This window comes from Microbacterium sp. NPDC086615 (assembly GCF_040686055.1).
GTDB lineage: Bacteria > Actinomycetota > Actinomycetes > Actinomycetales > Microbacteriaceae > Microbacterium.
The window spans coordinates 199,003-256,673 of sequence record NZ_JBFBJJ010000003.1; the positions used below are offsets into that span (position 1 = coordinate 199,003).

At 70.6% G+C, this 57,671-nt stretch carries 48 protein-coding genes (2 of these 48 only partly in view); 29 read left to right on the plus strand and 19 right to left on the minus strand.

What is annotated here, in order from left to right:
• From AB0O24_RS05065 to AB0O24_RS05085, 5 genes are all read right to left on the minus strand, one after another.
• Positions 1–1,183 carry the 5' portion of an MFS transporter gene (locus AB0O24_RS05065; protein WP_058613678.1) on the minus strand. Its footprint begins 146 nt before the window's first position, so only the first 1,183 of its 1,329 coding nucleotides appear in the window; its start codon is at positions 1,181–1,183; its stop codon lies off the left edge, out of view.
• A 104-nt stretch (positions 1,184–1,287) separates the two neighbouring features.
• Positions 1,288–2,322, minus strand: coding sequence for a LacI family DNA-binding transcriptional regulator (locus tag AB0O24_RS05070; protein ID WP_363373025.1), 1,035 nt, complete (start codon positions 2,320–2,322; stop codon positions 1,288–1,290).
• A gap of 29 nt (positions 2,323–2,351) precedes the next feature.
• Positions 2,352–2,507: a hypothetical protein gene (locus AB0O24_RS05075; RefSeq protein WP_275796676.1), complete on the minus strand. Its 156-nt coding sequence runs from the start codon at positions 2,505–2,507 to the stop codon at positions 2,352–2,354.
• Positions 2,508–2,540: 33 nt separating this feature from the next.
• Complete coding sequence (locus tag AB0O24_RS05080; RefSeq protein WP_275796674.1) at positions 2,541–3,371, minus strand: HAD-IIA family hydrolase; 831 nt, start codon at positions 3,369–3,371, stop codon at positions 2,541–2,543.
• 92 nt (positions 3,372–3,463) lie between these two features.
• On the minus strand, positions 3,464–3,634 hold the full coding sequence (locus tag AB0O24_RS05085; protein ID WP_275796672.1) for a CsbD family protein: 171 nt from the start codon (positions 3,632–3,634) through the stop codon (positions 3,464–3,466).
• A gap of 192 nt (positions 3,635–3,826) precedes the next feature.
• On the opposite strand from AB0O24_RS05085, the gene AB0O24_RS05090 reads away from it, so the two are divergent.
• Together AB0O24_RS05090 and AB0O24_RS05095 are read left to right on the plus strand one after the other, a co-directional pair.
• Positions 3,827–4,774 carry an SDR family NAD(P)-dependent oxidoreductase gene (locus AB0O24_RS05090; RefSeq protein ID WP_363373029.1) on the plus strand — a complete coding sequence of 316 codons (948 nt, stop codon included), beginning with the start codon at positions 3,827–3,829 and terminating at the stop codon, positions 4,772–4,774.
• 52 nt (positions 4,775–4,826) lie between these two features.
• Positions 4,827–7,277, plus strand: coding sequence for an HAD-IC family P-type ATPase (locus AB0O24_RS05095; RefSeq protein WP_363373032.1), 2,451 nt, complete (start codon positions 4,827–4,829; stop codon positions 7,275–7,277).
• Positions 7,278–7,310: 33 nt separating this feature from the next.
• On the opposite strand, the gene AB0O24_RS05100 is transcribed toward AB0O24_RS05095, so the two are convergent.
• From AB0O24_RS05100 to AB0O24_RS05110, 3 genes are all read right to left on the minus strand, one after another.
• Positions 7,311–7,739: a hypothetical protein gene (locus AB0O24_RS05100; protein WP_275796666.1), complete on the minus strand. Its 429-nt coding sequence runs from the start codon at positions 7,737–7,739 to the stop codon at positions 7,311–7,313.
• A 616-nt stretch (positions 7,740–8,355) separates the two neighbouring features.
• A complete protein-coding gene (locus AB0O24_RS05105; RefSeq protein WP_363373036.1) occupies positions 8,356–8,991 on the minus strand; it encodes a metal-dependent transcriptional regulator in 636 nt (211 codons plus the stop codon).
• Positions 8,992–9,001: 10 nt separating this feature from the next.
• Positions 9,002–10,285 carry an Nramp family divalent metal transporter gene (locus AB0O24_RS05110; RefSeq protein WP_363373039.1) on the minus strand — a complete coding sequence of 428 codons (1,284 nt, stop codon included), beginning with the start codon at positions 10,283–10,285 and terminating at the stop codon, positions 9,002–9,004.
• Positions 10,286–10,420: 135 nt separating this feature from the next.
• Here AB0O24_RS05110 and AB0O24_RS05115 point away from each other — a divergent pair, with 135 nt between their 5' ends.
• From AB0O24_RS05115 to AB0O24_RS05135, 5 genes are all read left to right on the plus strand, one after another.
• On the plus strand, positions 10,421–11,293 hold the full coding sequence (locus tag AB0O24_RS05115; RefSeq protein WP_363373042.1) for an NAD(P)H-binding protein: 873 nt from the start codon (positions 10,421–10,423) through the stop codon (positions 11,291–11,293).
• On the plus strand, positions 11,197–12,291 hold the full coding sequence (locus tag AB0O24_RS05120) for a low temperature requirement protein A (RefSeq protein WP_363373045.1): 1,095 nt from the start codon (positions 11,197–11,199) through the stop codon (positions 12,289–12,291). Before AB0O24_RS05115 ends, AB0O24_RS05120 begins: the two co-directional genes overlap by 97 nt.
• Positions 12,292–12,298: 7 nt before the next feature.
• Positions 12,299–12,850 carry a TetR/AcrR family transcriptional regulator gene (locus tag AB0O24_RS05125; RefSeq protein ID WP_363373048.1) on the plus strand — a complete coding sequence of 184 codons (552 nt, stop codon included), beginning with the start codon at positions 12,299–12,301 and terminating at the stop codon, positions 12,848–12,850.
• Positions 12,851–12,859: 9 nt separating this feature from the next.
• The gene (locus AB0O24_RS05130; RefSeq protein ID WP_363373051.1) at positions 12,860–13,501 is read left to right on the plus strand and encodes a TrmH family RNA methyltransferase; all 642 of its coding nucleotides are present in this window, start codon (positions 12,860–12,862) and stop codon (positions 13,499–13,501) included.
• 256 nt (positions 13,502–13,757) lie between these two features.
• Complete coding sequence (locus AB0O24_RS05135) at positions 13,758–15,002, plus strand: acyl-CoA dehydrogenase family protein (RefSeq protein ID WP_363373054.1); 1,245 nt, start codon at positions 13,758–13,760, stop codon at positions 15,000–15,002.
• A gap of 22 nt (positions 15,003–15,024) precedes the next feature.
• Here the strand turns inward: AB0O24_RS05135 and AB0O24_RS05140 are convergent, their stop codons facing one another.
• Complete coding sequence (locus tag AB0O24_RS05140) at positions 15,025–16,353, minus strand: MATE family efflux transporter (RefSeq protein ID WP_363373057.1); 1,329 nt, start codon at positions 16,351–16,353, stop codon at positions 15,025–15,027.
• Between the two features lie 139 nt (positions 16,354–16,492).
• Here AB0O24_RS05140 and AB0O24_RS05145 point away from each other — a divergent pair, with 139 nt between their 5' ends.
• The 7 genes from AB0O24_RS05145 (at position 16,493) to AB0O24_RS05175 (ending at position 24,896) form a co-directional block, all read left to right on the plus strand.
• Positions 16,493–18,469 (plus strand): M13-type metalloendopeptidase, encoded by a 1,977-nt coding sequence (locus AB0O24_RS05145; RefSeq protein ID WP_363373060.1) that lies wholly within the window; start codon positions 16,493–16,495, stop codon positions 18,467–18,469.
• Positions 18,470–18,517: 48 nt separating this feature from the next.
• Entirely contained in the window at positions 18,518–19,480 is a 963-nt protein-coding gene (locus tag AB0O24_RS05150) for a serine hydrolase (RefSeq protein ID WP_363373180.1), read from the plus strand.
• A 241-nt stretch (positions 19,481–19,721) separates the two neighbouring features.
• Complete coding sequence (locus AB0O24_RS05155; protein ID WP_275796646.1) at positions 19,722–21,095, plus strand: ABC transporter substrate-binding protein; 1,374 nt, start codon at positions 19,722–19,724, stop codon at positions 21,093–21,095.
• 75 nt (positions 21,096–21,170) lie between these two features.
• Positions 21,171–22,046: a sugar ABC transporter permease gene (locus AB0O24_RS05160; RefSeq protein WP_275796644.1), complete on the plus strand. Its 876-nt coding sequence runs from the start codon at positions 21,171–21,173 to the stop codon at positions 22,044–22,046.
• Positions 22,033–22,938: a carbohydrate ABC transporter permease gene (locus AB0O24_RS05165; protein WP_275796643.1), complete on the plus strand. Its 906-nt coding sequence runs from the start codon at positions 22,033–22,035 to the stop codon at positions 22,936–22,938. The genes AB0O24_RS05160 and AB0O24_RS05165 overlap by 14 nt, the downstream gene beginning before the upstream one ends.
• A 31-nt stretch (positions 22,939–22,969) precedes the next feature.
• Complete coding sequence (locus AB0O24_RS05170; RefSeq protein WP_363373064.1) at positions 22,970–24,130, plus strand: mandelate racemase/muconate lactonizing enzyme family protein; 1,161 nt, start codon at positions 22,970–22,972, stop codon at positions 24,128–24,130.
• Positions 24,131–24,140: 10 nt separating this feature from the next.
• Positions 24,141–24,896, plus strand: a complete 756-nt coding sequence (locus tag AB0O24_RS05175) for a FadR/GntR family transcriptional regulator (protein ID WP_307384439.1) — start codon at positions 24,141–24,143, stop codon at positions 24,894–24,896.
• A gap of 126 nt (positions 24,897–25,022) precedes the next feature.
• Here AB0O24_RS05175 and purU read toward each other — a convergent pair whose 3' ends face one another.
• Both purU and AB0O24_RS05185 read right to left on the minus strand, forming a co-directional pair.
• Positions 25,023–25,904 carry a formyltetrahydrofolate deformylase gene (purU, locus tag AB0O24_RS05180; protein WP_307384442.1) on the minus strand — a complete coding sequence of 294 codons (882 nt, stop codon included), beginning with the start codon at positions 25,902–25,904 and terminating at the stop codon, positions 25,023–25,025.
• Positions 25,905–26,032: 128 nt separating this feature from the next.
• Positions 26,033–27,151, minus strand: coding sequence for a zinc-binding alcohol dehydrogenase family protein (locus AB0O24_RS05185; protein WP_363373067.1), 1,119 nt, complete (start codon positions 27,149–27,151; stop codon positions 26,033–26,035).
• Positions 27,152–27,232: 81 nt separating this feature from the next.
• On the opposite strand from AB0O24_RS05185, the gene AB0O24_RS05190 reads away from it, so the two are divergent.
• Both AB0O24_RS05190 and AB0O24_RS05195 read left to right on the plus strand, forming a co-directional pair.
• The gene (locus tag AB0O24_RS05190; protein WP_275796634.1) at positions 27,233–27,805 is read left to right on the plus strand and encodes a TetR family transcriptional regulator; all 573 of its coding nucleotides are present in this window, start codon (positions 27,233–27,235) and stop codon (positions 27,803–27,805) included.
• Positions 27,806–27,890: 85 nt separating this feature from the next.
• Positions 27,891–29,219: an MFS transporter gene (locus tag AB0O24_RS05195; RefSeq protein ID WP_363373071.1), complete on the plus strand. Its 1,329-nt coding sequence runs from the start codon at positions 27,891–27,893 to the stop codon at positions 29,217–29,219.
• 4 nt (positions 29,220–29,223) lie between these two features.
• On the opposite strand, the gene AB0O24_RS05200 is transcribed toward AB0O24_RS05195, so the two are convergent.
• Positions 29,224–29,628: an MFS transporter permease gene (locus tag AB0O24_RS05200; RefSeq protein WP_363373073.1), complete on the minus strand. Its 405-nt coding sequence runs from the start codon at positions 29,626–29,628 to the stop codon at positions 29,224–29,226.
• A gap of 245 nt (positions 29,629–29,873) precedes the next feature.
• Here AB0O24_RS05200 and AB0O24_RS05205 point away from each other — a divergent pair, with 245 nt between their 5' ends.
• The 3 genes from AB0O24_RS05205 to AB0O24_RS05215 all read left to right on the plus strand — a co-directional run bounded on the left by AB0O24_RS05205 (position 29,874) and on the right by AB0O24_RS05215 (position 32,197).
• Complete coding sequence (locus AB0O24_RS05205) at positions 29,874–30,566, plus strand: GNAT family N-acetyltransferase (RefSeq protein ID WP_363373075.1); 693 nt, start codon at positions 29,874–29,876, stop codon at positions 30,564–30,566.
• Between the two features lie 121 nt (positions 30,567–30,687).
• Positions 30,688–30,900: a helix-turn-helix domain-containing protein gene (locus AB0O24_RS05210; protein ID WP_275801388.1), complete on the plus strand. Its 213-nt coding sequence runs from the start codon at positions 30,688–30,690 to the stop codon at positions 30,898–30,900.
• The gene (locus AB0O24_RS05215; protein ID WP_275801389.1) at positions 30,890–32,197 is read left to right on the plus strand and encodes a HipA domain-containing protein; all 1,308 of its coding nucleotides are present in this window, start codon (positions 30,890–30,892) and stop codon (positions 32,195–32,197) included. Before AB0O24_RS05210 ends, AB0O24_RS05215 begins: the two co-directional genes overlap by 11 nt.
• Position 32,198: 1 nt before the next feature.
• Here the strand turns inward: AB0O24_RS05215 and AB0O24_RS05220 are convergent, their stop codons facing one another.
• A complete protein-coding gene (locus tag AB0O24_RS05220) occupies positions 32,199–32,408 on the minus strand; it encodes a multidrug transporter (RefSeq protein ID WP_275801390.1) in 210 nt (69 codons plus the stop codon).
• Between the two features lie 5 nt (positions 32,409–32,413).
• Complete coding sequence (locus tag AB0O24_RS05225; RefSeq protein WP_307384460.1) at positions 32,414–33,226, minus strand: SDR family oxidoreductase; 813 nt, start codon at positions 33,224–33,226, stop codon at positions 32,414–32,416.
• 334 nt (positions 33,227–33,560) lie between these two features.
• On the opposite strand from AB0O24_RS05225, the gene menC reads away from it, so the two are divergent.
• The 6 genes from menC to AB0O24_RS05255 all read left to right on the plus strand — a co-directional run bounded on the left by menC (position 33,561) and on the right by AB0O24_RS05255 (position 40,567).
• Positions 33,561–34,694, plus strand: a complete 1,134-nt coding sequence (gene menC / locus AB0O24_RS05230; RefSeq protein WP_363373081.1) for an o-succinylbenzoate synthase — start codon at positions 33,561–33,563, stop codon at positions 34,692–34,694.
• Between the two features lie 134 nt (positions 34,695–34,828).
• Positions 34,829–36,217: a glycine--tRNA ligase gene (locus tag AB0O24_RS05235; protein ID WP_275801489.1), complete on the plus strand. Its 1,389-nt coding sequence runs from the start codon at positions 34,829–34,831 to the stop codon at positions 36,215–36,217.
• 7 nt (positions 36,218–36,224) lie between these two features.
• The gene (locus AB0O24_RS05240; protein ID WP_363373083.1) at positions 36,225–37,553 is read left to right on the plus strand and encodes an AAA family ATPase; all 1,329 of its coding nucleotides are present in this window, start codon (positions 36,225–36,227) and stop codon (positions 37,551–37,553) included.
• A gap of 1 nt (position 37,554) precedes the next feature.
• Entirely contained in the window at positions 37,555–38,601 is a 1,047-nt protein-coding gene (locus tag AB0O24_RS05245) for a hypothetical protein (RefSeq protein ID WP_363373085.1), read from the plus strand.
• 155 nt (positions 38,602–38,756) lie between these two features.
• Entirely contained in the window at positions 38,757–39,767 is a 1,011-nt protein-coding gene (locus AB0O24_RS05250; protein WP_363373088.1) for an ATP-binding cassette domain-containing protein, read from the plus strand.
• Positions 39,764–40,567 (plus strand): ABC transporter permease, encoded by an 804-nt coding sequence (locus tag AB0O24_RS05255; RefSeq protein ID WP_363373090.1) that lies wholly within the window; start codon positions 39,764–39,766, stop codon positions 40,565–40,567. The genes AB0O24_RS05250 and AB0O24_RS05255 overlap by 4 nt, the downstream gene beginning before the upstream one ends.
• Here AB0O24_RS05255 and AB0O24_RS05260 read toward each other — a convergent pair.
• A complete protein-coding gene (locus tag AB0O24_RS05260) occupies positions 40,564–43,410 on the minus strand; it encodes an AAA family ATPase (protein WP_363373093.1) in 2,847 nt (948 codons plus the stop codon). The genes AB0O24_RS05255 and AB0O24_RS05260 overlap by 4 nt on opposite strands.
• A gap of 139 nt (positions 43,411–43,549) precedes the next feature.
• Positions 43,550–44,548, minus strand: a complete 999-nt coding sequence (locus AB0O24_RS05265) for a LacI family DNA-binding transcriptional regulator (protein WP_275797106.1) — start codon at positions 44,546–44,548, stop codon at positions 43,550–43,552.
• Between the two features lie 199 nt (positions 44,549–44,747).
• Here AB0O24_RS05265 and AB0O24_RS05270 point away from each other — a divergent pair, with 199 nt between their 5' ends.
• The 3 genes from AB0O24_RS05270 to AB0O24_RS05280 all read left to right on the plus strand — a co-directional run bounded on the left by AB0O24_RS05270 (position 44,748) and on the right by AB0O24_RS05280 (position 48,164).
• Positions 44,748–45,782: an agmatine deiminase family protein gene (locus tag AB0O24_RS05270; protein ID WP_275797107.1), complete on the plus strand. Its 1,035-nt coding sequence runs from the start codon at positions 44,748–44,750 to the stop codon at positions 45,780–45,782.
• Positions 45,779–47,482 carry an amidase gene (locus AB0O24_RS05275; protein ID WP_363373096.1) on the plus strand — a complete coding sequence of 568 codons (1,704 nt, stop codon included), beginning with the start codon at positions 45,779–45,781 and terminating at the stop codon, positions 47,480–47,482. The genes AB0O24_RS05270 and AB0O24_RS05275 overlap by 4 nt, the downstream gene beginning before the upstream one ends.
• Before the next feature lie 295 nt (positions 47,483–47,777).
• A complete protein-coding gene (locus AB0O24_RS05280; protein ID WP_275800835.1) occupies positions 47,778–48,164 on the plus strand; it encodes a helix-turn-helix domain-containing protein in 387 nt (128 codons plus the stop codon).
• A 69-nt stretch (positions 48,165–48,233) separates the two neighbouring features.
• Here the strand turns inward: AB0O24_RS05280 and AB0O24_RS05285 are convergent, their stop codons facing one another.
• A complete protein-coding gene (locus AB0O24_RS05285) occupies positions 48,234–49,565 on the minus strand; it encodes a hypothetical protein (protein WP_275800836.1) in 1,332 nt (443 codons plus the stop codon).
• Positions 49,566–50,268: 703 nt separating this feature from the next.
• Here AB0O24_RS05285 and AB0O24_RS05290 point away from each other — a divergent pair.
• The gene (locus AB0O24_RS05290; protein WP_363373101.1) at positions 50,269–54,453 is read left to right on the plus strand and encodes a hypothetical protein; all 4,185 of its coding nucleotides are present in this window, start codon (positions 50,269–50,271) and stop codon (positions 54,451–54,453) included.
• Positions 54,454–54,670: 217 nt separating this feature from the next.
• Here AB0O24_RS05290 and AB0O24_RS05295 read toward each other — a convergent pair whose 3' ends face one another.
• Positions 54,671–55,840, minus strand: a complete 1,170-nt coding sequence (locus AB0O24_RS05295; RefSeq protein WP_275800838.1) for a Fic/DOC family N-terminal domain-containing protein — start codon at positions 55,838–55,840, stop codon at positions 54,671–54,673.
• Between the two features lie 245 nt (positions 55,841–56,085).
• On the minus strand, positions 56,086–57,671 hold the 3' end of the coding sequence (gene eccCb / locus AB0O24_RS05300; RefSeq protein ID WP_363373103.1) for a type VII secretion protein EccCb. It continues 1,624 nt past the right edge of the window; the window shows 1,586 of its 3,210 coding nt (coding positions 1,625–3,210); its start codon lies off the right edge, out of view; it ends in the stop codon at positions 56,086–56,088.

The following is a 57,671-nucleotide window of genomic DNA, read 5'->3' on the forward strand; positions in this document are numbered from 1 at the left end:
CGCCGACGTACACGCCCGACGGGTTCAGGGCGAGCAGGGCGGGGGTCACGACGTTGAGCCCGGCGGTCGCGAAGCGTGCGACCGCGTAGATCGTGCCCTGGGCGGTGGAGCGCATCATCGTGGGGAACGATTCCTGCGTCCACACCTTCATGATCGTCTCGAAGCAGAACGCGCCGGCGAACGTCGACCCGACGACCGAGACGATCAACGCGGGCAGAGTGAACCCGAACACGACCGGAACGAGGTTGGCCACGACGACGCCCACGGCGCCGATCACGAACCAGTTCATGCGGAACCGGGTGTCGGCCACGCTCATGAACCAGACGGCGCCGACGATCGCGGCGGGCATCGCCAGCAGGGTCCAGCCCTGGTACTCGTTGACCGGGATGCCGGCCACGTTGACCGCGACGAAGGTGCCGAAGCTTCCCGCGACGCTGATCGCGAGCGAGGCGAGCGTGTAGTAGACGAGCAGCGTCACGAAGGGGCGGCGGTAGGGCGTGCGACCGAAGTCACGCAGGCGCGTGCGCTCGGCCCGGACGGTCTGCACTCCCGCGCGACGCTCGTCGCGGGCGGCGAGCCAGATCGCCGACTCCGGGATGGTCAGACGAAGTGCCAGCACGACGAGTCCGATCCCGCCGAAGGCGCCGAACATGATCTGTCCGCCGACGGGGCCCAGCGAGCCGTAGAAGATGCCGATCAGAACGGCCATCAGGATGCCGAAACCCCCGAGGAGGTTCGAGAAGACCAGGATCTTCCCGCGGTTTCGATCGGTTGCCGCTTCGGAGATCGTCGCGAGGGCGACCGGCAGATCGGCGCCGACTCCGAGGCCGATGAGCGCGATGCCGGGGAGGAGGATCTCGAACGAGACCCCGAAGAACGGGGTGAGCGAGCCGACGACGATGAGCGCCATGGTCACGAGGAATACGCGGCGTCGGCCGAGGCGGTCGCCCAATCGGCCACCGACGAGCGAACCCACCGCGACGCCCGCGGTCAGCACGCCGGTGAGCAGCCCGATCTGATCGGGCGTGAGTCCGGGTGCCCCGGGCGCCATGGATTGGAACAGGACGAGCGCGACGGCGATGCCGGTGGTCGCCGCGGTGTCGACGAAGGTCGCCATTCCGCAGACGAAGCCGACCCACCAGGCGTGGGGAGCCCGCGAGAGACGGGAGGGGGTGTGGGTCATGTCGCACTCCTTTGTCGATGACGCCAGCGGCCGACCCTTCGTGGCCGACAGAGGGATGCTATACCGATATAGCAAAGGGAGTAAAGCATAAGATCGTCGAGGGTTCAGCGCGTGGGGGAGCCGACCGACGCACCGAGGTGCACGGGCATGCGGACGCGCTCGACGCGCGGCGTCGCGTCGTCCGACAGGAGGAGGGTCGCGGCTCGGCGGCCGAGATCCTCGTGGGGGAGTGAGATCGAGGTGAGCGAGGGTTCCAGCATTCCGGCGAGGGGGCTGCCGTCGAATCCGATGACCGAGACGTCGTCGGGAATCCGCCATTCGGCCGCGTGCAGGGCCCGATAGGCGCCCGCGGCGACCGCGTCGTTCACGCAGATGAGGGCGGAGGGCCGCGCTCCGTCCTCCAGCAGTCGTTCCACGGCGCGCTGCCCGTTCGGGGCATCCCAGTCGTCGTCGACGGCCGCGTGCCCCGCGAGCGAGAGGCCCGACGACGCGAGTTCGCGTTCGATCCCCTCGAGGCGCTCCGGAAGGGCCAGTGGGCCCCACTCGTTCCAGAGCAGGCCTCCCCGCCGTCCGGGTGGCAGGTCGCCCACGAACCAGATGCCGTCGGTGTGCCCGGCCGCGATGAGCAGGCGCGCCGCCTCGCGGCCGGCCTCGACTTCGTCGGGCACGACGGCCACGTCGTCTCCGCCGCGCACGCGGCAGTTGAGCAGCACGGTGCGGGTCGCCGCGAGGAGCGGCGGCGGGTCGACGATTCGCGTGAACATCGAGGTGTAGATGACGCCGTCGATGTCCCGCCCGAAGAGGCTGTGAAGCAGGCGCTCCTCGACCTGGGGGTCGCCCTCGGTGTCGACGGTGAAGAGCAGGATGTCGCGCTCGCGCAGAGCCCGCATGGCACCGCGCACCATCGCGTTGGCGTACGACGTGCTGCTGACGAAGTCCGACACGAGCGCGATGGTCCCCGACCGGCCGGTACGCAGGGTCTTCGCCGTCTGGTTGGGGCGGTAGCCGAGCTCTTCCGCCGCGCGACGCACTCGCTCGAACACGTCGGCCGACAGTCTCTGGTCGGTCCGGCCGTTCATCACGAACGACACCGCCGACCGCGAGACGCCCGCCCGTTCCGCGACCTGCGAGAGCGTCACCCGTCGAGTGCCGGACGGGGGCGAATCTGTCACGCCGGCCCGCCGCCGTGGCCCCCGCCCGGTCCGTCGAACGGGTCGCGCCGACCACCGCCATGGCGTGAGCGTCGCCATTGAACGAGGAGGGCGACGAGGCTGCCCGCCGTGATGATGAGGGCCGTGATCAGCCAGAGGGTGCGGTCGTCCATGCGTCCATCCTGACGGAGCGGGCGTGGGGTGGGTCAGAGACCCTCGGCGAGCCCGTCCTCGCCGTCGGCGAGGTCGCTCTCGAGCGGCTCGTCGCGGACGAGCTCGGCGACGGAGCCGAGGATCTCGTCGGGGCGGAACGGATACCGCTCGACCTCGCTCTCGTCGCTGATCCCCGTCATCACCAGCACGGTGTGGAGTCCGGCCTCGATGCCCGCGACGATGTCGGTGTCCATGCGGTCGCCGATCATGCCGGTGTTCTCGCTGTGCGCGCCGATCCGGTTCAAAGCCGACCGGAACATCATCGGGTTCGGCTTGCCGACGATGTAGGGCTCGCGGCCCGTCGCCTTGGTGATGAGGGCGGCGATCGCCCCCGTCGCGGGCAGCACGCCCTCGGTCGAGGGGCCCGTGGCATCCGGGTTCGTCGCGATGAAACGCGAGCCGCCACGGATGAAGCGGATGGCCTTCGTGATCGCCTCGAACGAGTAGTTGCGGGTCTCGCCGACCACGACGTAGTCGGGAGCCGTCTCGGTCATGATGAACCCGGCCTCGTGCAAAGCGGTCGTCAGGCCCGCCTCGCCGATGACGAAAGCCGAGCCGCCGGGCATCTGCGACTTCAGGAAGTCGGCCGTCGCGAGCGCGGAGGTCCAGATCGACGACTCCGGGACCACGAGTCCCGACGCGCGCAACCGCGCACTCAGATCGCGCGGCGTGAAGATCGAGTTGTTCGTGAGGACGAGGAACGGCGTGCCCTCGGCGCGCCACTGCGCCAGGAGCTCGGCTGCTCCGGGAACGGGGGTGTTCTCATGGACGAGGACCCCGTCCATGTCGGTGAGCCAGCACTCGATCTCGGCACGGGTTCGCATGGGCTCAGCCTAGCCGCGACCTCCGACAGCGCCACCGGGAGAGACGACGGGAGAGCTCGGCCGCCACCGTGCTCCCCCGTCGGTCGTGCGGCTTATTTGAACGCGTCCTTGACGTTCTCGCCGGCCTTCTTGGCGTGTGCCTCGGTCTGCTCGAGCTTGCCCTCGGCCGCGAGCCGGTCGTTGTCGGTCGCGTTGCCGATGGCTTCCTTCGCCCTGCCCACGATGTCCTGGGCAGCGTTCTTGATCTTGTCGTCGAGTCCCATGATCGATTTCCTCTCGGGGTGTATCGGCGTCGCGGAACCCTGCGTTCTCGCGGCGGAGCGGGTGTGCTCACAGTGATGACGCAACGAGCGACGGATTCGTCACGTCCCGCGTCGAACTTTTTCTCGCGCACCGGTATGCCGAATCGGGAATGCACCCGTGACGCCGCCGACTCTTCTCGTTAGGGTCGGAGGGTGACGCGCGCGGACTGGGACCCCCGGAACCTGCCCGACCTCTCGGGCCGGACCTATCTCGTCACCGGCGCCACGCGCGGCCTCGGCTTCTTCGCGTGCGAGCAGATCGCCGCGGCCGGCGCGCACGTGCTGCTCACCGGGCGCAGCCCGCACAAGCTCCAGACCGCGAAAGAGGCGGTCAAGAGAGCGAATCCGGATGCCTCGATCGAGACGCTCCTGCTCGACACGAGCAACCTCGGATCGGTGCGTGCAGCCGCCGCGACCGCTCGCGCGCGAGGGCGCCTCGACGGCCTGTTGCTGAACGCGGGCATCGTGCGTCCGCCGAAGACGCGCGAGACCGCCGGCGGTCACGAACTGGTCTTCGCCACGAACGTGCTCGGACACTTCGCCCTCGCCGGCGAGATGCTCAAGCCGCTCGCCGCCGCGCGCGGCCGGATGGTCTGGGTGGGGAGCATGTCGACCTCGCTGTGGAACCACGTGCCCACCGATCCCGAACTCGTCGAGGGATACTCGCCGTGGCGCGCGTACGTGCAGTCCAAGGCGGCGACGACCGCGCTCGGACTCGAAGCCGACCGTCGCCTGAGCGCGCACAGCGTGCCGGTGGAAAGCCTCATCGCCCACCCCGGCTACTCCACGAGCGGCCGGACGCGTGGCATCCGGGGTGTCAACGAACCGAGCCGCCTCTCGCGTTTCGTCGACAACCTCCAGGCACCCATCACCCAGTCGAAAGAGCAGGGCGCGTGGTCTCTGGTGCGTGCGCTCGTCGATCCGACGGCCCAGGGCGGCACCATGTACGGCCCCACGCTCGTCGCGCGCGGGTTGCCCCGTCCCGCGACGCCGTCGCGCCGATCGCGCCGGGCCGATCTGGGCGCAAACCTCTGGCAGCACTGCGAGACGGCGACCCACGTGCGGTGGCCCTTCGACCGGGCGCGGCGCGCGGCATCCTGAATCCATCGCGATCGGAGGCGTGCGTGTCGGGGGCTACCCCTACAGTGATCGCATGGACCAGGCGACCGCCGACAGTATCGATGCCGACGACGTCCGCGGTCTGACGGCTGCCGCCGTCGCCGAACGGGTCGCCTCCGGGCAGACCAACGCGTACGCCGCCGACACGAGTCGCAGCGCGTGGAACATCGTCCGCGCGAACGTCTTCACGCTGTTCAACGGGATCGTGGCCGCGTGCTTCCTGGTGCTGCTCCTGCTCGGGCGGTGGCAGGACGCCCTGTTCGGCGTCGCGGCGCTCTCGAACGCGGTGATCGGATGCGTGCAGGAGTTCCGCGCGAAGGCGGCCCTGGACCGTCTGGCCCTGCTCAACGCGCCCCGCGCCCGCGTGCGGCGAGACGGCGTCGACGCCGAGATCGCGCCCGGCGACGTCGTCCGCGACGACCTGCTGGTGCTGCGCGCGGGCGATCAGGTCCCCGCCGACGCGACCGTCGTCGCCTCGCAGGGACTGCAGATCGACGAATCGATGCTGACCGGCGAGTCGGATGCCGTCGACAAGCGCCCCGGTGACGAGGCGCTCTCGGGCTCCATCGTCGTCGGCGGAGACGGCACCGCGCGCGCGACCCGCGTGGGCGCGGCGTCGTACGCCAACACGTTCGCGAGCGAGGCGAAGAAGTTCCAGCTCGTGTCGAGCGAGCTGCGCACCTCGATCGACCGCGTCCTGAAGTGGGTCGGCTGGGGGATCGGTCCCGTGGGGCTGCTCGTGCTGAACGCGCAGATGATGGTCGCCGGCGGGTGGACGGAGGCGTTTCAGCAGGGCACCTGGTCGCAGGCGGTGGTCAATACGATCGCCGCGCTCACGGCGATGATCCCGCTCGGTCTCGTGCTGATGACCTCGATCGCTTTCGCGGTCGGCGCGGCGCGGCTCGCCGGCAAGAAGGTGCTCGTGAACGAGTTGCCCGCGGTCGAGGGCCTCGCGCGCGTCGACGTGATCTGCCTCGACAAGACCGGAACGCTGACCGCGGGCGAGATCCGTTTCGACGATGCGCTCACCCTTACGGAGCGCGACGGCTGGCGAGAGACCCTCGGGTGGTACAGTGCGGCCGACGACGCCAACGCGACCGCGCGGTGCCTGCGCGACCCCTTCCCCGTGGATTCCCCGCTCGAGCCCGCGCGCCGCATCCCCTTCTCGTCGGCGCGCAAGTGGAGCGCGGTGTCGTTCGCCGAACGCGCGGCGGGCACGTGGATCCTCGGCGCCCCCGAGATGGTCTTCGGCGACCGGGCGGCGGACGCCGACACCGAGCTCGGCGCCGCCGTGACCCGGCTCGCGTCGTCGGGTCGACGCACCCTCGTGCTCGCCCACACCGCGACGCCCCTCGATGACGACGACGTCGCGGCGGAGCGGTTCCGCGGCGAGCCCGTCCCGGTGGCGGTTCTGACCTTCATCGAGGCCGTCCGTCCGGATGCCGCCGGGGCGTTGGCGTTCTTCCGCGAACAGGGCGTGGGCGTCCGGGTGATCTCGGGCGACAACCCCCGCACGGTCGCCGCGATCGCGCGCGAGGTCGGCCTCGAGGTCGCAGAGGGCTACGACGCGCGCCGACTACCCGAGGACGACGTCGAACTCGGACGCGTCCTCGAGGAGCATACGGTGTTTGGTCGGGTGACTCCCGACCAGAAGAAGCGGATCGTCACGGCGCTGCAGGCGCGGGGGCACGTCGTGGCGATGACCGGTGACGGTGTCAACGACGCGCTGGCGATCAAGACCGCCGACATCGGCATCGCGATGAACTCGGGCGCGGCGGCGACGAAGGCCGTCGCGCGTCTCGTCCTCCTCGATGGGCGCTTCTCGCACCTCCCGTCGGTCGTCGCCGAGGGGCGTCAGGTGATCGCCAACATCGAGCGCGTCTCGATGCTCTTCCTCACCAAGACCGTGTACGCGACGGGCCTCGCGGTGCTCTTCGGCGTGCTGGTCATGGAGTTCCCGTTCCTGCCGCGGCAGCTGTCGATCACCGACGGCCTCACCATCGGCATCCCGGCGTTCTTCCTGGCGCTCCTCCCCAACACGCAGCGTTACGTGCCGGGGTTCCTGAAACGCTCGCTGAGCTTCGCCATCCCGGCCGGCATCGTGATCGCGGTGTCGCTGACCGTGTACACGCGGCTCGCGATGGATCTCGGTCTGTCGGTCGCGCAGCTGCGCACCGGGGCGACGATCATTCTCGCGATCGTCGCGATCTGGGTACTCACGGTGCTGTCGCGCCCCATCACGCGCGTGAAGGTGCTCGTGGTCGGGGCGATGTTCATCGCGCTCACCGCGATCTTCACGGTCCCGGCGCTGGGTGAGTTCTTCCAGCTGCAAGACCCGGGCGAAGACGGCGCGTGGTTGGTCACCGCGGTCGTCGTCACCGCCCTCGCCGCGATCGAGGCCGTGCGCTTCGCGCACCGCCGCTTCGTGCGTCGTCTCCTCGCCCAGGGCCCCGCGATCGCGGGAACGGCGCGACCCACGAAGTGAGCGCCCTGGTCGTCGAGGCCGTACGGCGACGCCTCAGATGAGCGGGGTCGCCGGCGTCTCGACGGGCGGGCGGGTGAAGTAGTGCCGCGCGTTGCCGGGGATCCAGAGCGCCGCGATCACCAGCACGGCGGCGGCCAGCGCGATCGAGAGCGTCAGGTCGAGCTCGGTGAGCGCCATGGCGACGGCCTGCAGCACGACGAGCACCGAGAGATACGCCGTGAGAAGGATGCGCGCCAGTCGACTGCCGCGCGAGAGCGCCGAGCCCCCCGCGACCGTGAGGAGGCCGAGCAGGATTGTTGCCGCCCCGACCAGCGACACCGGCAGGACGAGATCGGCGCTCACCTCGTAGCGCGACAGCAGCACGAGCACGCCGAGAGCGGTGTTCAGCAGGCCGCCGATGTACACCAGCACGATCGCTACGGTCACCGCGACGGGGCGGCGCACCTGCGCAGGAGGGGTCATGGGTCCTCGTGTTCACCGGGCCGGCCCGGGTGCCGGTGTGGGTCAGCGTAGCGGTCGCGGATCGCCCGCGCGGGCCTCGAGTCCTCGGCATCCGTTCGTGTGGTGTCGGGACGGCGGCCCGGTGTGCCGTGCGGCGGAGTTCGTGTCGGTGCCCGCCTCGAGATGCTCGTGTGGTGTGCCGTGCGGCGGAGTTCGTCGGCGACACGCCGCCCCGGGGCGCCCGCCACCCGGTGTGTCGTTACGGAGTCCGCGTGAGGGCACGGTGTGGTCGGCCGTCGTGTGCTGTGCCGTCCGGCGGAGTTCGGCGGCGGCACGCCGCCCCGGGGCGTCTGCCACCCGGTGTGTCGTTACGGAGTCCGCGTGAGGGCACGGTGTGGTCGGCCGTCGTGTGCTGTGCCGTCCGGCGGAGTTCGTGGGTGACACGCCGGTCCGGGGCGTCTGCCACCCGGTGTGTCGTTACGGAGTCCGCGTGACGGCACGGTGGCTGGGGTCGGCGCTGGGCGGCCGTCCGGCGGAGTTCGTCGGCGGCACGCCGGTCCGGGGCGCCCGCTCGTCGGCGTGTCGGCACGAACTCCGAATGACGGCGCACCGCCGGGGCGAACCCGCGGCGCGGGCTTCAGCGCGTCAGCCAGACCGACTCTGCCGCTCCGGCGGGCAGCTCGACGTCGACGCCGTCCGCGCGCACCGTCGACTCCGAGACCACCTCGAGCTCGTGCCCCACGTCGATGCCGCGCTCGACGAGCGCCCGGAGCAGCTCGGGGTCGCGGTCGCTCACCCTCAGCACGCGCCCCGCGTGACCGGGCACCGCGGCCGACAGCAGCACGAAAGGTTCGCGCTCGACCGCGCCGGTGGCATCCGGGATCGCATCGCCGTGCGGGTCGAAGCGGGGTCGACCGAGGCGGGCGTCGATGCCCTCGAGCAGGCGGTCGCTCAGGGCGTGCTCGAGCACCTCGGCCTCGTCGTGCACTTCGTCCCAGGCGTATCCGAACTCGCGGACGAGCCACGTCTCGATGAGGCGGTGCCGACGGATGACACCCGCAGCCCGGCGTTGCCCGGCCGGGGTGAGCGACACGGGGCCGTAGGGGCGGTGCGTCACGAGTCCCTGCGCGGCGAGCTTCTTCACCATCTCGGTCACGCTTGAGGGGGCGAGCCCGAGGACGGCGGCGAGCTGCGACGGGGTGATCGGGTCGTTCTGCCACTCGGTGTGGTGGTAGATCGCCTTGAGATAGTCGTCGGCTACGGGCGATTCCACGCCGGCCAGCCTATCCGCCGGTGAAGACGAGCCACAGGAGCACGGCGTTCAGCGCGATGAGGAAGACCGCCGCGGCGATGCCGGCCGCGGTCGTGATCGCGCGGTTGCGATAGTCGCCGAGGAGGTCGCGTCGGGCCGTCAGGGCGACGAGCGGAACGAGGGCGAACGGGATGCCGAACGACAACACCACCTGGCTCAGCACCAGCGCGAGCGTCGGGTCGACGCCGACCGCGAGGATCGCCAGGGCCGGGACGAGCGTCACGAGACGGCGCGCGAGCAGCGGGACACGGACGCGCAGGAGGCCGTGCATGATCTCCGCTCCCGCGTAGGCGCCGACCGAGGTCGACGCCAGCCCGCTGGCGAGGAGCCCGACCGCGAACATCGTCGCCACCAGCGGACCGAGCCCGTCGCGGAGCGCCGCGTACGCGCCCTCGAGACTATCGGTGCCCTCCACCCCGGCGAGGTTCGCCGCGGCCAGCAGCAGGATCGCGAGGTTCACGGTCCCCGCGACGGCCAGGGCGATCGTGACGTCCCATCGCGTGGCACGCAGCAGGCGCCGGGTCGAGATCCCTCGGGCATCCTCGAGGCCCGCAGCCTCGGTCGGTGCGTCCGGTGCGAAGCGGTCCCGGCTGAGCGCCGAGTGCGCGTAGATCGCATGCGGCATGATCGTCGCGCCGAGGATCGACGCGGCCAGCAGCACCGAGTTCGTCCCCTCGAATCGCGGCATCAGACCGGCGACGACGCCGCTCGCGTCGGGAGGAGCGAAGAAGAGGCCGAAGGTGAAGCCGATCGCGATCATCACCAGCAGGCCGATCAGCACGGTCTCGAACGCGCGGGCGCCGCGGCGCGATTGCACGACGAGCAGGAGCATCGAGACGACGCCCGTGATCGCCCCTCCCCAGACGAGGGGGATGCCGAACAGCAGGTGCAGAGCCACGGCACCGCCGATCACCTCGGCGACATCCGTGGCCATCGCCACGAGTTCGGCTTGGAGCCAGTACGCGCGCCGCGCCCAGCGGCGGTCGAGTCGGCGCCCCAGGATCTGCGGGAGGCTCTCGCCCGTGACGATGCCGAGCTTGGCCGACAGGTACTGGATGAGCCAGGCCATCACGTTGCCGAGCACGACGACCCACACGAGCAGGTAGTCGAAGCTCGCCCCCGCGGTCATGTTGCTGGCGACGTTGCCGGGGTCGAGGTAGGCGACCCCGGCCACCATGGCGGGTCCGAGGAGCCACGCGACGCGTCGCGGAGCAGGACGGCGATTAGTCGGTGTGGCCTCCGTCGTTTTCGGCATACCGAAAAATGTAGTGCATTTTTCGGTATGCCGAAAAGTATCGGTACGTGTCTTAGGTAACACCCTGTCACTCTTCACTGCGCGCGTCGCCAAGGCGCGCCCCACGACGCCGCGCGGCGGCGGATAGGAGGACGAATGACGCCCCATGCCTTGATCATCGGCGCCACGGGCCCGATGGGCCGCGCGGTGCTGGCGCGGGCCGACGCGCTCTCGCTTCGCGTTCGCGCGTTGGCCCGTCGGCCGGGCGCGCTCGCGGGGGTGACCGACGACGTAGTCGCGGGTGATGTGATGGATGTCGAAACCATCGTCGCCGCGCTCGACGGCATCGACGCCGTGATCAGCGTCTTGGGCTCGCGTCCCCGCGCCTCGGATGCGCACCTACTCGAGAACGGCACCCGGAACGTCGTCCACGCCATGCGGGAGCGCGGGGTTCGCCGTCTCCTCTGCGTTACCGGAATGGGGGCGGGCGACAGCTGGGGTCACGGCCCGCTCTGGTACGACGCGCTCGTGCGTCCGACCATCTTGCGTTCGGTCTACGCGGACAAGAATCGTCAGGAAGCCGTCGTGCGGGAGTCGCGGACCTCGTGGACTCTGGTGCGTCCGGCGGTGCTGGTGAACACCCCTCAACCCCGGCTTGTCCTGGCCAAGTCTCGTCTCGCTCCGCGCGAGCGCATGGGGCCGCTCACGCGAACCGATGTCGCGTGCTTTCTCGTGTCCGAGTTGCTCGAGCCCGCGTACGTCGGTCAGACCGTACACCTGTTCACGCGAGCGGGCACAACGACCCCGGCGTCGCGCGGCATCCGCGCCGGGGCACGCCGGCGCTCACGGAGCAGCGGCTCCGGAGGTTCGGCATCCATCCTCTCCGCCCCCGCGACGCCGCGGAGCCGCACCGCACCGCGAGCGCGCTCGAGTTGCTGTTCGACCTCGTGTTCGTCGTCGCGGTGTCCTTCGCCGCATCGACGCTGCACGAGCTCGAGCAGGACGGGCGCGCTGGGCAGGGGACGCTGAGCTACCTGATCGTCTTCGCCGCCATCTGGTGGGCTTGGATGACCTTCACGTGGTTCGCGACGGCGTTCGACACCGACGACTGGCTCTACCGGGTTGCCACGCTCGTCCAGATGGGCGGGGCCCTCGTGATCGCGGCCGGGGTCGTGCCGGCGATGACCGAGGGTGACATCACGCTCCTCGTCGTGGGGTACCTCGTGATGCGTTTCGTCGCCATCCCGCAATGGCTTCGGGTCGCCGTGCAGAATCCCGAGTACCGCGTCACGGCGCTCCGCTACGCCGCGGGGATCGCTGTGGTGCAGTCATGCTGGCTCCTCCTGCTGGGCCTCGGCGCGACGTCCGTGGGGACGTGGGTGGTGCTCCCGGTGCTGGCGCTCGAGTTCGCCGTGCCCCCGTTCGCTGAACGCGCGCGCCCGACGCCGTGGCATCCGCATCACGTCGCCGAGCGTTTCGGACTGTTCACGCTCATCCTTCTCGGCGAGTCGATCCTCGCGTCGGCCACCGCGATCATCGCCGCCCTCGGCGACACCGAGCACCTCGCCGGGTTGATCGTCGTCGCGATCTCGGGCCTGATCGTGGTGGCCGCGATGTGGTGGGTGTACTTCGCTCGCCCGATGCACACCCGTCTGTCGAACGGCCTCGGACGCGCAATGGTGTTCGGCTACTTCCACTATGTGATCTTCGCCGCCGCCGGAGCGGTCTCGGCCGGGATCGAGGTGGCGGTGGGCACGCTCGAGCACGGTGCCCACGCCGACCCGTTGATGCTGCGCTGCACCCTGGTCGTCCCGGTGGCTGCGTTCTTCCTGGGGGTGTGGTGGCTGGCGCTGCGCCCGACCCTCCGTGCGCGTTCGAACGTGCTCATCGTCGCGTTGTGCGCGATCATGGGGACGAGCGCGTTCTTCGAGGCCTCCGTCATCGAACTGGCCGTCTGCGCGGCTGCGATCGTCGTCGTCGTCGAGAGGGGGAACACGCAGCCACCGGAGTCCGCCCCCGAGAGATGAGCCCCACATGGACGACGCGCGCGTCCGGCGCACACGCGAGAGGGTGTTCGCCGCCGTCCGTGCGCTGCTTGCGGACGGGTCGGCGGAGCAGCTGACCGTCTCGCGCATCGCAGAGGTCGCCGGCGTCGCGAGAAAGACCGTCTACGCGCACTGGCCGTCGGTACCGGCGATCGTGGCCGACGTGCTGCTCGCCGAGCACGCGGTACCCGACCCCGTCGGCCCCGGTGACGATGTCGTCGAGGCGGTGACCGCGTTCCTCCGCGGGGTGCGGGAGGCCTTCACCGACCCGGCCGTCCGCGCCGCGATGGCGTACCTCATCGCCACGGCGCCCACCGACGACATGGCGGCCGGGGCGCTGCGCTCCGCGGCAGCCCGGCGTTCCGCCGACCTCGCCCGCATCGTCGGCAGCGAGCACGCCGAGCGGCTGCTCATCGAGCTGACCGGGCCGGTGTTCTTCTCGCAGTTCGTGATGCAGACACCGGCATCGGACGCGGTCATCGAGACGATGGCGGCTCGTGTGGCCCCCGGCGACACCGGAGCCGGTGGGGCTGCTCGATAGCCTGAACCGGTGGATCATCCCGACGACGCCTCTGCGCCCGTGCCCACGCCGCCGGTCCCGACCCACGGCGTCGGTCCCTGGGCGGGGGAGTGGCCCGACGATCCGCGCTACGACCCGGAGCTCCTCGCCGAGGGCGACCGTCGCAACGTCGTCGACGAGTACCGCTACTGGTCGATGGAGGCGATCGTCGCGGACCTCGACACGAAGCGGCATCCGTTCCACGTCGCGATCGAGAACTGGCAGCACGACCTCAACATCGGCTCGATCGTCCGCAGCGCGAACGCCTTCCTCGCGGCCGAGGTCCACATCATCGGCAAGCGCCGCTGGAATCGACGCGGCGCGATGGTGTCCGACCGCTACCAGCACGTGCGTCACCACGAGGACGTCGATGCGTTCACCACGTGGGCGCGGGATGCCGGACTCCCCGTGATCGCGATCGACAACGTCGACGGATCGGTTCCCGTCGACCGTGCCGACCTCCCGGAGGCCTGCGTGCTGCTCTTCGGGCAGGAGGGGCCGGGGCTTTCTGCCGAGGCGCTGGCCGCGGCATCCGCCGTCGTCGAGATCACCCAGTACGGGTCGACCCGCTCGATCAACGCGGCTTCGGCCGCCGCCGTCGTCATGTACGAGTGGTGTCGCCGCTGGGCGTGACGCGTCCTGTGGCGCCCAGCGTGTGCCGCCCAGCGCGTGACGCTCAGCGTGTGACGCTCAGCGTGTGACGACGTCCCGACACCTGGGGTCTTTGTCGGTAACAGTCTTCCGCGGGACGGTTGACGGCTGTTGACTGTCGTCGCGACGATGCGGCGAGGCGGATGCGTCCCGCCGCGCTTCTCGCAGACCTGCTCTTCTCCGGTGGCAGCCGGGGTGGAGCGCGCCGATCGAATCACACACCTGGGAAGGAACGATCATGACGATCACGGATTCAACGACGACAGGCCTCGCGGACCGCTGGCGGGACGCAACCACTCCCGACACTAGCGCCGGGTGGATCGAGCGGGCTCGCGAGGTGGCCGACATCCTCGCGGTGGATGCCGTCGAGCGCGACCGCGCCAACGCCACCCCGCGCGCCGAGGTCGATCTGCTCAAGGCGTCCGGCCTGGTCACCCTGCTCGGACCCCGCGAGCACGGCGGTGCCGGCGAGAGCTGGGACACGGCCTACAAGGTCATCCGCGCGGTGGCCCGCGGCGACGGCTCGATCGGACAGCTCCTGGGCTACCACTACCTGTGGGCGTGGGCGGCCCGGCTGGTGGCGACCGACGCGCAGATCGCCGCGGTCGAGGAGCTGTACACCACGAACGCGTACTTCTTCGGTGGTGCGGTGAACCCTCGCGACTCCGACCTCACGATCCGCGAAGAGGGCGACGAGCTCGTCTTCTCGGGGCGCAAGTCGTTCTCCACCGGCGGCAGCGTCGCCGACCTCACCGTGCTGGAGGGTGTGCTCGAGGGCACGGACACGCACGTCTTCGCGATCGTGCCGACCGCGCAAGAGGGCATCGTCTTCGCGGGCGACTGGGACAACCTGGGCCAGCGTCTGACCGAATCGGGCTCGGTTGAGATCCGCGACGTGCGCGTGCCCTGGTCGGATGCCGCCGGCTTCGTCGACAAGCAGTTCCAGCCGCTCGTCTACAACACCCTCAACGTGCCGGCGATCCAGCTCGTCTTCGCCAACTTCTACCTCGGCATCGCCCAGGGCGCCCTCGAGACCGCCTCGGCCTACACGCGCGAGCGCACCCGGCCGTGGCCCTACGGAGGCGACGACAAGCAGCGCGCGACGGAGGAGTGGTACCTGCTCGAGGGCTACGGGACGCTGCAGTCGAAACTCTGGGCCGACGAAGCGCTGCTCGACGCGGTGGGTGCCGAGATCAGCGCCGTGCTGCACGCCCCGCGCGAAGAGCTGACCGAGCGGCACCGTGGCGAGATCGCGGTGCGCATCGCCGCGGGCAAGCTCCGCATCGTCGACGATGGCCTCGAAGTGGCATCCAAGATCTTCGAGCTGACCGGTGCGCGCGCCACGGCCAACTCCGTGGGCCTCGACATCTTCTGGCGGAACCTCCGCACGCACAGCCTGCACGACCCGATCGCCTACAAGAAGCGAGAGGTCGGCGAGTACGTGCTGCTGAACCAGATTCCGGTTCCCACCTGGTACACGTGAGCAGTCGGCGGCGGGCGGTTGGTCAGTCGCCCGCCGTCGTCCACGCCTGACCGCGCACGCGCAGACCAAGCGTGACGACCCGGGCGAGCAGGTACACGCCGAAGAACGCGGCCGACAGCCACGCGAGACCCGCCGCGCCTCCGCCTGCCCAGAGGGCGACCGCCGCGAGGGCCGGCGCGTACGGGACGAGGTTGAGCACGCCCGCGAGTGCGAGGTACCGCGCGTCTCCGGCGCCGATGAGCACGCCGTCGAGCACGAACACGACCGCGGCGAGCGGTTGCGCGGCGGCGAGCACGAGGAGCGCCGGCTGAATCAGCGCGGCGACCGCGGGGTCGCCGGTGAACACGAGCCCGACCACGCCGGACGCGGCGGCGATGACGGCGCCGACGGCGACGCCGAACCACACGCCCCACGCGACCGTGCGCTGCAGGACGCGGCGCACGGTCGCGAGGTCACCGGCCCCGAGACCCGCGCCGATCAGGGCTTGAGCGGCGATGGCCAGGGCGTCGAGAGCGAAGGCCGCCGTGGAGAAGATCGTGAACGCGATCTGCCACCCCGCGAGCTCGGCCGATCCCAGCTGCGTGGCGACGGCGACCGTCGCGAGGAAGGCCGCGCGCAGGCTCAGCGTGCGCAGGAACAGCCATCCGCCCGAGCGCGCGGTGCCGCCGAGGCCGGCGCGCTCCGGACGGAGGGATGCCGTGTGCCGGCGCGCGAGCCTGCCCACCACGACCACGTACGCACCGACCATCGCCCACTGCGCGATCACGGTGCCCACCGCCGAACCCGCGATCCCCCAGCCGAATCCGTAGACGAAGACGGCGTTGAGAGCCGCGTTGGCCGCGAACCCGACACCCGCGATCCACAGCGGGGTCACGGTGTTCTGCAGTCCCCGCAACAGGCCCGTCGCCGCGAAGACGATGAGCATCGCGGGGAGGCCCCACATCGAGATCGACAGGTAGACGCGGGCGTTCTCGGCGACGTCGGGAGCGGCGCCGAAGGCATCGATGACCGCCGGGGTGGACCAGACGCCGGCGAGGGCCAGGACGGCACCCAGGGTGAGCGCGATCCACATGCCGTCGATGCCGACCGAGACCGCGCGCCCGACCTCGCCCGCCCCGAAGCGTCGCGCCACGGCGGGTGTGGTGGAGTACGCGAGGAACACCATCAGGCCGACGATGGTGTGCAGCACCGCCCCGGCGATCCCGAGCCCCGCGAGCGGGGCGACGCCGAGGTGCCCGACCATGGCTGCGTCGACGATGAGGAAGAGCGGCTCGGCGATGAGCGCACCGAGCGCCGGGATGGCCAGCCGGAGGATCGACCGGTTGAGCGTCTCGGGCGGTCGCGTGGTCACGCGTCGAGCCTATGGCGACCCGCCGACATCGCGCCGGGCGGGGCGTGGGCGCAAGGGCGCGCGCAGCCGCACGCGCCACGGGCGAGGCAATGTCGGCGTCCCCAGCCCGCACCGAACAACGGGGATTTATCCTGGCTGAATGACCGAGACCCCCCGTTCCGGCCTCGCGCTCGACGAACTGAGCGACGAGATTCGCCCGCAGGACGACCTGTTCCGCCACGTCAACGGCCGCTGGCTCGAGCGCACCGAGATCCCCGAAGACAAGGCGCGCTGGGGCGCCTTCCACCTGATCGCCGAGCAGGCCGAGAAGGATGTCCGCGCGATCGTCGAGGAGTCGCAGCAGGCCGAGCCGGGCACCGAGGCCCGCAAGATCGGCGATCTATTCGCGAGCTTCATGGACACCGCCCGCATCGACGAGCTCGGCCGGACGCCGATCGAGGAGCAGCTGCGACGGGTCGACGAGGTGCACGACGTCGCCGGGCTCCTGCGGCTCACGGGCGAGTTCGAGCGCGAGGGCATGAGCGGTCTGATCGCCCTCTTCGTCGAGCCCGACCCGGGCGACCCGACGCGGTACGTCCCGGTCCTCTACCAGGGCGGCCTCTCGATGCCCGACGAGAGCTACTACCGTCTCGACAACTTCGCCGACACGCGCGACGCCTACCGCGCGCACATCGAGCGCATCCTCGACCTCGCGGGCGTGGCCGATGCGGCCGACGACGCCGCGCGGGTTCTCGCCCTCGAGACCGAGATCGCGACCCACCACTGGTCGCGCGAAGACAGCCGCGACGCGGTCAAGACCTACAACCTGAAGTCGTGGGACGACACCGTCGCGCTCGCCGGCATCGACCTCGCCGCGTGGCGGGCGGGCGTCGCCCCCGGTCACGAGGACGCGCTCGCCGAGGTCGTCGTCTACCAGCCGAGCTTCGTCGAGTCCCTCGGCGCCCTGCTCGTCGCCGAGCGCCTCGACGACTGGAAGGCCTGGCTGCGCTTCAAGGTCGTGCACTCCACGGCGGCTTTCCTGCCCGACGCCTTCGTCGCCGAGAACTTCTCGTTCTACGGCACCCAGCTCACGGGTGTTCCCGTGAATCGCGAGCGGTGGAAGCGCGGCGTGAGCCTCGCGGAGGCCGCTCTGGGCGAGGCGATCGGCAAGGTCTACGTCGAACGGCACTTCCCGCCGGCAGCGAAAGAGGCCATGGACGGTCTGGTCGCGCACCTCATCCAGGCCTACCGTCGCTCGATCCGCTCGCTCGAGTGGATGACCGCCGAAACGCGCGAGCGCGCGCTCGCGAAGCTCGACGCCTTCACGCCGAAGATCGGCTACCCCGTGCGCTGGAAGGACTACGGCGACCTCGAGATCACCGCCGACGACCTCACCGGGAACGTCCGCCGGGCCAACGTCTGGGAGCACGACCGGCAGCTCGCGAAGGTCGGCCAGCCGATCGACCGCGACGAGTGGCACATGACGCCGCAGACGGTGAACGCCTACTACAACCCGTTGATGAACGAGATCGTCTTCCCCGCGGCGATCCTGCAGTACCCGTTCTTCGACGCCGACCGCGACGCCGCCGCCAACTTCGGCGGGATCGGTGCCGTGATCGGTCACGAGATCGGGCACGGCTTCGACGACCAGGGGAGCCGCTTCGACGGCGACGGATCGCTGCGCGACTGGTGGACGGATGCCGATCGCGCCGCGTTCGAGGAGCGGACCAAGGCCCTGATCGCCCAGTACGACGCGCTCGTGCCCGAGGGGCTGTCCGAGGAGCACCACGTCAACGGTGCCCTCACGATCGGTGAGAACATCGGCGACCTGGGCGGACTCGGCATCGCGATCTCGGCTTACCGCCTCTCGCTCGAAGCCGAGGGGCAGGACCCCGAAGGTCCGGTCGTGGACGGGCTCAGTGGCATCCAGCGCCTCCTTCTCAGCTGGGCGCAGGTGTGGCAGCAGAAGGGCCGGGATGCCGAGACCATCCGCCTCCTCACGATCGATCCGCACTCGCCCAACGAGTTCCGCTGCAATCAGATCGTGCGTAACATCGATGCTTTCTACGAGGCGTTCGAGGTGACCGAGGGCGACGCTCTCTGGCTCGACGCAGACCAGCGCGTCACCATTTGGTGAGGCGGAGTTTGTTGCTCTTCTGACCCGGAAGGAGCCACGCTCGTGGGCATGCCCCCGGTTCCCGAGCCCGCCACCCCCGAGCCCCTCGGCGGGGCCGTCGAGTCGTCCCGACGCGACGCGCCCGCTCTCCGGGGTGCCGGGAGGAAAGGGCCGAAGCGTCTTCCGCGCCGTGCGGCGGCCGGACGACGCTCGTTCACCATGACGCTGCGCGCGCTCGACGAGCTCGCCGCATCCGGTGCGCGCGTCTCGGTGCGCATCGACGAGCTGGACGGCGGGGCGCAGGTGCTCGGGGGCGACGATTTCCTGACACTGCCGGTCGGGGGGCTCGGCGTCGTCCCGCTCCTCATCGAGGTCGCGGCATCCATCGAGGCGGGCACGATCGACGCGCTCGAGATCATCGACCGCTCGACCGTGCACGGCGCCGCTGTCGGCGGCATGTGGCAGCATCTCAAGGCCCCCGCGCTGCCGATCGCCGACGTCGCGGTGCTCGCCGCCTCGGCCGGCGACGCGCTCGCGGTCAACGCGCTCCTGCAGCGCGTGGGTCTGCAGGCCGTGCGCGCGCGGTCGGAGCAGCTGGGGATGCGCCGGACGGCGCTCCTCGACCGCTTCCGCGACGACCGCGGCCCCGACGACGCTCCGCACGTCGCGCTCTCGACCGCCCGTGAGATGGCGGAGCTGTTCGCCGGTCTCGTGAACTCGGCGGTGGTCTCACCGGGCGTCAGTGCCCAGGTCGCGGAGTGGCTGAGTCTGAACCACGACCTGTCGCTCGTGGCATCCGCCACCGGTCTCGATCCGTTCGCGCACGAGAACGACCAGCACGGGCTGCTGTTCATCAACAAGACGGGTCGGGCAGCCGGGGTGCGGGCTGAGGCGGGAGTGCTCGGCGGTCCCCGCGCGGGAGTCGCGTACGCGCTCATCGTCAACTTCGACGACCTCTCGATCTCGCACCGGCTGCGCGCGCACGACGCGTTCCGCGTGCTCGGCGTCGAGCTGATGGAGTACGTGTACTGACCCTCAGGCGGCGCGGATGCTCCAGACGCTCCGCGAGCACGCCGCGATGGTGGTCGCGACGACGATGACCGTCGCGGCATAGGTGGCAGTTCCCGCGGAGGTCGGACGACTTCCCCGAATCACGCAGCTCACGCGCGCTCTTGATCACGGATTCATCTCGCCTCTTGCGCAAACATATGACGTATGCCCTATGCTGGCATCCGGTCATCCGACCTCGTCGAAGAAGACAGGAGCTTCCGCAATGACGCAGCATGTTTCTCGCGCTCATCGTCGCCTCGCCCTCGTGGGTGGAGTCGCCGTAGCGTCCGCCCTCGCGCTTTCCGCGTGCAGCCCGAGCACCGGTGGTGGCGGAGGCGACTCTGACTCCCAGTACGGCTTCACCGCGGCAGAGCAGGACGCGTCGAGCGCCATCACCGTTTGGGTCGACTCGTCTCGCGAGCCCCTCGCCCAGGCGTTCGAGAAGGCGAACCCCGACGTCAAGATCAACATCGAGACCTACGACGGCGGCGCCGGCGGCTCGGGCTCGTTCCAGCAGAAGATCGCCCTCTTCGACCAGTCCGGTGAGGGCTGGCCCGACGTCGTCTTCTCCACCCAGCAGAACGACACCGCGTGGGCCTCGAAGGAGAACAACGGACAGCAGGCGTTCGCCGCCCCGCTGAACAAGGGCTTCTTCGATCAGAGCTTCCTCGACGGCTTCACCAAGGGCGCGCTCGGCCCCATGACCGTCGACGACACCGTTTACGGCCTCCGCAACGACCTCGCGCCGGTGCTGTTCTGGTACAACAAGCCGCTCTTCGACCAGTTCGGCTACACCATTCCCACGACGTGGGAAGAGTACAAGGCCCTCAGCGACAAGGTGGCTGCCGAGCACCCCGGATACATCCTCGGTTCGGTGGGAGACTCGTTCCAGGCCCCCTACGTGTACTACTGGGGTGCCGAGGCTCCGATCTTCCAGGTCGAGGGCAACACGTTCAGCTCGGACTTCTCTGCGCCGAACTCCGAGAAGGCCACCGACCTCATCGACCACATGCTCGCCAACGGCACCCTCGTGACCGACAGCGTGTTCGGTAACGACTTCGTCGCCAAGTACTCCGACAAGCTCCTCGGAATCCCCGGCCCCGCGTGGTACGCCGGTGCGCTGTTCGACAACGAGAAGAGCCTGAACGCCGCTCCCGGCACCATCGGTGCCGGCGCTCCGCTCACGTGGTCCGACGGCGACAAGGTCACCGGAAACGTCGGCGGTGGCGTCTGGTACGCGTCGAGCCACTCGAAGAACCTCGAGGCCGTCAAGACCTTCCTCACCTACGTCACCAGCTCGGACGACGCCGTCAAGCTCGCGTCGGGCCTGCCGGCCTACCAGTCGGCCGCAGATGCGTGGCTGAAGGAACAGGCCGCCCAGGGCTTCTTCACGGGCGATCTCGAGTCCAGCATCTCGACCGCAGCCAGCTCGGTCTGGCAGGGCTGGGGCTACCCCAGCTTCAGCATCGAGGCCGCCTACTCGAAGGTGGCGCTGCCGGTGATCTCCGCGGGTAAGCCTCTCTCGGACGCCACGCAGGCGTGGCAGACCGAGATGGACAACCAGGCGCAGGTCCAGGGCTACGACGTCAAGAAGTAACCCGAACACCATCCTGGGCTGGCCGCATTCGTCCGCGGATGCGGCCAGCCCTTCCCCCTGAGAACGGAAAAGACCATGCTCTCCCTCCGTCGAGCTCAATCGACCTTCGGCTACCTGATGGTCAGCGGATACGTCGTCCTGCTCCTGGCGTTCGGCATCTTGCCGACCCTCTATGCCGCATACCTGGCGTTCACCAAGGACGGAGCCTTCGTCGGCTTCGACAACTTCCTCAAAGCGGTTCAGGACTACCGTTTCCTCCCCGCCGTCGGCCACGTCGCCGCGTTCATCGCGATCTGGCTGACGAGCCTCATCATCATCGTCGTGTTCCTCGCGGTGATCGTCCACGCGATCCGCGTGCGCTGGCTGTCATCCGCGTCGCGGTTCATCTTCTACATCCCGGGCGCCCTCGCCGGGGCGTCAAGCGTGCTGCTCTGGCTCTTCATGCTCGACCCGACGGTGAGCCCGGTCAGCGGACTCCTCCGTGCAATGGGCTTCAACACCTTCGTCGACGTCGTCGGCAACGAGGGCAATCTCCCGGTGGTCTTCACCGTCATCGCCTTCTGGGCCGGTGCCGGTGGATGGATCGTCATCATGTACGGCGCCCTGAACAACATCAACGTCGAGGTCATGGAGGCCGCCCGCATCGACGGTGCCGGCCCGATCGCCACCGCCTGGTACATCCAGATCCCGCTGCTGCGGAAGTGGATCGCGTACATGGCCGTCATGTCGCTGGCCGCCGGCACGCAGCTCTTCGTCGAGCCCCGCGTGCTGTCGCAGGCGAGCAAGGGCGTCGTGGGCCTCGACTACTCCCTCAACCAGGTCGCCTACCTCTACGCCTTCCGTCAGAACGACTTCAACGGCTCCGCGGCCATCTCGCTGATGCTCCTGGTCGTCGCCGCCGGCCTTGCGGCCTTCTTCGTCTTCCGAGGAGGACTCTTTGAACGCGACTAAGTCGACCGCGACCAAGCGCGCCCTGACCCCCGCAGCGTTTCTGGGGCGGGCCTTCGTCACCGTCATCATCCTGTTCTTCGTCTTCGTCTTCGGGATGCCGATCGTCTGGCTGCTGCTGGCGCCGACGAAGTCCTCCACCGAGCTGACCGGTCAGCCGCCGTTCTCGTTCGGCTCGTTCGCCACGATCGCCGACAACTGGTCGCGGCTGAGCGAGTTCCAGAACGGCATCATCTGGCAGTGGACGGGCAACGCCGCGCTCTACACGGGCGTGGCTCTGGTGATCACCCTCGTCGTCACGATCCCCGCCGGCTACGCCCTCGCGATGACGAGGTTCCGCTTCCGCGGTGTCCTGCTGATCCTGACGCTCGTGGTCATGCTCATCCCGAACACGGCGCTCGTGCTCCCGGTGTTCCTCGAGATGAGTGCGCTCAAGCTCGTCGGAACGCCGTGGGCCGTCATCCTGCCGTTCTCGTTCTTCCCGTTCGGGGTGTACCTCACGTACATCTACTTCACGACGAGCGTGTCGCAGGACCTCCTGAACGCGGCGCGCATCGACGGTGCGAGCGAGCTGCGGGTCTTCCGTTCGGTGGCCCTCCCGCTCGCGACCCCCGTGATCGCGCTGGTGGGTTTCTTCAACCTCGTCGGCAACTGGAACAACTACTTCCTCCCCTTCGTCATGGAGCCCGGTCGCAAAGCCCCCATCCAGGTCGGACTCGCCGAGCTGTTGTCCAACGTGCCGTTGTTCAACCCCACCTCATCGGCATCCGTCACTCTCGATCTGCCGGTGATGGCGCTCGCCACGCTCGTCTCCATCGCGCCGATCCTCATCGTGTTCCTGTTCTCGCAGCGATTCCTCGTCGAAGGAATGACTGCGGGCGGAACGAAGGAATGACCCCGGTCGCCGGGGTGGAAGAGGTCCAGTCATGAAGATCACGGGATACCGCCTGATCAACACCACACTCGATTGGGGGCGGCCGGTCGGCGATGTCAACGGGTTCATCGCCTCGGGCATCACCGCTCTCCCGATCGTCATCGTCGAGACCGACGAGGGCATCGAGGGTGTCGGTATGGGGATGCACGATGGCATCCCCCAGCTCTTCGAGGCCGTCGAAGGCGAGGATCCGCGCGCGACGTCGTGGCTCTACGACCGCATGATCGCCCGCATGTTCAAGAACGGTCACGCCGGTGGTGTCTTCGGAGGCATCGGTGCGCTGGACAGCGCGTTCTGGGACATCAAGGCGAAAGCGCTGGGTGAGCCGCTGTGGCGCCTGCTCGGTGGACGGGACCGGTACATCCCGGGCTACGCCTCGGGTCTCGACATCGCCCTGGACTCCGCGGGGCTCACCGAGTTCTACTCGTTCATGCGCGACCGCGGCTTCACCGCCGCCAAGCTCAAGGGCGGGCGCAACGTCCGTCACGACGCCGAGCGTCTCGCCCTCGTGCGCGACATGCTGGGTGAGGCCACCGATGAGCCGCTCGTCATGCTCGACGCGAACGAGTCGTGGAATGTCCCGCAGGCTGCACGTTACATTCAGCACCTCGAGCAGAACGTCGAGATCGCGTGGGTCGAGGAGCCGTTGCGACGCTGGGATGCCAGCGGCCTTCGTCGCCTGCGTGACACCATCTCGCCGGCGATCGCGACGGGCGAGAACCTGACCGGCCTCGAGCAGTACCGTCAGCTCTTCGACGCGGAGGCCGTCGACATCGTCCAGGCGGCGGCGGTGTGGGGGGTCACCCATTCGCTGCGCGTGGCCGTCGCCGCGCACGCGCGGGACCTGCCGGTCAGCCCGATCGGGATGACCTCCAACCCGTCGACGATGGCCGTGGCCACGGCGATCCCCAACCACCTGCTGACCGAGGTCACCACCCCGCAGATGCCGGCGGGGGTGACCGTCGACTACGACGTCGCGGACGGCGGGCTCGTGCTCGGAGACCGCCCGGGCGGCGGGATCTCGATCGACGAGTCGGTCCACGACGGAGCGGCCGACTTCGTGTGGGGCGGGGAAGGCGGTCCCCACGTGCGCGATGGTCGGACGGGGCTCGAACTCGGCGTGCGCCGGAGCGTGGGGCGACGGGCGGAGTAGAGTGCTCTCCATGCTTCCCGCCTCCGATCCCCGTTCCGGGGCTCCGAGGCGCGGGCAGATCGATCGCATCGGCTCGCGCGTGCTCGAAGAGCTGGTCGAGCTGATCGTCACGGGAAGCATCGCAGACGGTGAGTACCTCCCGCCCGAACAAGCCCTGTGCGACGAGTTCGGCGTCAGCCGGACCGTGATCCGGGAATGCATCAAGCGCATCCAGGAGAAGGGCCTCGTCGAGGTCGCGCAGGGCCGCGGCACACGGGTTCGGCACTTCAACGACTGGAACGTCCTCGATCCGCTCGTCTTCGACTCCCTCGTGCGTCATGACGAGTCGCTCGGTGTGCTCGACGAGGTGAGCGTGGTGCGCGCAGCGCTCGAGGGCGTGATGGCGAGCGAGGTCGCGGCCACCGGAAGCGCCGAGTCGCACGAACAGATCCGGGTCCACCTGCACGACATGCGTCGCCTGCAGCACGACAACCCCGCTTTCCTGCGCGCTGACATGCAGTTCCACCTCTCGATGATGGCCGCGTCGAAGAACCGGATCGCGGCGACCATCGCGCGGTCCTTCTTCGTTCGTCCGCTGCAGAGCGCCCGGTGGGACGGCAACAACCCGGCCGACGCCATCCCGCGCACACTGGCCGAGCACGAGCGCGTCTTCGAGGCAATCGAGGCCGGGAACGCGGTCGCGGCGCGCGTCGCGATGGAGGAGCACATCCTCGGGTCGTGGCGTCGTCGACGTCTCCCCGACGGCGTGCACCACCTCAGCCCCTGACGGACGCTGCCTCAAAGCGCCGCGAGACTGCAGCCCGCTGACATCTCCGCTGCAGCGTGCGGGGGAGATGTCAGCGCGATGCAGTCTCGGCGAGCTGGCGGGGGTGCGGGCGCGGGCGCGGGCGCGTCAGAAGACGATCGTGTGGTTGCCGTGGCGGATGACGCGGTCTTCCGCGTGCCACAGCACCGCGCGCGACAGCACCTGGCGCTCCACGTCGGCTCCTCGGCGCGCGAGCTCGGCGGCGGAGTCGGCGTGCGTGACGCGCACGGTGTCCTGCTCGATGATCGGACCCTCGTCGAGGTCGCTCGTCACGTAGTGCGAGGTGGCGCCGATGAGCTTGACCCCGCGCTCCTTGGCCTTCTTGTACGGCTCGGCACCGATGAAGGCCGGGAGGAACGAGTGATGGATGTTGATCACCGGCACCCCGATCTTCTCGAGGAAGTCGGCGGAGAGGATCTGCATGTAGCGCGCGAGCACGACGAAGTCGACGTTGCCGACCAACAGCTCGAGAATGCGAGCCTCGGATGCCGACTTGTCGGGGCCGGGCGTGGAGGGCACGTGGAAGAACGGGACGCCGAACGAGCGCACGTCTTCCGCCGCCGTGGTGTGGTTCGACACGACCATGGGGATGCTGACGGGCAGATCGCCGCGGCGGTGACGCCACAGCAGGTCGAGCAGGCAGTGGTCCTGCTTCGACGCCAGGATCGCCATGCGCTTCGGCGTGGAGAGGTCGGTGAGCGTCCACTCCAGCTCGAAGCCGTCGCCGAGGGTCTCGGCGAGGTCTGCCTCGATCTCGGGGAAGGCGGCGGCGAGGTTCGGACGGAAGAAGACGACGCGCTGGAAGTACGCGCCCCCGCGCGGGTCGTCGGAGTACTGGTCGAAGGCGACGATGTTGCCGCCCTGGCGGGCGATGAGCGCCGACACCGCGGCGATGATGCCGGGGGTGTCGCTGCCGTGGACGATGAGGCACGCGTGATCGGGCTGCAGGTGGGGGCTCGCGGAGACCATCGGACCATTCTGCCGTGCCCCGGTGACGTCGGCGGACACGCGGTGCGTCGGTTCGGGGCGTTGTCCGTGGTCCGGGGGCCACGGCCCTTGCTCCGACCGGGCTGCCACGGCACCCCGCAGCGCAGTGATCAGAGCCGGACCACGATCTTGCGCGCCGAGACGCCCGCTCGCTGCCGGTCGAGGGCGTCCTGGATGGCCGTGAGTCCCGTGCCGACGACCATCGGCTCGGGGAGCGCGCGCAGGCGCCCGTCGGCCAGGAGCTGGGGCAGCACCTCGGCCCAGAGCCGCGGCCCGAGGTCGTCGTCGCGCAGGCTGCTTCCCCAGACGAAAGCGGCCCGGATGCCACGGCGTCGCGCGCGGAGCATCGATCGCACGGTCGCCAGCCCGATGCGCGAGAAGACCGGGATCATCGCCGGGAACAGGCGGCGACGGCCGACGAGGCCGGCGAGCGAGTACGGGGTGCTGGCGAGGGCCAGTCGCGTGCCGCCGGTGCGCCCGAGGATGTCGATGCACGCGTTCGCCGATCCGGCGCCGAGCGCGACCGCGCCGACGACGGGGCGCGAACCGATCGCGGCGACGAGGTCGTCGACGGCCGTCCGAGAGCCGTGGTCGGCGACGGCGTCGGCTCCGAGCGATCGCACGAGGTCGGCATTGCGCGGCGAAGCAGTGCTGACGACGTCGTAGCCGGCAGCGCGCGCGAGCTGGACGGCGCTCATCCCGACGCTGGTCGAGCCGCCCCAGACCACCACGACACCCGCCGCGTCCTTCGCGGCCTCGGTCGAGGGGAGAGGGAGCCCGAGGTGCGCGGGCTGGAACAGCGCGCAGGCCGCGGTCGAGATGCCCAGCGGGAAGACGGCGGCCTCCTCGTCGGAGAGGGACGCCGGTGTCGCCGCCGTCAGGCGCTCGCTCAGCACGGTGGCATCCTGGAACGCGCCCTCGCGGAGCGGATCGCGCCCGCGGTCGGTGCCGGTGGCGAGGCCGAAGACCCGTTCTCCGACCTGGAAACGCGAGACATCGGCGCCGACGGCGAGGACTTCCCCCGCGACGTCGGAGCCGAGGACGGCGGGGGTGCGAAGCCACCGATACGTGACCTGACTGGTTCCCTGGATCACCCAGTCGACGGGATTGATCGCGACAGCCCGCACCCGGACGAGGACCTCGTCGGGGGCGGGCGTCGGGGTGGGCAGGGTCGTCACGGTCAGGCGAGCGCGGGGTGCCGGCATGATCGCCGCAGCGTGGGTGGACATCGGGGCCTTTCCGCAGTGATGACACGAAGTGTCTTCACTATAGACCTGATGACACCAAGTGACATCACCTATGCTCGAGACATGGCGAGATGGGCTCCGGACACCAGGGAGAGGCTCCGCGTCGCCGCACTGGAGCTCTTCGAGGAGCGGGGCTTCGGCGTGACGACCGTTCCCGACATCGTCGAGCGCGCCGGAGTGACGCGGCGGACCTTCTTCCGCCATTTCAGCGACAAGCGCGAGGTGTTCTTCGGCGACGACGAGATCCCGGGCCTGGCGACGGCGATGTTGGCCGCCGCTCCGGCCGGGGTGGCCCCGTTCTCGATCGCCTGGACGGGGCTGCGTGCGCTCGCCGCAGAGAGGTTCGAGCCGCGGCGCGACCAGATGGCGGCATCGCGTCGCATCATCGAGGCCGAGCCTGCTCTGCGGGAACGCGATCTGCAGAAGCAGGCCGACCTGCGCGAGGCGATCCGCGCGGGGTGCGCCGCGCGCGGCGCCGATCCGCTCACGTCCCGCGTCGTGGCGGGTCTCACCGTCGACCTGTTGCAGACCGCTCTCGAGCGCTGGCTTGAGGATGAGAACCGGATGCCGTTGACCCGCCACCTCGAAGAGGTCCGACAGCGCATGTCCGACGTGCTCGGCGACCTCCCCTCCTGACCGCTTCGGCGGCGCCGTGTCGCGACGTGGCCACCGCAGCGCCACCCCACGACCGGATGTCGGTGCGCGCGGATAGCCTGGAACGGTGACCGAAACCCTGCGCCTCGACCGCCCCGGGTGGCGCACGTGGCTGCTGTGGGGGATCGGGCTGCTCGCCTACGTCGTGTCGATCGTCAACCGCACCTCGCTGTCGGCGGTGGGGGTCGACGCGGCGACCCGTTTCCACGCCGACGCGTCGGCGCTGTCGATGTTCGCCGTCATCCAGCTCTTCGTCTACGGCGCGATGCAGATCCCGGTCGGCCTGCTCCTCGATCGCTTCGGTGCTCGCCCGATCATCGCGATCGGCATGCTGCTGATGGCGGCCGGCCAGCTCGTCATGGCGTTCGCCGATGCGGTGGGGATCGGCATCCTGGCCCGCGTACTCATCGGCGCGGGCGACGCGGCGATCTTCCCCAGCGTGCTGCGCGTGATCGCGACGTGGTTCCCGGCCCAACGGGCGCCACTACTGGTGCAGCTCACCGGGATCATCGGGCAGTTCGGGCAGATCATCGCCGTCGTGCCCCTCGCCGCGCTGCTGCACGCCACGAGCTGGAGTGTCGCGTTCGGCAGCGTCGCCGGGCTCGGCGTGCTGTTCGGCGTGCTGACCTACCTGATCATCCGCAACCGTCCTCCCGAACGGCGCTCCGATCCGGTCGACACGTCCGTCGACACGCAGACGGGCGCGATCCGCGTCGTGAAGTCCTCTGCCGACCTGCGTCAGGGGTTCCGCGAGTCGTGGGCGCACCCGGGCACGCGCCTCGGCTTCTGGTCGCACTTCGCCACGCCGTTCGCGGGCACCGCGTTCATGCTGCTGTGGGGCTTCCCCTTCCTCACCGCGGGTGAGGGGCTCGCGCCGGCCACCGCGTCGCTCATCATGACGACGCTCGTGTTCTTCGGCATCCTGTGCGGACCGGTGATCGGCGCGCTGTCGAGCCGACACCCGACGCGGCGCTCGCGCTGGCTCGTCCTGCCGACGGTGGTGTTCCAGGCCGCGGTGTGGATCGTCGTCATCGTCTGGCCGGGGCCCGCACCGGTGTGGCTGCTGATCGTGCTGATGTTCGCGCTGTCGACCGGAGGCCCCGCCTCGATGATCGCGTTCGACCACGCGCGCACGTTCACCCCGAGCCACCGGCTCAGCACCGCGACGGGCATCGTGAACGGCGGCGGGTTCCTCGCGGCTCTCCTCGCGATCCTGTTCATCGGTATCGCGATGGACGTGCAGGGCGCCGGGACGCCCGACACCTACTCTCTGGATGCCTTCCGCTGGGCGTTCCTCGTGCAGGTGCCCCTCTGGCTCGTGGGCGGCATAGCGATCGCCGTCGAGCGAGGGCGCACCATCCGCCACGTGGGCGGGATCGACAAGCTGCCCCGCTGACGGCTCACGCCCCGCCGGTCAGCCGCCCCCACAGCTCGCCGATGAGCGGAGCGACGTCGGAGGCCCGTTCCGCGGATCCGGATGCCACGGCCACGAGCGGGAACACCGTCACGGCCAGCGCGACGAGAACGGCGAGCACGACCCACACGATCGCGACGCCCGTGCGTCGGCGGGTGAGCGCGAGCAGGAGCAGTCCCGCGACGATGACGACGCCGACCAGCGTCACGAGGGTCACGCTCAGCGCGGGGAAGGGGAGGAGACCCGCGGTCGACGCGGTGGCCCCGGCGAGGAATCCGACGAGCGGCAGGAAGAGCCCCAGAGCGATCAGGACGACGATTCCCGCGCCGATCGCCGTCGCGACGAAGACGCCCCGCGGTCGGCGGGCGGTGGTGATGCGTCCGGCTCTCATCGTCTCGTCCTTTCGTCGGGTCCGCGCGGTGCGGCGTCACAGGGAGGACGAGTCGACCCGGTCTTTCGTCACGCGGCGGGGTGATCGGGCTCTCCAGGCCCCGGTGCGGCATCCCTTGTCCCACTTATGGCCGGTTGAGGCGCGGTGAGGTGGCGAAATCTGGGACACGAAGCGTCAGAGGTGGGACGAGGGTGAGAGGCGCCGGCACTGTCGCAGGCGCCGCCGCCGGATGCCAGACTCGGGGCATGAGCGAGATCGACATCCGTCCCCTCGAGACGATCGAGGGCATCCACGAGGCCTCGCGCCTGTTCGATGCGGTCTGGGTCGGAGATCGGGCGACGATGCCGGCGAACATCTTGCGGGCGCTCGAGCACTCCGGCAACTACGTCGTGGGGCTCTTCGACGGCGAGCACATGATCGGCGCCTCGGCGGCGTTCTTCGGTCCGCCCGCCGAGCGGTCGATGCACTCGCACATCACCGGGGTCCTGCCCGGCTATCAGGGCCGTGGCCTCGGTCGGCAGCTGAAGAACCACCAGCGCGAGTGGGCGCTGGGGCGGGGGATCGGGCACATCACCTGGACTTTCGACCCGCTCATCGCGCGTAACGCGCACTTCAACCTCGCCGTGCTCGGCACGCGCGTGACCGACTACCTCGTCAACCAGTACGGCGAGATGCCCGACGACGTGAACCGCGGGGACGAGTCCGATCGCCTCATGGTGTCGTGGGCTCTCGCCGAACCGCCCGCCCCGACCCCGGCGGATGACACCGTCCGTGCGGTCGTCGAGGTCCCCGACGACATCGAGGCCCTTCGCCGCACCGACCCGGCGGCGGCCGCCGAGTGGCGTGTGCGCCTTCGAGACGAACTGCGGGGGCAGCTGGCATCCGGTCTCCGCATCGGCGGAGTGGACGGGCGCGGGTACCTGCTTGTCTCGCGCTGAGCTGCTCGTGTGTGGGATCTTTCCCACACACGCTGTTGTGGCTTTTATCCCACAATTTCTGTTGCGGGTTTTATCCCACTCGACGTAGAGTGGGATAAAACCCACATGGCAGGGGGTCATCATGCGCGTCGCGCGTTCCGCCGATCTCGGTGCACTCGTCGCAGAGCGCCGCGCGCAACAGGGGCTGTCGCAGGAGCAGCTCGCAAAGAACGCGGGCGTGACGCGCGACTGGCTCGTGCGCTTCGAGAGGGGGAAGCCCTCCGTCACCCTGCACCGGGTGTTCTGGGTGCTCGATGCGCTCGGCCTGGCCCTCGAGGTGCACGATGACGAGTGAGCTGCACGCCTATCTCGACGGGGTGCGTGTGGGTGCCTTCACTCAATCCCGCGCGGGGGCGCTCGGCTTCGAGTACGACGACGACTACCGACGCTCGCGAGGGGCGACGCCGATGTCGCTGTCGATGCCTCTCGCCCGGCAGATGCACAAGAACGCCCCCGCCCGTGCATACCTGAGAGGCCTGCTGCCGGACAGCGCCGGCCGACTCAGGGAACTCGCGAGCGAGTACCACGTGTCCGAGAACAACCCGTTCGCGCTCCTGTCTCACATCGGTCGTGACGCGGCCGGCGCGGTGCAGCTCCTCCCGCAGGGCGAAGACAGCGATGACGCCGCCACGCGCACCGGTCGACTGCAGGTGCACTCCGACGAGGACTTCGCCGGCCTCATCCGAGACCTCATCGCCAACGCCGCCACGTGGGGCGTTCGGCGAGCGGGGCGATGGTCGCTCCCCGGCGCACAGCCGAAGACAGCGCTGTTCCGCACGGCGGAAGGGCAGTGGGCCACCCCTTTGGACTCGACCCCGACGACGCACATCATCAAGCCCGCTGTCCCCCCGTACTCCGAGCACCACATCGTGGAGTACATGACGATGGCGGCGGCGCGTCACCTGGGTCTCGTCGTCGCCGAGAGCGAGATGGCCACCACCACCGCGGGCGACAACGTCTTCATCTCCCGCCGATACGACCGTGCCTTCACCGGCGAACGCTGGGCGCGATTGCACCAAGAAGATCTGTGTCAGGCGCTGGCCGTCGAGCCCGATAAGAAGTACCAGAGCGACGGCGGCCCCGGCGTCGGCAAGATCGCGGATCTATTCCGCGGCCTCCCCAGCGGAAGCGACCGTCAAGACAACAGTCGAAGGTTCTTCGACGCTCTTGCCTTCAACCTTGCGGCCGTCGGCACCGACGCGCATGCGAAGAACTACTCGCTCCTGCTGGATGGCTCGCGCGCGACCCTCGCCCCCCTCTATGACCTCGGCACGCACGCGCCCTATCCGACGCCCGAGGGTCAGCCGATAAAACTGGCGATGTCGCTGGACGGTGAGTACGTGGTCGACCGCGTCGGCGAGAATGCCCTCCAACTGGCCGGGCGTCGGCTGGGGCTCGACCCCGATGAGGCGCTCCTGCGGGCGCGCGAGATCCTGCGTGGCATCGTGTGGGCATTCGACCAGGCCGCCGTCGACGCGATCCGCGTCCTGGGCGACGTTCCGACCATCGCTCGAGTCCGGGATGCCATCGCGGACAACGCGCGGTCGCGCGGATGGGTGGAGCCGACCACCGACATCCCGCTCAGCGACTGAGTCAGGAGTCCGAGACCGGCTCGTCCTTCTCGGCGGCCGGGTCGCCCTGGCCCGGACCCGGGCGGACGGCGGCGTCGTCGCGCACGTCGATGCGGGTGACGCCGTCGTGCTCGGTGACGTCGAAGCGCGGGGCCGCGTCTTCTTCGGTGGCCTTCGGGGCGCTCGTCAGCTGGTCGTGACGGTTCTCTTCGAAGCTCTTGTCGTCGCTCATCGCTCTCACTTCTCTCCGGCCGAACGCCAGGCGTCCGAATCCATGTGCGAGCCCGCCTGCGGGCCCATCTGCAGCATCCCGCCGTCGACGACCCAGCTCGCGCCCGTGACGTACGAGCCCGAGGGAGACGCCAGGAAGCGGATCACGTCGGCGATCTCCTCGGGCTTGCCCGGGCGTCCGAGCGGGATACCGGGACGGTGGGTGCGCTCGGCATCCTCCGCCGACATGTCGTTGATGGGGGTCGCGATCTCGCCCGGCGCGACGGCGTTGGCGGTGATGCCGTACTGCCCGAGTTCGAGCGCCATCGTCTTGATGAGGCCGCCGACACCGTGCTTCGCCGCGACGTAGGGGGCCGAGCCGACGCGCGGCTGGTGCTCGTGCACGCTCGACACGACGATGAGCCGGCCGCCCGTGCGCGCCTCCACCATGCGGCGTGCGGCCGTGTGCAGGGCGAGGAACGCGCCGTCGAGGTTGAGCGAGATGTCGGTGCGCCACGTGTCGAAGTCGAGGTCGAGGAACGAGCCCCCGATGCCGCCGCCGGCGTTGTTGACGAAGACGTCGAGGCCGCCGAGCTCGTCGGCCATGGCGTTCACGGCATCCGGGACCGAATCGAAATCGGTCGCATCGAACTGGGCGACGATCGCGCGCGATCCGCGCGCGCGCACGGCGGCGGCGGTCTCTTCCGCGCCGTCCTTGTCGGAGTGGTAGGTGACGGCGACGTCGATCCCGGCGTCGGCGAGGGCGAGGGCGGTGGCCGCGCCGATGCCCGAGTCGGAGCCGGTGACGATCGCGTGGCGGGGGGTGAAGTCGTCGCTCATGCGCCCGACCGTACGCGCGCGGGGCCGCGCGGTCGTCGGCCTTGCCAGGCGCGGGCGCGGGCGTTACGGTCGCGTCTCCCGGCGGGGCCACCCCGGCCTATCCACTCGCGTCGCGGCCCGCTTTCCGGCACGGGCGCGAGCGAAACTCCTGAACAATCGGCGCAGGCAGGTCGTACGTCCCCCGACAGGCGGCCCGAGCGCCGATCTCTCAGGAGTTTCGCTCGCCGCGCCCGCGCCCGCGCCCGCGCCCGCGCCAACGGCTCGCCGCGCCCGCGCCACCGGCTCGCCGCAGCCGCGCCCCCGGTCCGCGCGGCCGCGCGGTTAGCCTGCCGTCATGCCCCTCACCCGCCCCGCCTCGCCCGTGACCCTGGATGCCGTGGAGCTCCGCGTCCTGCACCTGCCCCTCGTATCGCCGTTCACGACGTCGTTCGGCACCGAGACCGTGCGCGAGGTGATCGTCGTCGCGGCGGAGACGTCGGACGGCGTGGGGTGGGGCGAGGTCGTGACGATGGCCGAGCCGCTGTACTCGAGCGAGTACACGGCCAGCGCGTGGGATGTGCTGAGCCGCTATCTCGCGCCGGCTCTGCTCGAGCGCCGGACGCTCGCGCCCGAGGAGGTCCCCGGCATCCTGCAGCCTTTCGTCGGGCATCGCATGGCCAAGGCGGGTCTCGAGCTCGCGGTGATCGACGCCGCGCTGCGTGCCGAGGGGCGGAGCCTCGGCCACTACCTCGGCGCCGAGAAGACCCGCGTGCCCTCGGGCGTCTCGGTCGGCATCCAGAGCGACCCGGCGGCGCTGGTCGACGTCGTGGGCGGCTACCTCGACGAGGGGTACGTCCGCATCAAGATCAAGATCAAGCCGGGGCGCGACATCGCCGACACCGCCGCCGTCCGCGGGACCTACGCCGACATCCCGCTGCAGGTCGACGCGAACTCGGCGTACACGCTTCAGGATGCCGACACCCTCGCCGAGCTCGACCGCTTCGACCTCTTGCTCATCGAGCAGCCGCTGCAGGAGGACGACCTGGTCGACCACGCGCAGCTCGCGAAGAAGCTGCGGACGCCCGTGTGCCTCGACGAGTCGATCGTCTCGGCGAAGGCGGCCGCCGACGCCCTGACGCTCGGCTCTGCGGCGATCATCAACATCAAGGCGGGTCGCGTGGGCGGCTACCTCGAAGCCGTCGCGGTGCACGACCTGTGCCGGGCCGCCGGGATCCCCGTGTGGTGCGGCGGCATGCTCGAGACGGGGATCGGCCGTGCGGCCAACGCCGCTCTCGCCGCCCTGCCGGGCTTCACGCTGCCGGGTGACATCTCGGCATCCGCCCGCTTCTACACGCGCGACATCGTCACCGAACCCGCCGTCATCGAGGACGGGCACGTGCGCGTGCCCACCGGACCCGGCCTCGGCGTCGAGATCGACCGGGCTGCTCTCGACGCCGTGACCGTGCGACGCGAGCGCCTCACACGCTGAGCCGGAGCACGGACCCGGCGCGGACCCGGCGCACGGACCCGGCGCACGGACCCGGCGGCGACGGGCCGCTTCGGTAAACTGGGGGTCCGCGTCATCCGCGGCATCCCACAGCTTTCCCGACCATTGGAGCCACCGTGGCCGAACAGTCCCGCCTCGACAAGGTCATCGCCCTCGCCCGCCATCGCGGGTTCGTGTTCCAGGCCGGTGAGATCTACGGCGGTTCGCGCTCGGCATGGGACTACGGCCCCCTCGGTACCGAGTTGAAAGAGAACATCCGTCGCCAGTGGTGGCAGACGTTCGTCCGTGGGCGCGGCGACATGGTGGGCCTCGACTCGAGCATCATCCTCCCCAAGCGGGTGTGGGAGGCCTCGGGTCACGTCGCGACCTTCACCGACCCGCTGGTCGAGTGTTTGCACTGCCACAAGCGCTTCCGCGCCGACAACCTCATCGAGGACTTCGAGGCCCGCAAGGGCCGCAAGGCCGAGAACGGCCTCGCCGACGTCCCGTGCCCCAACTGCGGCACGAAGGGCCAGTACACCGAGCCGAAGTCGTTCTCGGGCCTGGTCAAGACCTACCTCGGTGTCGTCGACGACGAGTCGGGCTTGTATTTCCTTCGCCCCGAGACCGCGCAGGGCATCTTCGTGAACTTCTCGAACGTGCTCACGGCATCCCGCCGCAAGCCCCCGTTCGGCGTCGGCCAGGTCGGCAAGGCGTTCCGCAACGAGATCACGCCCGGAAACTTCATCTTCCGCACGCGCGAGTTCGAGCAGATGGAGATCGAGTACTTCACGCCCCCCGCCGAGGCGAATGAGTGGTTCGAGCACTGGGTCGAGGCCTGCTGGAACTGGTTCATCGACCTCGGGATCAACCCCGAGAACATGAAGCGCTTCGACGTGCCCGAGGACGACCGCGCGCACTACTCCGCCGGCACGATCGACGTCGAGTACCGCTTCGGCTTCCCGGGCAAGGAGTGGGGCGAGCTCATGGGCGTCGCCAACCGCACCGACTACGACCTCAAGAGCCACTCCGAGGCGTCGGGCCAGTCGCTCACCTTCTTCGACCAGGCGTCGGGCGAGAAGTACACGCCCTACGTGATCGAGCCCTCGTTCGGCCTCACCCGCGCGATGATGGCGTTCCTCGTCGATGCCTACCGCGAAGAAGAGGTGCCCAACGCCAAGGGCGGCACCGACACCCGCACGGTGCTGAAGCTCGACCCGCGTCTCGCGCCCGTCAAGGTCGCAGTCCTGCCGCTCTCGCGCAACGAGCGTCTGTCGCCGCTGGCCCGCGAGGTCGCCGACACGCTGCGCGCGGCCGGGTGGAACATCGACTTCGACGACGCCGGTGCCATCGGCCGTCGCTATCGCCGTCAGGACGAGATCGGCACCCCGTACTGCGTCACCGTCGACTTCGACTCGCTCGACGACAACGCCGTGACCGTGCGCGACCGCGACACGATGGGCCAGGAGCGCATCGGCCTCGACGCGCTCCACGGCTACCTCGCCGAACGGCTGCGCGGAGCCTGAGCCGGTTATGACGGGCTCCGAGGACTTCGTCGAGATCATCCGGGCGGCCGTCGAGGCCGACCCCGGAAACATCGGTCTGCGCGTCGATCTCATCGAGCTGCTGCTGCAGGACCACCTCGACGAGGCGGCCGCGCAGATCGATCGTGTCGCCGAGCAGGGCGCGAACACGGCCACCGTGAACGTGCTGCGGGCGCGGTTGATGGCGGCGCGTCTGCGCGCGGGCCAGACTCCGGATGCCACCTCCGCGGCTTCAGCGACCGACGAGGCCGCGGTGCCCCCGGCTCCGGCCGGCCCCGCCAGCCCGGCACCGCCCTTCGTGCCACCCGCCCCGGAAACGCCGCCTTCGGCCGCGGCGGTCCCTCCGCGCGCGTCACCCCCACCGCCCGCCCCGGCCGACACCACCGCGAGCGACCCGCCCCTGCTCCGGGTCTCGGCCGATGAGGTCGAGAAGCCGGTGTGGGACGTCGAACGGCCGGCCGTGACCCTCGCCGACGTCGCGGGGCTCGACGAGGTCAAGCAGCACCTCAACGGCGCCTTCCTCCTTCCGATGCGCAACCCCGAGATGGCGCGCATGTTCGGCAAGGCCGCGCGCGGAAGCCTCTTGATGTACGGCCCGCCGGGCTGCGGCAAGACGTTCATCGCGCGGGCGATCGCGGGCGAGCTCGAGGCGAACTTCGTGCACGCGACCCTCGCCGACCTCGTGCGCCCGCACTTCGGCGAGACCGAGCAGGCGATCCACTCCCTCTTCGAGGCGGCGCGCAAGGCACGGCCGTGCGTGGTCTTCATCGACGAGTTCGACGCGATCGGCGGGCGACGGACGTCCGGCGGGTCGTCGTCCCAGTACCTGCGGATGTTCGCCAGCCAGTTGCTCGAAGAGTTCGACGGGGTGGATGCCGACAACGACGGGATCTACATCCTCGCCGCCACCAACCGCCCGTGGGATGTCGACCCGGCGCTCCGGCGTCCGGGACGCCTCGATCGCACGGTACTCGTGCTTCCGCCCGACGAGCCCGCGCGCGTCGCGATCATCGAGAACACCCTGCGGGACAAGCCCGTCGCCGCGGTCGACGCGCGCGAGGTGGCGCGACGCACCGCCGAGTTCTCGGGTGCCGACATCGCCTATGTCGTCCACCAGGCGATCGAGGCCGCATTCACCGAGTCGGTGGCATCCGGGGTCCCGCGCATGATCGGCACCGCCGATCTCGAGAGGGCGGCGGCGCGGGTCGTGCCCTCCACGCGCGAATGGTTCGAGCAGATCAAGCCCGTGCTCGAATACGGGGTCGACGACGGCACGTTCGGTCAGCTGCGGGCCTACCTCAAGCGCCACCGCCTCTGACATGGCATCCGACCCGATCGTCGAGGCGCGGCGGTATCTCCTCCTCGATGAACCGGAGAGGGCGCAACGGGTGCTCGAGCGCGTGCTCGCGGAGCAGCCCGACCACGGCCCGGCCCTGGCGCTGATGGCCTATGCCCGCCTCCAGACGGGTGCGCTCGACCTCGCCGAGCGCGACGCGCGTCTCGCGTTCGCGCACGCGGAGCTGAGACCGGATGCCGCCGCCCTGCTCGCCCGCATCACCATGACCCGCGACCCCGTCGAGGCGACGGGATGGGCCAGTGAGGCCGTCCGACTCGATCCCGCTCGCAGCGAGTTCCGCATCGTTCTCGCGAGGATCCTGCGCGAGCGTCGGCTCTTCGAACCCGCACGGGTCGAGGCGGAAGCGGCGCTCGCGAACGCCGCATCCGACGATGAGCGGACCGACGCCCTCATCACGGCCTCGTCGATCGCCGTCGTCCACGCTCCGCGACGCGCGGAGGCGCTGCGCCTCGCCGAGGAAGCGGCCCGAATCAATCCGACCGATCCGCGGGTCGGGCAGATGCTCGCCGCCGCGCAGGTCGTCAACGGGCAGCGTGCCGCGGCGATCCGGACGGCGCGTCGGGTGCTGAGTGAGAACCCGCTCGCACGCACTCCGCCGTATCTCGCGCAGGTGGCCACGGCTCTGATGGTGCGCCAGCTGATCGGTCTCATCACGATCGTGACGGCGCTCGTGCCGTTCTTCACCTTCGCGATGTTCGCGCAGGCGCTCGGCGCGTCGACAGGCTCCCGCCTCGGGGCGGCAGTGGGGCTGGTCTGCACCGTCGTGATCGGCGTCGGGACCCTGAATCCCCTGCGCGATCGCGCGGTGGTGCGGGCGATGTGGCTGTTCGCGCGCCAGCGGGCGATCGAGGTCGTGTCGGTCGTCACCGTCGCGGTGATCGCGGTGGGCTACCTCGTCGTCGCGTTGACGGGGTTCTTCCCGCTCATCGCCGTGCTGCCCTTCCTCTCGGTCGCGGTCTGGACCGTGCACGAGGTGAAGCTCACGCAGCTGCGTCCGCCCGCGTCGTAAGGGCCGAGGGCATTTCAGCCGCCCCGCCCCGGGCGAGACCGCGGGCCGTGCCGCCCGACGCCGACAGACGCCCGCGAGCGCCCCTGACAGCGCCGTGACAGCGACCACGCCCCCGTGACAGGAGCGCGACAGCGCGCCCGGCGCATCCTGTCGTCATGACCACTTCATCCACCCGCTCTCCCGCGGTCCGAGCCGAAGGGCTCGTCAAGACGTTCGGCTCCAACCGGGCCGTCGACGGCGTCGATCTCGTCGTCGAAGCCGGCACGGTCTACGGCGTGCTCGGCCCCAACGGCGCCGGCAAGACCACCACCATCAGCATGCTGACGACGCTGCTGCGCCCCGACGGCGGCCGCGCCGAGATCTTCGGCCACGACGTCGCCCGCGAACCGCACGTCGTGCGCCAGCTCATCGGCCTCACCGGGCAGTTCGCCTCGGTCGACGAGAAGCTCTCGGCCACCGAGAACCTCATGATCTTCGGGCGTCTCCTCGGCCTCTCCCGGAGTGACGCCCGCCGGAAGGCGAGCGAACTGCTCGAGGAGTTCGGCCTCACCGAGGCGGCATCCCGCCCCCTCGCGAAGTTCTCCGGCGGTATGCGTCGCCGGCTCGACCTCGCGGCATCCCTCATCGCCCAGCCGCCGCTCATCTTCCTCGACGAGCCGACCACGGGCCTGGATCCCCGCACCCGCGGACAGATGTGGGACACGATCCGCCGGCTCGTGGCATCCGGATCCACCGTCGTGCTCACCACGCAGTACCTCGACGAGGCCGACCAGCTCGCCGACCGCATCGCCGTCATCGACCGCGGACGCGTCGTCGCCGAGGGCACGGCGCTCGAGCTCAAGGCCTCGGTCGGACAGGCGTCTCTCGTGCTGCGTCTGCAGCCCGGCTCCGATCTCGACGTCGCCCGCGCGACGGTCGGACGGGTCCTGGATGCCACGGCCATCGTCTCCCCGGAGGCGGCGCGCCTCACGGTGCCGATGTCCGACCCCGATCAGGTCACCGACCTGCTGGTGGCCTTCCGCGAGGAGGGCGTGCACCTGAGCGAGTTCAGTGTTCAGCAGCCCACCCTCGACGAGGTCTTCCTCACCCTCACCGGCACCGGTGTGCCCACCGACGACCGCCCGGCGCACGAGAACGCCGACGCCCTGGAAGGAGTCCGCTCATGAGCGCCCTCACCCTCGAACGCGACCTCCCGCGCACCGCGAGCCTCGCGCAGACCGTCCAGAACACCCTCACCATGGCGGGCCGCGGTCTGTTGAAGATCCGGCGGACGCCCGAGCAGCTCATCGACGTGACGCTGCAGCCGATCCTGTTCACCCTGATGTTCACGTACATCTTCGGCGGCGCGATCGCGGGCGATGTGCAGAACTACCTGCCGATCATCATCCCCGGCATCCTCGTGCAGACGGTCATCACGACCTCGGTCGTGACCGGTACGCAGCTGCGCGAAGACATGGACAAGGGCGTGTTCGACCGGTTCCGCTCCCTCCCGATCGCGCGCATCGCGCCGCTGTCGGGGGCGCTGCTGGCCGACACGGTCCGCTACGCGATCGCGACGACGCTGACCTTCACGATGGGCTTCGTCATGGGCTTCCGGCCCGAGGGGGGCCTGTGGGCCGTCATCGCGGCGGGCCTCCTCGTCATCGCGTGCTCGTGGGCGATCAGCTGGATCTTCGCGTTCTTCGGCGTCATCGCCCGCAGTGCGTCGAGCGTGCAGGGCATCTCGATGATCATCCTGTTCCCCCTGACGTTCCTGTCCAACGCGTTCGTCCCCGCGGACACCATGCCCTCGTGGCTGCAGTGGTTCGTCAACGTCAACCCGGTGTCGCACCTCGTGACCGCGGTCCGCGACCTGGTCAACAGCGGCACGATCGGCTCCGACGCGCTCATCTCGCTCGCCGGTGCCGCGGTCATCGTGGCGGTCTTCGCTCCGCTGACGGTGCGCGCTTACATGCGCAAGGCCTAGTCGAGCGGGGCCTCGTCGAGCAGAGGCGCGAGGGCCTCGGCATCCACGTCCGACAGGGGCGTCCGGATGCCGGGGCCCTCCGTCGTGGGAGCCTCGGGCAGTTCGGCCAGGCGTGCTCGCGTCCACAGGAAGAAGGGGTCGCGGACATCGGCGGCACCGCGCACGGCGGCGGCGCGGGCGAGGGCTTCTTCGGCGCGGGAGCGACGCCCGGTCGCGGCGTTCCACCCGGCGATCGCGAGCAGGACCGTCGCGACGATCGGGAAGTCCCGTGACCGGGCCGCGCAATCGAGCGCTGAGCGGAGCGCGTCGCGGGCCTCGTCGTGCCGGCCGAGCAGCAGCAGCGCCTGCGCGCGTTGCGCGTCGCGCCACGCGACGACCTGATCCGGGAATCCCGGCTCGAGAGCGATGCGCTCCACTGATCTCAGCGCCTCGGCGCCGTCCCCGGCGGCGACCGCGACGGACGAGCGGGTCATGGCCGCCTGCGCGAGAGCGCGTACCGAGCCGTCGGCGCCCGCGAGGAGCTCGATCTCCTCCGCGCGGGCGCGCGCCTCGTCGTCCCGGCCGAGGCGGAGCAGGATGCCGACGGCCTGAGCGCGCTGCTGCAGGAAGTCCGAGACCGACGTGAGCCCGCGGATCGCGTCGCTCGAGCGGTCGGTGACGAGGAGCGCCTCGTCGAGGCGGCCCTCGAGGATGAGCCACTCCGCGCGCAGCTGGCTCGCGAAGCCGGTGCCCCACGGGTCGCCGATCTCGGTGAACATCTCGAGCGCGCGGCCGCTTTCGACACCGAGCGTGACGGCGTCCCCGGCGTTCTGCGCGGCCCCGGCGTGCAGCGTGTGCAGGATCGCCCGCGACCACGGCGGGGCGGCGTGCAGCTCGGCGTCGGTCACGTCGACGTGCCAGGTGCGGGCGGCATCGCCGTCTCCCGCGGCGAGCACCGAGCCCGCGAGGCGCAGCAGCGGCGGGATCAGCGCCGTGACCTCCGAGGGGTGTCGGTGAGCGGCTTCCTCGAGCTCGAGGCGGCGGGCCAGGAAGACCTCGGGCGACAGGCCGGTCGTGCCGCCGGGTTCGGGGAAGGTGGCCGAGAACAGCGCGACCGCCTCGACCACGATGGTCGGTTCGTCGTCGAGAGGGGGCGTGGGATCGGCGACGTCGGCGACCGCGCGCCGCAGGTCGTCGCTGCGCTCGCGGATCGCCCACGGCCAGAGCAGGCTGCGCAGCAGTCTTGCTCCCGCTCGACGGTCTCCCGCCCGGGCGAGGGCGCGGAGCGCCGCGGTCAGGTTCTCGTCGTTCGCGTCGAACCAGGCGAGGGCAGCAGGGAGCCCCGGCCCACGCACGTCCCGCTCCCACCGCGCGGCGAGAACCGTGAGCACGTCGGCGGCGGTGCGGCGGTACCGCTCCTCCTCGCCGTCGGTGCGCAGCCGGTCGAGCCCGTACTCGCGCACGGTCTCGAGCATCCGGAATCGTCCGTCGCGCCGGGTAAGGAGCGAGCGGTCGACGAGGGCGTCGAGAGTGTCGGCATCCACCCCGAAGGCCGTGGCGACGGCACGGGCGTCCGAGGCGCCGATGCCGTCGGGGAAGACGGCCGCGGTGCGCAGGGCGACCCGCTCGGGGTCGGTGAGGGTGTCCCAGCTCCAGTCGATGAGCGCCCGGAGGGTACGGTGTCGCTCCGAACTGAGCCGCGGTCCGCGCGACAACAGGGCGAAGCGGTCGTCGAGGCCGGCGTCGATCTCGGCGAGGGTGAGGGTGCGCGAGCGCGCGGCGGCGAGCTCGATGGCCAGGGGGAGCCCGTCGAGGCGGCGCACGATCCGGGCGGCGGCCTCGTGCTCGTCCGGCGTCGGTTCGCTCCCGCGCGCGGATCGCACGCGGCGGGCGAACAGGGCGTCCGCATCGGCGGGCGGCAGAGGACCCAGGTCGACGAAGGCTTCGCCCGGGATGCCGAGCGGCTCACGGCTCGTCGCGAGGACGCGCACACCCTCGCTCATTCCGAGGAGGGTCAGCGCGGCGTCCGCCGCTTCGCCCGTCACGTGCTCGCAGTTGTCGAGCACGAGCAGCACATCGCGTCCGGCGACCGCCTCGGCGACACGCTCGACCGAGGTCGAGGTCGCGCCGGTCGTGTCGCGCACGCGCATGCCGCGTCCGACGGCACCGGCGATCGCCGTCCAGACCTCTCCCGCCGCGGCCGGGGCGAGCTCGACGACGATCGCACCGGCGAGTCCGCGGGCGGTCTCGACGGCGAGCGTGGTCTTGCCCGCTCCGCCCGGGCCGACGATCGTGACGAGCCGGTCCGTGGTGAGACGTGAGCGGATGGCGTCGAGCTCGTCGTCTCGGCCGATCAGGCTCGTGACCGGGGCGGGGAGCACGGGCGGAGCCGCGCGAGCGGGGGCCGCCGCGGCGAGGCGCTCGGCGTGGGCGCGATCCTCGAGGAGGTCGCGGACGAGCCAGTCGAAGCCCTCGCCCGGTGTCCAGACGTCGCCGGTCCAGAGCGCCAGCGCTTCGCGGGCGCGGGCCGCGTCGCCGGTGGCGCGGGCCTCGGCCACCAGGTCCTGGAAGAGCGTGATGTCGACGTCGCGGCGGTCCACGTCGAGGCGGTAGCCGCCGGGCGTGGACGACACCGATCCCGCGGGGAGCGCGCGGCGCAGGCGCGACACGAGCGACTGCAGGGCCGCCCGGGGGTCGTCGGGGACGTCGAGGGGCCAGAGGTCTTCGGCCAGGGCGCGGGCGCTCACGGTGGTGCCGGCATCCACCGCGAGGCGGAGGAGCAGCGACTGCTGGCCGCGCCCGGGCACGACGGCATCCCCGTCATCCGTGGCGACGCTCAACCCGCCGAAGAACCGCACCCGCACGGATTCACTCTAGGTGGCTGGCCGTTCCCGTCCGACGGGCGCCCGTGCCCTCGCAGATTCGGAGACCGTCACCGGATTCGGAAGAATCGCGGCATCCGGTCCGAATCCGATGCATCCGTCCGAATCCGGCGCGCGTCGCCTACCGCCCGGCGGTGCTCGCGCGCTCGACCAGCCGGGGGAGCCTCACCTGCACGCGGTCGCTCGGGGGATCGGCATCCTGGATCGCGGCGAACAGCTCGAGGCAGGCCTCGCCGACCTCGCGGGCCTCGAGGTCGAAAGAGGTCACTGTGGGGCTCAGGAGCGCGTGCATCGGCTCGTCGACGTACGCCGCGAGCAGGAGGTCGTCGCCGACGCGTCTCCCGGCGCGGTGGGCGGCTTCGAGGGCGGGGGCGGCCGATCCGCTCGGGCCCACGATGAGGGCGTCGACATGCTCTGTCGCCAGGATGTCGCCCACGGCCGCGTCGACTTCCTCGGCGGTGGGGATGAAGCCGATGGCGCGTGAGATCGGGATGCCGCCGCGCTCGGCGGTCCACGTCTCGTACGTCGCGGTGAGCTCACGGCTCCACGCGGTGCCTGCCGAGGGGAGAACCGCGGCGATGCGCTCGGCCCCCCGGGTGGCCAGGTGGTCCAGGAGGAGGCGCAGGGCGGCTTCGTGGTCGTAGACCACGCTCGCCGCGACCCGTCCCTCGCCGCCCACGAGGTGTTCGGCGCTGACAACCGGGCGGCCGGTGTCGAGGATCGCCCGGACGCCGGCATCCTCCGTCGTCCCGTCGACCACCACGTACCCGTCGACGAAGGCCGTCGGCGGGGTGGTGTCGTCGGCGTTGCGGTGAGGGAGCAGGATCACCGAGAGGCCGCGTCGGTCGGCGGCGTCGACCACCCCGAAGGCGAACTCCGTGTAGTACGGCAGGCGCGTCGCCCCCGGGGGAAGGGACAGCCCGATCGCGCCGTACCGGGCGGTGCGGAGGCTGCGCGCGGGGGCGTTGACCACGTACCCCAGCGTGCGGGCGGCGGCGAGCACCCGGTCCCGGGTCTCGGGCGAGACGCCGGCCTTGTCGCGAAGCGCGAACGACGCGGCCGCGATCGAGACGCCGGCCGCGTCGGCCACGTCGTGCAGCGTCGGTTTGCGGGGCGTCACACGGCCCGACAGTACCCGACGCCGAATCGACTCTTGCGCCGATACCAACTTAAACGTTTAATATCCCTGAAACACCACGAGCTCCCGGGCTGAAACACCGAGCCCGTAGCCTCGGGCTCGAGCAGGAGCGATCGACGACGATCCACCCCGCCGGCCCCACATGCCGACCCCGATTCCGACCGAGAGAGATGGCCCGCCGATGAGCTGGCGCATGCCGAGCGAGACCGCCCCGCAGACCCGTACCTGGATGGCCTTCCCTGCGGAGGGACCCACCCTCGGCGAGACCGACGCCGAACGCGAGGCCGGCTACGCGGCCTGGACCGCGGTCGCCCACGCCGTCGCCGAGTTCGAACCCGTCACGATGGTCGTCGATCCCGCGGAGGTCGCCCGCGCACGACGCATGCTGTCGTCCGAGATCGAGATCCTCGAGGCGCCGGTCGACGAGTTCTGGATGCGCGACGCCGGACCCTCCTTCGTCCTCGATCCCGAACGCCCCGGCGTGCTGGGGGCGGTCGCGTGGACGTTCAACGGCTGGGGCGACCACTGGTGGAGCGAGTGGCGCAAGTCCGCCGGCCTCGGACGCCTCGTCGCCGAGGCGGCCGGCGCCGAGCTCGTGTCGTCGCTCCTGGTGAACGAGGGGGGTGGCATCCACGTCGACGGCGAGGGCACTGTCTTGCTCACCGAGACCGTGCAGCTCGACCCGCGCCGCAACCCCTATGCCGACCGCGCGCGCGTCGAGGCCGAGATGCTCCGCACGATCGGCGCGACGCACGCGGTCTGGCTTCCACGCGGGCTGACCCGCGACTACGAGGACTTCGGTACGAGCGGGCACGTCGACATCGTCGCGACGATGCCCTCGCCCGGCGTCGTGCTCCTGCACGACCAGCGCAACCCCGCGCACCCCGACCACGCCGTCTCCGCCGAGCTCCGCGCGTTCTTCGCGGAGCAGACGGATGCCGTCGGCCGCCCGTTCGAGGTGCGCGACCTCCCGGCTCCCGACGCCCTGCGCGACGCCGACGGCGACACCGACTGGAGCTACGTGAACCACCTCGTCGTCAACGGCGGGGTGATCGCCTGCGGCTTCGACGAGCCCGAGGCCGACGATCGGGCGCGCGGCATCCTCGAGGAGGCTTACCCGGGACGCCGGGTGGTCACGGTCGACGCCCGCGAACTGTACGCCCGGGGTGGCGGCATCCACTGCATCACCCAGCAGCAGCCGGAGGTGACCGCGTGATCGAGGTCACCGAAGCGACCATCGCCCAGCTCGCCGCCGCGCTCGCCGCCGGCGAGACCACCGCGGTCGAGCTCGTCGACGCGCACCTCGCGCGCATCGCCGCGTACGACGGGCCGGACTCCGAGACGAGGCTGAACTCGGTCGTCGTGCTCAACCCCGACGCCCGGGCCGAGGCCGAGGCCTCTGATGCGCGCCGCGCCGCGGGGCAGGCGCGCGGCCCGCTCGACGGCATCCCGTATACCGCGAAGGACAGCTATCGCGTGCGCGGTCTCACCGCGGCATCCGGAAGCCCTGCCTTCGCCGATCTCGTCGCGCAGAGCGACGCGTTCACCATCGAGCGGCTGCGTGACGCGGGTGCCATCTGCCTCGGGCGCACGAACATGCCGCCGATGGCCAACGGCGGCATGCAGCGCGGGCTCTACGGGAGAGCCGAGAGCCCCTACAACGCGGACTACCTCACCTCGGCGTTCGCTTCCGGGTCGTCGAACGGCTCCGGGACGGCCACGGCGGCGTCGTTCGGTGTCTTCGGGCTCGGCGAGGAGACGTGGTCGAGCGGGCGGGCCCCGGCATCCTGCAACGGACTCTGCGCGTACACCCCGTCGCGCGGCGTGATCTCGGTGCGCGGCAACTGGCCGCTGGTGCCGACGATGGACGTCGTCGTGCCGCATACGCGGTCAATGGCCGACCTGCTCGCGGTGCTCGACGTCGTCGTCGCCGACGATCCCGACACGCGCGGGGACTTCTGGCGCGCACAGCCGTGGGTGCCGCTGCCGGCTGCGTCCGAGGTCCGGCCGGAGTCGTACGCCGCACTCGCGGCCGACGCCTCGCTGGTCGGCAAGCGGATCGGCATCCCGCGCCTCTTTCTCGGTACGGATCCGCTCGTCGGCACCGGTCCGAAGGGCGTGGGCGGGCCGACGGGGGAGCGCATCGAACCGCGACCGTCGGTGCTCGCGCTCTGGGAGGCCGCGCGGGCCGACCTCGAGGCCGCGGGGGCGATCGTCGTCGAGACGGATTTCCCGCTGCTGAGCAACTACGAGGGCGACCGCCCCGGAGCGCCGACGATCTCGACCCGCGGTCTGGTGTCGCCGGAGTTCCTCCGCCGCGAGATCGTCGACCTGTCGGCGTGGGCGTGGGACGACTTCCTCCGCGCGAACGGACACCCCGGCCTCGCGGTCGTCGACGGGGCGGAGATCTTCCCGCACCCCGAGGGGGCGCTGCCCGACCGATACACGGGCTTTGACGACGACATCGCGGAGTATCCCGCGTACGTGCGCGAGCACCCGGTGAAGGCGTTCACCGAGATCCCTGAGTTGGCTGAGGGTGTGCGGGGTCTGGAAGAGACGCGGCGTCAGGATCTGGAGGAGTGGATGGATGCCGAGAACCTCGACGCCCTGGCCTTCCCGACGCAGAGCGACGTGGCGCCGGCTGACGCGGACGTGAATCCGGCGTCGGCCGACATCGCGTGGCGCAACGGCGTCTGGGTCTCGACGGGAAACCTCGCGATCCGCCATTGCGGGGTGCCGACGGTGACGGTGCCGATGGGGGTGATGGCCGACATCGGGATGCCGGTGGGGCTGACGTTCGCCGGTCGGGCCTACGACGACACGTCATTGCTGCGATTGGGCGCGGCTTTCGAGGCGCTGCGTCCGCGGCGGGTGGTGCCGCCGCGGACGCCGGCGCTGGGGGGCGAAAGCGGGTGACTTTGCGCCTCGCGGCAGATGAATCTCACTAGACCCCCCTTGATTGCGGAGTAAGGGGGGTCTTTCCTACTCTAGTGAGAGCGCAGAAGACGCGGGTTGTGCTGCAACACCTGAGAAGCATCGGCTGGGTCTACCTGCGGGATGGACGGGGAAGTCACGAGCTGTGGGGGTTACCCGACGGTTCGCAGAAGGCGGTTGTTCCCGCGGGTCACCGCGAGGTTTCGGCCGGTGTGCTCCGGATGTTGGAGAAGGCGGGAGCGACGCTCCCCGACTCATGGAAGTGACGGGAGGAAGCATGGTTCGCAGGTTCGATGTCACCGTGGAGCGCGAAGGGCGCTGGTGGGTGTTCGAGATCCCCGAGCTCGGAACCGGTGGCCAGGCCGCTTCGCTCCGTGAGGTCGAGAGCGAAGCTCAGGGTGTGGCGGCGATGTGGCTCGACGTTCCGCTCACCGATGTTTCTGTCACGGTCACCGTCCACGGTGCGGAAGATCTTCTGGACGAATGGGCAGCAGCCGGTCGGGAAGAGGCCGAGGCGCGACGTGCCCAGGCTCGCGCGGCCGAACGCCGACGGGCCGTCATCGCGCAACTTCGTGCGCAGAGGTACTCCGCCCCAGACGTGGGGCGTGTACTGGGCATCAGCCCGCAACGCGTTCATCAGATCGAGAAGCGCAAGGCCTCCTGAGTCGGCGCGTCGCAGGGTGCGTGGAATGCCCCGTCGGTGACCTCGCCTTATCCCTCCGTCCTCCTCGTATCAGCACGTTCCGTCGACGAACGTGACCACCGTCGAGTTGCTCTTGTCGATCTCGCCGCGAGCCGACGTGACACCCGTCGCGACGGTGTTCGTGCCCTTGCGCAGGGTGCCGGAGGCGTCGAGCGTGAGGAGCGTGCCCACGGCCGTGCTGTCGGCCGGGACCGCGGCATCCACACTCCCTGCGGGGAAGGCGGAACCCGTGTCGGTCCACATCCGACGGTGCATGCCGGTCCCGTCGACCCAGGTCACACTGGTGTAGTTGCCGCTGTCGAGCTCGGCGAACGCCGAGGTGACGCCGGTGGCGACGGACGTCGTGACCCTGCGCAGCACGGCGTCGGGGCCGAGCGTGAGGAGCGTGCCGACGGCGATGCTGCCCGCCGGAACGCTCGCATCGACGTTCGATGCCGGGGAGGGGCCCGTGCCCGTCCACAGGCGTCGATGCATGCCGGTCGCGTCGGTCCAGGTGAGGGTCAGCGCATTGTTCTTGTCGAGCTCGGCGAAGGCGGACGAGACCCCGGTCGCAATGGTCGTGACGTCTTTCCGGAGCGTGCCGCCCGAGTCGATCGTGATCAAAGTGCCGACGACGACGCTGTACGCGGGGACGGTGACGTCCACGCTCGCCGCGGGGTACGCCGCGCCGACGTCCGTCCACATACGGCGATGAAGGCCTGACGCGTCGACCCACGTCACCGAGAGGTAGTTGCTCTTCTCCAGCTCGGCGAACGCCGACGTGACGCCGCTGGCGATCGTCGAGGTCCCGCGCCGGAGCACGCCGCTCGGGTCGAGGGTCACGAGCGTGCCGACGGCGCGGCTCCCGGTGGGGACCGTGGCATCCGTGCTTCCGGACGATGAGGCGGCACCGGTGTCGATCCACGTGCGGCGGTGCAGACCCTGCGTGGCGGTGCTCGTCGGCGAGGTGAGGGTGGCGGCGGCCGTGGCATCCGGGGCCGTCGCCGTCAGCGTGCCTGTCGTTCCTCCTGCCTGGACGCGGATGCGCGGGAGCGTGACACGACCGGCCGCGTCGGAGACACCGGTGAACGTGCTCGACCCGTTGGCGAAGTGATAGCCGGTGGAGGTCGTGGCGGTCACGCTCTTGCCGGGCCCGGCGACTCCGTCGACTGTGACCGTGACGGACGCCCCGACGATGTCGGTGCACACCGTGCCGCTATAGGAGGTCTGGTCGAAGGTGAGGGTCGTGGTCGTGGACGCGGATGCCATGGGCGCGAGCGTTGCGGCGGCGATGGCGGGGATCGTCCATGCGGCGCCGGCCAGGACGGAGCGACGATCGACGTCGGGAGGGAGGAGCGGTGACGGATCCGCGGGCGTGATCATGGCGGGGCCTTTCATCGGGCAGCGGGAACCGCTGATTGTCGCGCGATCGGCGGCGGCGGCAGCCTGGGGTCGGTCGCGCCGCGCGAAGGTGAGGGGGCTGCCTCCGGGTGGCTCCCCTCAAGGGCCGCGGAGGTCTCCGCCAGCGGATGGTCAGTCCCTTCACCTCGACGACGCTGTGTGCTCACCTGGTGCCGGCGCGGCATCCGTGCCCCCCCTGTGGACAACCCCCTCTCGTCGCGGGCGCTTCGCTAGCCTGGAGAACGACCGACGCCGAGGGGGGACCATGACGGAAGTCGCGGGAGGGCACGGGGGCAGTCACGGGAGGGCGTGGCCGTCGCAGCCCGAACTACTGACCGATACATCGCGGTGCCCATGGTGCTTCGCGCCGATCACGGCGTCGCCCTGTGCGACGTGCGGACTCGATCTCAGCGATCCGCGGACCTTCGACGTCCTCTCGTTGTCGCAGAACATCGCCGGTCTCGTCCACGCGCGCGACGAGGCGCTGCGGCTGATTCGTGAGGATGCCGCGGCGCGGGCACGCGCGGCCGTTCCCGAGCCCACGACATCGGCAGTCCCATCTGCAGGGCCGGTTCCGGCTGCTGCCGAGACGCCCGTTCCTCCCGCTTCGGTCCCGGTCTCCGGCCCAGCGGCTCCGATCTCTCCCCCCGGCGCACTCGAGCCCGCAGAGGAGCAGGGCACGTCGGTGCCGGTTCCCGACGCCGCGCCGGTCGAGCCCGCCGCGGGCTCCGGGCCTGCGCTGCCGGTGGCCGCTCAGGCGGCGGCACCCCCGACGTTCACGGCGCCCCCGGGGTTCGCCCCTCCGGGCGAGCTGCATCCGTCCCCGGACGCCGGGGCCGTCCCGCCTGCGGGCGGTCCGAGCGAGGTCGCTCCGAGCGGGCCGGCCTTCCCTCCGCCGAAACCCGACGAGCCGGCGAAACCGCGCCGCTCGGGCGTGCAGGTCTTCCTCCTCTCGGTCGGCGTCGTCCTGCTCGCCGTGGCCGCGGCGTTCTTCCTCACGGTGGCCTGGGTCAGCGGGGGTCTCGTCCTGCGCTCGATCATCGTGGGGGCTCTGACCGCGGGCGTGATCGTCACGGCATCCGTTCTTCGCCGTCGGCGACTGACCGCGACGGCCGAAGGGATCGCGCTCCTCGGGATCGCCCTCGTCGCCCTCGACGTGTGGGCCGTGCGCGCCAACGACCTCGCCGGCGCGTCCGGGGCGGATGCGCGCGTCTACTGGGGGTGGGCGGCGGTTCTCGCCGGCATCGCGTTCGTCGTCTGGGCGCGCCTCGCAGGCCTCCGCGCTCCGCTGTCCGCGGGCGTCGCGTCGCTGGCGGTGGGTCCGCCTCTCGTCGTGGCCGGTCTGCTCTCCCGCGACATCACGCTCGGGTGGTACGCCGCCGGACTGACGGTCCTCGTCCTCACCCTCGCCGCTCCGCTCGTGCGGCGGCTGGCCCGGGCCGACATCGGATCCGTCGCGATCGAAACCACGGCCCTTCGCGCGTTCGCGGGGATCGGCGCGATCCTCGCCCTGGTCTCCGCGCTCGTCCTCGACCCCGCGAGCGCGTGGACACCGGTCGCAGCCTGCGTACCCCTCGCGGTGCTGCTGGGCGTGCACGCGGGGGCGTTCCTGCGCACCGGTGCAGCACCGGTGGCCACCGTGGCGGCGCCGTTCGCGGTGCTCGCTCTCGGGTCCGGGGTGGCGACGACGGTCGTCCGTCTCGCGGATGCCACGGTCACCGTCACCGTTCCGCTCCTCGTCGCGGTGGTCGTCGCGCTCGCCCTTGAGGCCGTCGCGGCACGGCTGGGGGCTGGGGCTGCCCGAACGGCCCTGCTCGCCGGAGCCCTCACCGCTGCCGCGGGCGCCGCTCTGGCCGCGGTCGCCCCCGTCCTCTGGGCGCTCGCGGCGCTGGGTGCTCCGCTACGTCGCCTGCTCCCGCTGTTCGGCGAATCCGCGTTCGTCGTGAACGACGTGGATGCCACGAGCACGGCCGCGGTCATCTCGCTCGTCGCCGCGGTGGTGCTGGCCGCTCTCGTGTGGCGTCTTACCGGCCGCGGCGCGAGCCGCCGTGTCGTCGTGTGGTGGGCGGCGGCGGGCGTCCTGCTCCTCGTCGGCCCGCAGTGGCGCGTCGGCCTCGCGATCGTCCTCTGGTACATCGCGCTGGCGATCACCGGCGTGGTGCTTCTGCGGCGACGACGGGGCGGTGTCGCGGTGTCCGCCGTGGCGGGGAGCCTCGCGCTCCTGACCGGTTGGGTCCTGTCGTTCTCGTCGCCTCTGGCGTGGACCGTCGCGACGCTGGGGTTCCTCGTCGTGCTCTGGATGCTGGCATCCGTCACCCCGGCGGTACGCGTGCCCTCGACCGGGGTGTTCGTCGCTTTCGCGGCAGGCAGCGCGTGGCTCGCCCCCGCCGCCGTGCTCGAGGGGCTCGGTCTCGAGGTCCTCGGTCTCGGGCCGCTCGAAGCCGTCGGGTCTGTCGCGTCGATCTGCCTGCTGCTCGCCCTGGCGCCCTGGAGTGGTCCGCTCGCGCCTCCGCGTGGATGGGACGCCGGGCAGCGCGAGGCGGCTGCCTCCGTGGGACTCGCGATCGTCTTCCTGTCGGCGGCGGTCTTCGCGGTGTTCGGCAACACCGATCGCGCCGCGTCGACGTGGTGGACCGGGGTCGGCGTCGTGGCCACCGCGGCCGCCGCGTGGATCGTCCTCGGCCGCGCGTGCCGCGCCTGGGCGGCTCTGCGGCCCGGGGCAGCGGTCGTGTGGCCGCTGCTCGCGACGATGGCGGCTCTTGCGATCATCCGCCCGCTCGAGCCGGTCGAGCTGGTGGCGAGCGTCGCGGTCGCGTCCGTCGGCCTCCTCACCGCTGCCGTCGTGCTGGTCGTCCTGCGCGGTGACGTTCGCACGCGGATCCTCACCGACGCCGGAACCGCCGCGGTCGCTCTCCTGTCGGTGACGGCATTCGCCCCTCGCGCGGGTTTCTGGCTCCCGCTCCTGATCGTCGCGATCACCGCCCTGATCTGGTCCGTCGACGCGGACGGACTCTTCGTCTCGCGGGGTGTGCGGCGCCATCTCGTGTGGCTCGCGGTCGCGCTCGCGACGGGCGCGCTCTGGCTGCAGCTCTCGTCCGAAGGAGTCGAGACCGTCGAGGCGTACACGCTCCCGCTCGCGGGTGCTCTCGTGCTGCTGGCCGCCGCGAATGAGCGTGCGCGTCGCCGCGTCGGCGGGCGCTCGGTCGCCCCGCCCGCCGTGATCGCCTTCGCCGGGACAGCGCTGGCGCTAGTCCCCTCGGCGGTGACGGATGCCGAAGACACCGTTCGCGTGGTCGTCGCCGGTGTGTTGGGTGCGGTGATCCTCGTCGCCGGTTCCTGGGTTCGCCCGCCGCGGACGCCCGACGTGCTCCCGCTCGCGGTCGCCGCCGCGGGCGCGCTGTCGTTGCTTCTCGTGGGGGGTGCGCAGCTTCTCCACGCGGCGGAGCGCGGTGCATCCGGGGGCCCTCTCCTCGACGCGTTCGTGCTCGTGGTCGCCGCAGCCCTGACTGCCGCGGCCGTGGGCTGCGGGCGTCGTTCGGAGCCCTGGACGCTACCCCTCGGTCGAGGGGCGGTCATCGCGGCAGCGGTCGTTCTCGCGATCGGCGAGACGGTGCTCGTCGGCGTCGATGGCGGCCCGATCGTGCGAGCTGTTCTGGCGGTCCTCGTGCTCGGTGCTGCCGGCGCCGCGGTCCTGCGGGTCCGGCACGCGCTGGCGGGAATCCCGGTGGCATCCGTCCTCCTCGGTGGCGCGGCGCTCGTCGCCGTGACCGGCCTCGGCGCGGGCATCCGCCCGGTCGAGGGGATGACGCTTCCCCTCGCGGCCGTCCTCGTCGCGGCCGCAGCGGCGCTGCGCGCTCGGCCTCTCTCTCCGGTGGCCACGGGTCTCGCGAGCCTCGGGCTCGCCGTGGCGCTCCTCCCCTCTGCGGCCCTCGTCACCGACGAGCTCCCTCGAGCGATCTCGGTCCTCGCCGCCGCTGTCGTTCTTCTGCTCGTGGCGGCGCTCGTGACGCGCGACGTGCTGCGTCCGCTGGTCCTGCCGACGCTCGGTGTGGCGGCTCTGGCTCTCGTCGTCGCGGGCGGCGTGCGCGGGGTCGTCGACCTCGACCGGCCCGCCTTCGACGCGTGGATGCTCGCGGTGGCGGTCCCCCTCGTGGTGGTCGCGGTTCTTCTGCAGCGTCGGGGCGACGCCGTCCCGGCGTTCGCTTCTCCGTCGGCCGCGCTGACGGCGCTGGGATTCGCGGGGGTCCTCTCCGCGCTGCGGCTCACGGCCACGGGTGACGAGAGTCTTCGCGCCGCGCTGACGATCCTCGCGATCCTCGCCGTCGCGATTCTCTGGAGCGGCGTGCACCGCTCGCTCGTGTTCTGGGCCAGCGTGGGCGTCGCGGCTGCGGTGGGAGCGGTCGCCCTCGCCACGGGGTCCGGTGATCCGGTCGAACTCGTGACAGCGCCGATCGCGGCCGTGCTCGTGTGGCACGGCATCCGCTCTCTCCGCGCCCGTCCCGAGCTGCGCAGCTGGCCGGCCCTCGGCGTGGGGCTGGCGCTGCTGCTCATCCCGTCGCTGCTGTTCGACTTCGTCGGCGACAACGTGCTCTGGCGCGTGATCGGGCTCGGCGTGGTCGCCCTCGCCGTGCTGTTGGTCGGTGCGCGCTTCAGGTTGCAGGCCCCGGTGCTGCTCGGCGGTGTCGTGCTGATCGTGCACGCCGTCGCCCAGCTCTGGCCCTGGATCGCGTCGATCTACGAGAGCGTGTCGGGCCTGTGGTGGCTCTGGCTCGGGATCGCGGGTGTGCTCCTCATCATCGTCGCGGCCACATACGAGCGCCGCATCCGCGAGGTGAAGGCCGCGGCCCTCGCGATTCGCGCGCTGCGCTGACGCGCGATGCGGCGCTGCGCTGAGGTGGCGCGGCGGCGCTGCGCTGAGGTGGCGCGGCCGCTCAGCGCCGAGGCGGCGGACCAGATTCGGAGATGAGCAGCAGATTCGGATCGATGCACCGGGCAGGTCCGAATCTGACGCTCATCTCCGAATCTGCGCGTGTCGGAGGCCCACTGACGGTAACCGAAAACTCGAAGGAGCGTCCTCGCGTTGCCCGTCAGCCCTCGTAGCCCATCGGCATGTCGATGACCTCGAAGATCGCGGGCGCGTACCATCGTTCGCGCCCGCCCCTGCCGTGCGTTCCTAGGGAGCGGAGCCAGCCTCGCTTCTCAGCGTTCTTGATGAGCAGGCGTGTTCCTTGGTTGGTCATCTGGAGCTCGTCTTCGACTGACTTGACCGTAACGAACGGGTTCCGAACGATGATGTCGACGAGCCGCGGCAGGTTCGAACGCTCCTTGATGGCTTCCGAGTGATATCGCTCGCGAATGGAAATCAGCCTGCGGGAGCGGTCGACGGCGTCGTCAGCTTGTGCGCGAACGGCCTCGAGGAAGAACGTGAGCCATCCCTCGATGTCGGCTTTCTCACGCACGGCCTGAAGCCGCTCGTAGTACTCCTCCCGGTGGGTTTCGAAGTAGTTCGAGAGGTATAGCAGCGGCAGGGGAAGGCGCTTGCGTTCCATGAGAAGGAGGTTGATGAGCAGCCGCCCGATTCGGCCGTTGCCGTCGAGGAACGGGTGGATCGTCTCGAACTGGTAGTGCATGAGCCCGGCCTGCACGAGCGCCGGCAGGGCGCGACCGTCGTCGTTGACGAACCGCTCCCAATCCGCGAGGAGGTCGCCCAGGTGTTGGGGGAGCGGCGGTACGAATGTTGCGGACGTCGGCGTAGCGCCAGCGCGGCCCACCCAGACGGGGGAGCGTCGGAACTCCCCAGGCGATTTCTCCTCGCCCCGCACCCCAGTCAAGAGGGTTTCGTGGACCTGAAGGATCAGTCTCTGGGTGATCGGCAACGTTGCTGCCAACGTGTAGGCCTGATGCGTCGCCTGAAGATAGCGGTGGACTTCGGCGGTGTCGTCGTTGCGCGCGTCGGTGTCGATCTCTGCTTGGAACACCTCGGATAGCGATGCTTGGGTGCCCTCTATTCGAGAGCTCGCGAGCGCCTCACGCCGAAGGTACGGGCCGATGAGCAGGCTCGGGTCGGTGATGAGCATGCCCAGTCCCTGCAGATGTCCGAGAGCCGCGTCCGCTTCGGAGAGTGCGGCGACGACCACGCTCGACAGGTTCAATTGGCGCGGGATGGGCCTGGGGAGGTAATAGACGAACGCATCCTTCTTGCCGGGCTCGCGCGTGGCGTATCCGAATGCGGAGTCGACAAATCGGGTTGCATCCATGCATCCACGCTACAACTAACTGGGCGTTTCAGTTGGAGCGTCATGGCGCGGTTGTAACTCGAGTTGGAGCGTGAGCCTGACGCTCCAAGTGACTTGAACGTCGGTTGGAGCGTCGGTCCTCCTCCGCGCGACGCGGTCGTTTCTCGCGTCGACCAGTTTGGAAGAAACGACGAGGCCAACTCCCGTGCGCGCAGAGGTGGGCCGCATGTCTCGCCTCCGCCGCCATCATCCGCCGGCACCGAGGACTACGGCGCGCGGTTGGCTCTTCTGCGTCGCGTCAGCGGCGGATCCTCGGCGTCCGTCCCGGCAGGACGGGGACCGGATGCCGTGCCCTCGGCGCGCCGACCCCCGTCGGCCCGCGACTTCACCGCGGTGTCGCCGACGATCGCCTCGTCGCCGAGGTCGGCGGTGTCGCCGCCCACCGCCGCATCGTCAGCCCGCGCGGCGGCACCGCCCGCTGCCGCGTCATGAACGTCTGCTGTCTCGCCGCCCGCCGCCGCGCCGCCCGTCACCGTTGAGCCACCCGCCGTCGCACCCGTCGCCGCGCCCGCCGTCGCACCCGCGGCCGCCCCTGCCGTCCCACCCGCCGTCCCACCCGCCGTCCCACCCGCCGCGACACCCGCGCGCGCATCCGCCGCCGCCCCTTCCCCGGCGACGAAGTTCGCCACCTGCACCAGCGTCGGCCGCTCGCCGCGCCGCGCGAGGCGGCCGCGGCCGGCGATCATGGGCTCCGCGTAGAGCTTCGGCAGGATCGCGCCCTCGGAACGGTCGCCTGACATGATCAGAGCCGTGCCTCCGGTGTCGCGGATGCCCTGCAGCGCCGCATCGAACATCGCGCGCGCGGCGCCGGCCACCGGCCGGCTGACCACGACGTTCAGGCGCAGATCGCGAGCCGAGGCGAGGTAGGGCAGCAACGGGCGCAGGGGCTCGGTGCCGCCGGCGGAGAGGATGTCGAAGTCGTCGGCGATCACCAGGATCCGCGGGCCCGAGTCGCGGTCGCTCTGGCGTTTCTCGAGCTCGACGGCGATCGACTCGGCGAGCAGGCGCGCTTGTCGTCCCGACGACGCGTGTCCGCCGAGGTACGCGTCCGACACCTCCGACACCAGCTCCCCGCGCGCGTCCATGAGCGCAACGACGAGCTCTTCCGGGGTGTGCCGGTCGATCGTGCCGCGCACGATCCCGCGGAGGGCGGTGGTCTTGCCGCAGTGGCTGTCGCCCAGCACGAGCAGGTGCGGGTCGCGCGTGACGACATCGAGGAGCACGGGCTGCATCGTGTCTTGGCGGAGCCCCAGGGGCACGGCATCCGGTTCGTCGATCGCATCGGGCAGCTCGGCCGCCGACAGTTCTTCGGGCAGCAGGCGGATCGGCGCCGCCCCCTGACCGCCCCAGCGCGCCGCACTCTCGCGCGCGAGCTGTTCGAGCGCCTCGCCGGTGTCGCCGTCGTCGACCTCTTCGAGGAGGGGGAGGGCGATCTGCGCGAACAGCTTGTCGTCGGTGAGCACGCGGCCCGGCTGGTCGGCCTTGAGGGTCGTCGAGAGCTTGCGCGCGATCTGCGAATCGGCGGGATCGTTGAGCTTCAGTTCCAGGCGCGTGCCGATGAGGCCCTGGAGGTTCATCCGCAGCTCGTTCCAGCGCGAGAGGGCGACGACGACATGGATGCCGAAGCTCCCGCCCCGCTCCAGAAGCTGGGCGAGCGGCGCCTCGAGGTCGTCGAAGTCTTGGCGCAGCGCCCCGAGCCCGTCGACGAGCAGAACGACGTCGGCGCTCGGCAGCTCGGGCAGACGCCCTTGTGCGTGCTGGCGGCGCATGTCGGCGAGAGAGTCGAGACCGT

What these genes read in the sequence shown, in the direction of transcription:
- AB0O24_RS05215 (WP_275801389.1), top strand. Translation starts at nt 30,890, where the DNA reads ATGACGAGTGAGCTGCACGCCTATCTCGACGGGGTGCGTGTGGGTGCC.
- AB0O24_RS05175 (WP_307384439.1), top strand. Translation starts at nt 24,141, where the DNA reads ATGCTTCCCGCCTCCGATCCCCGTTCCGGGGCTCCGAGGCGCGGGCAG.
- AB0O24_RS05135 (WP_363373054.1), top strand. Translation starts at nt 13,758, where the DNA reads ATGACGATCACGGATTCAACGACGACAGGCCTCGCGGACCGCTGGCGG.
- AB0O24_RS05150 (WP_363373180.1), top strand. Translation starts at nt 18,518, where the DNA reads ATGCCCCCGGTTCCCGAGCCCGCCACCCCCGAGCCCCTCGGCGGGGCC.
- AB0O24_RS05200 (WP_363373073.1), bottom strand. Translation starts at nt 29,628, where the DNA reads ATGAGAGCCGGACGCATCACCACCGCCCGCCGACCGCGGGGCGTCTTC.
- AB0O24_RS05205 (WP_363373075.1), top strand. Translation starts at nt 29,874, where the DNA reads ATGAGCGAGATCGACATCCGTCCCCTCGAGACGATCGAGGGCATCCAC.
- AB0O24_RS05170 (WP_363373064.1), top strand. Translation starts at nt 22,970, where the DNA reads ATGAAGATCACGGGATACCGCCTGATCAACACCACACTCGATTGGGGG.
- AB0O24_RS05190 (WP_275796634.1), top strand. Translation starts at nt 27,233, where the DNA reads ATGGCGAGATGGGCTCCGGACACCAGGGAGAGGCTCCGCGTCGCCGCA.
- AB0O24_RS05295 (WP_275800838.1), bottom strand. Translation starts at nt 55,840, where the DNA reads ATGGATGCAACCCGATTTGTCGACTCCGCATTCGGATACGCCACGCGC.
- AB0O24_RS05115 (WP_363373042.1), top strand. Translation starts at nt 10,421, where the DNA reads ATGACGCCCCATGCCTTGATCATCGGCGCCACGGGCCCGATGGGCCGC.
- AB0O24_RS05075 (WP_275796676.1), bottom strand. Translation starts at nt 2,507, where the DNA reads ATGGACGACCGCACCCTCTGGCTGATCACGGCCCTCATCATCACGGCG.
- purU (WP_307384442.1), bottom strand. Translation starts at nt 25,904, where the DNA reads ATGGTCTCCGCGAGCCCCCACCTGCAGCCCGATCACGCGTGCCTCATC.
- AB0O24_RS05145 (WP_363373060.1), top strand. Translation starts at nt 16,493, where the DNA reads ATGACCGAGACCCCCCGTTCCGGCCTCGCGCTCGACGAACTGAGCGAC.
- AB0O24_RS05110 (WP_363373039.1), bottom strand. Translation starts at nt 10,285, where the DNA reads ATGCCGAAAACGACGGAGGCCACACCGACTAATCGCCGTCCTGCTCCG.
- AB0O24_RS05095 (WP_363373032.1), top strand. Translation starts at nt 4,827, where the DNA reads ATGGACCAGGCGACCGCCGACAGTATCGATGCCGACGACGTCCGCGGT.
- AB0O24_RS05160 (WP_275796644.1), top strand. Translation starts at nt 21,171, where the DNA reads ATGCTCTCCCTCCGTCGAGCTCAATCGACCTTCGGCTACCTGATGGTC.
- AB0O24_RS05245 (WP_363373085.1), top strand. Translation starts at nt 37,555, where the DNA reads ATGGCATCCGACCCGATCGTCGAGGCGCGGCGGTATCTCCTCCTCGAT.
- AB0O24_RS05210 (WP_275801388.1), top strand. Translation starts at nt 30,688, where the DNA reads ATGCGCGTCGCGCGTTCCGCCGATCTCGGTGCACTCGTCGCAGAGCGC.
- AB0O24_RS05285 (WP_275800836.1), bottom strand. Translation starts at nt 49,565, where the DNA reads ATGATCACGCCCGCGGATCCGTCACCGCTCCTCCCTCCCGACGTCGAT.
- AB0O24_RS05085 (WP_275796672.1), bottom strand. Translation starts at nt 3,634, where the DNA reads ATGGGACTCGACGACAAGATCAAGAACGCTGCCCAGGACATCGTGGGC.
- menC (WP_363373081.1), top strand. Translation starts at nt 33,561, where the DNA reads ATGCCCCTCACCCGCCCCGCCTCGCCCGTGACCCTGGATGCCGTGGAG.
- AB0O24_RS05100 (WP_275796666.1), bottom strand. Translation starts at nt 7,739, where the DNA reads ATGACCCCTCCTGCGCAGGTGCGCCGCCCCGTCGCGGTGACCGTAGCG.
- AB0O24_RS05225 (WP_307384460.1), bottom strand. Translation starts at nt 33,226, where the DNA reads ATGAGCGACGACTTCACCCCCCGCCACGCGATCGTCACCGGCTCCGAC.
- AB0O24_RS05155 (WP_275796646.1), top strand. Translation starts at nt 19,722, where the DNA reads ATGACGCAGCATGTTTCTCGCGCTCATCGTCGCCTCGCCCTCGTGGGT.
- AB0O24_RS05280 (WP_275800835.1), top strand. Translation starts at nt 47,778, where the DNA reads ATGGTTCGCAGGTTCGATGTCACCGTGGAGCGCGAAGGGCGCTGGTGG.
- AB0O24_RS05255 (WP_363373090.1), top strand. Translation starts at nt 39,764, where the DNA reads ATGAGCGCCCTCACCCTCGAACGCGACCTCCCGCGCACCGCGAGCCTC.
- AB0O24_RS05250 (WP_363373088.1), top strand. Translation starts at nt 38,757, where the DNA reads ATGACCACTTCATCCACCCGCTCTCCCGCGGTCCGAGCCGAAGGGCTC.
- AB0O24_RS05080 (WP_275796674.1), bottom strand. Translation starts at nt 3,371, where the DNA reads ATGCGAACCCGTGCCGAGATCGAGTGCTGGCTCACCGACATGGACGGG.
- AB0O24_RS05270 (WP_275797107.1), top strand. Translation starts at nt 44,748, where the DNA reads ATGAGCTGGCGCATGCCGAGCGAGACCGCCCCGCAGACCCGTACCTGG.
- AB0O24_RS05220 (WP_275801390.1), bottom strand. Translation starts at nt 32,408, where the DNA reads ATGAGCGACGACAAGAGCTTCGAAGAGAACCGTCACGACCAGCTGACG.
- AB0O24_RS05185 (WP_363373067.1), bottom strand. Translation starts at nt 27,151, where the DNA reads ATGTCCACCCACGCTGCGGCGATCATGCCGGCACCCCGCGCTCGCCTG.
- AB0O24_RS05240 (WP_363373083.1), top strand. Translation starts at nt 36,225, where the DNA reads ATGACGGGCTCCGAGGACTTCGTCGAGATCATCCGGGCGGCCGTCGAG.
- AB0O24_RS05125 (WP_363373048.1), top strand. Translation starts at nt 12,299, where the DNA reads ATGGACGACGCGCGCGTCCGGCGCACACGCGAGAGGGTGTTCGCCGCC.